Genomic DNA, 57,671 nt, shown 5'->3' with positions numbered 1-57,671 from the left:
ATCGCGTAAAACGCGCGATTATAAGCGATATGGGGAAGGGTGGGGCATTCGTGGTGAAGGCAATGGCTTGATTTTTAGGCGGTGTAACTTGGCTGAATGCAGCAAAGCTTATGGGATTACGTACCCCTTTTTGCTTTCAATATATTCCGCCAAATTACACCAAACTCTTACATAGCAGCCTGATAAATCGCAGTAATTTCTTCTGCCGTGGCTTGAATCGGGTTAGTAAAGCCGCAGGCGTCTTTCAAGGCATTGGCGGTGAGAATGGGGAAGTCGGCTACTTTTACGCCTAGCTCGGTCAGGCCAACGGGGATACCTACGTCCGCAGCAAGCTGGCGGATGGCGGCGAGGCAGGCTTCGGCGGCGGCTTCGTCGCTTAAGAAGCGCACATCGCAGCCCATGGCGTGGGCCACTTCGCCAAGGCGTTTGCCGGCAATGCGTGAGTTAAATTTCTGTACATGTGGCAGCAGAATCGCGTTGCATACGCCGTGCGGTAGATCGTAAAAACCACCTAATTGATGCGCCATGGCGTGTACATAGCCAAGTGATGCATTATTAAACGCCATACCGGCTAAGAATTGCGCATAGGCCATTTGTTCGCGGGCGTGCAGATTGTGGCCGTCGCTTACGGCGTGGCGCAGATTGTCGCTAACCAGCGTGACGGCTTTAAGCGCACAAGCATCGGTAATGGGATTAGCAATGGTGGATACATAGGCTTCAATGGCGTGGGTGAGCGCATCCATACCGGTGGCGGCAGTTAGGCCTTTGGGCTTATCTAGCATCAGCTCTGGGTCATTAACCGAAAGAATTGGGGTGACATGTTTGTCTACAATCGCCATTTTTACATGACGTGTTTCATCCGTAATGATACAGAACCGCGTCATTTCACTCGCTGTGCCGGCCGTGGTGTTGATGGAAACTAACGGTAGCTGTGGTTTTTTGGATTGGTCTAAGCCTTCGTAGTCACTAATGCTGCCGCCATTGCTGGCGCAAAGTGCAATGCCTTTGGCACAATCATGGGGTGAGCCGCCACCTAGCGAGATGACAAAGTCGCAGTTGTTTTCTTTAAGTAATTTTAAGCCTGCTTCCACATTACCTATGGTTGGATTGGGTTGAGCGCCATCAAATACCACAGAAACTATGCCATGCGTGCCGAGCAGCTCGCTCACTTTGGCGACCATACCGATTTTATTTAGCACTGCATCGGTCACAATCAACGCTTTTTTAAAGCCGTAAGATTGAATGGTGCTCACTGCGTCTTGAAGGCAACCTGCGCCCATAAGGTTTACTGAGGGGATAAAGAATGCGGTTGTGGTCATGATGATCTGCCTGCAGGTCAAAATCTAAGCTTAACCATTCTGATTGCAGCAGGGTTTGTGTCAGATCAAAGAAAGGAGGTAGGAAAGAGCTTATTCGCGTGCGCGCACATTCGCCTTGCCTGTATATCTAGGTGGGCAAGGGCATTTTTTATATCTTTAGCGGGGATCAGGGTAAATCTGCGCTGCAGATTGCGAGGCTTTTTTGAGCGATGGAGGGGGGGTAATGCCCATAGACATATAAATGCTGGTGAGTTTATCTACCCCGATATTGGCTGGGCGAATCCATTCGCTAGGGATATAGAGTAGCCCCCCGCCGATAGGCACAGGTGCGGTGGGGACCAATACTGCTTGATAGATACGGCCTTCGATTTCAATGGGTTCAGGATTAGGCATCAGCGCCAGCACTGCAACACCATCACCGCCAAATAAGCACCATACGGGGCTCATGCTACCGATATCCGCGTCTTCTTTTTGATCAAGTAAGCTGACAAACCGGTCTGCAGTATTATACAAAGTACCAATTATTGGAATTCGTCTTACTGTTTTATCAAGTAAATAGGCCAAGTGCCGTTTAAGCTTAGATTGCACAATAACCCCTAGCGGATAAATTGCGCCAATCAACATGACCCAGCCGATTAAATAACCCAGTAGCGGGTGATTAATCACAGGCTGACCAATCAGGGCAAATAATTGCCCGACCATACTTTGCGGGCCAATAAAATTATTCAGTATTTTGACCAGCCATGCCAGTAGGGCTAAGGTGAGCAAAAAGGGTAATAAAGCCAGCAGGCCAGCCAGCCAAGTGGTGGCGATTCTTTCGAAGCTACGCTTGAACATAGGTATTTCCGGTGGGCGGAGTCAAAATTTTGCCGCTATTCTAACCCTCATCGCTTAAACCGCCTGTTGGATTTATGCCGTGTTGGTGAAAAAGCACTCGGCATGGCTTGGTTTTTAATGTTTTACCAAAATTTAACCGCACCGTGTGAAACGAAAAAATCATAAAAACATGATTAAATCAGCGGGTTACTGCCGTAGCGTATAGGCACTGGGCGAAGTTTTTGCCACCCTTGAGTAAAATAGTTAAATTGTAGTTAATGCAACTTGATTGCAATTTGGGGCGAGTTAGGGCCAAAACATCAGGTAGAATTGCCTTTCTGGAAAATTAATCAAATGTAGCCCTATGCGCATCCCTCGCTTATTCCGTTTTACCCTTGTTTATTTGCTGGCATTTATTGCCTTGGGCATATGTATCCGTTTGGGATTTGCCACTGCCTTTGGCAACAAGGCCGACCCGCTGCCCAGCTCCTTGCTGGCGCAATCATTGCTGCTGGGTGCGCGTTTTGATTTGCGCCTAGGCCTACTTAGCCTAGTGCCGCTGCTACTGCTGGGTGGTTTTAAGATTACGACGCCTTTTAAAGCGGGGCTGGCTAGGCGCTTATGGCTGGTTTGGTTTGCGCTGGTGTTTGCCGTGCTGATCTTTACGCATATGGTTGATTTTGCCCACTATTCTTATCTGGGTGTAAAGCTATCAGCCAGTGTGCTTAATTTTTTATATAACTTAGATGAATCGGCTGGCATGGTTTGGTCGACTTATCCGGTGGTAAAGCTGACGCTGGTGTGGGGCTTATCTGTGGGCTTACTAACATGGTTGGTTTCTTGCCTGATGAGCAAGGTGGCGACGTATACAGGCTGGGATGCGGGTAAGTGGAAAACCACGGTGCTGTTGCTGGTTTCTATTCTGGGCACATTACTGGGTGTACACGGCAAGTTTTCACAGTACCCGCTGCGTTGGAGCGATGCCTATTACAGCACCAATAGCTTTGCCGCTGCCGTGGCGCTTAACCCTGCTTTAAATTTCTTTGATACCATGTCCTACACCAGAGACACCTATTCTCTGGACGATGTGCGTAAGGCTTACCCAGCGATGGCGGCCTATCTGGGGGTGGATCATCCTGATGAGAAAACGCTCAATTTTGAGCGGCATATCCAGCCTAAAGCCACGGCACTTCCTGGCCAGCCCAATGTGGTGATGGTGTATTTAGAATCGTTTTCTGGCTATAAAACCAGCCTTTATGGTAATCCATTAGCCACCACGCCTTTCTTTACCCAAATGGCGAAAGAGAGCATCTGGTTTGATAATCTATTTACCCCGCACTTTGGTACGGCACGTGGCATTTTTGCTGGCTTAAGCGGTATTCCTGATGTCGATTTACGTGATACATCGAGCCGCAACCCAGCGGCGGTGAATCAAAATGTGCTGATTAATGCGTTTAAAGGCTACGAGAAAGATTACTTTATTGGCGGTAGCACCACTTGGGCCAATGTACGTGGGGTGTTAACCAAAAATATTGATGGTTTAAAAATCCACGAGGAAGGCAGTTATAGCGCGCCGCGTAATGATGTCTGGGGTATTTCAGATAAAAACCTATTCTTTGAAGCTAATAAAGTATTTAAAGCAAAGAAAGGCCCATTTTTTGCCGTGATTCAAACTTCGGGTAATCACCGCCCTTATACTATTCCGGCAGAAGATACTGATTTTAAATTAAAAAATCCAAGCGTTGCAGAATTGCATGCCAATGGCTTTGCGGCGGTAGATGAATATAATTCTTTCCGCTATATGGATTACAGTATCGAAAAATTTATGGAAACCGCTAAAAAAGAAGCGTATTTCGATAATACGGTGTTTGTATTCTTTGGCGATCACGGTATTCGCGCCATGGGCCACGATGTAGGCCCCAATGTGCCGCGTGCTTATCAAGATTTAAAACTCTCGTCCGTGCATACGCCTTTTGTGCTTTACGCGCCTAAATTATTAAAACCCGCGCGTTACCATAAAGTGGCTTCGCAAATTGATATTCTGCCGACAATTGCGGGCTTATTTAATTTTTCATTTGTAAACAAAGGTATGGGCCGCGATTTACTCGATCCGCGCTTTGATGTATCACGCATGGCTTTTACCATTTACCCAGATGAAGGCGGCGAGATTGGTATCCTGGATCAGGATTGGTATTACATCATGCAGGTCGCCAAAAAAAGCGGCGGTCTGTTTGATATGAAATCCAATACGCCAAGCATTGATAAAAGTGCCGAGCACCCTGAAGTTGCGGAAAAAATGAAAACGCAATTAAGGGATTACTACACCATCGCGGATTATATGCTAACGCATGGTGCTAAGTAGGGCACCTGTGCCCACGCGCTGCATCTGTGCATCCGCGTGGGCTAGGTAGGGCGCTCTTTGCCTACTCTACGATATCAAGCATTGTAGGGTGGGTGTGCCCACGTGCTGCATCTGTGTATCCGCTTGGGCAAGCATTTTACTCACCCTACAAATTTTTAAATAATATCAATTAATAATTCGATTTCCACGTTCTCCGCTGAATATTGAATTTGGGCCAGTAGTACGGCGTCGACCATATTGGCGAAGTTTCTTAAAAGAATAGAGCGCGCCAGTGCTGGGCCCATGCATTTACGAAAATCCGCTACATAGCTTAAAGCGCCGACGCTATCGTCGGCGAGCGCTTGTTCGTTATCGCTGATAATGCCTTTGATTTCCTTGCGAATATCTTTTACTTCTTTGAATAACTCGCTAGAGATCTCGCATAACTCAGCAAATTGCAAAGTAACGTGCGCACTTTTTTCATTTTCAAACGCGCGCATCAGGGTTTTAGATAGCGAGCCTAATTCTTTGATCTCGCTGGTGCTTAATTGCAGCCACTCTGGGTAGCGCTCTTTAATGCTGGCAATTGCTTGGCGAATGCCTTCGCTCTGGCGCAGGCTTTCTGGTAGCTGGCTGCATGCTTGGGCAATTAATCGATAGTGATGTGTTTGGCTCATGATGTACGTCCCCTCTTATTAGATTATTGATCCCTTGCTTTATGGCCTTACCCTTTTACAAGTCAGGCCATTAAAGATAGGGTGATTTGCTTATAGGCGCTCTTATTCTAATGATAAGTATTGGCCGATAGAAATGAATAATTGCATTTGTGGTGGTTCTTGTTGGCTGGAGTAGCAGCAAAACAAGTGGATAAAGTTTTTTCTAAAAAAATTCATATAGAGGCTAGACTAGGCTTAGTATTTGTACTACTATGCGTCCCTCTCTGCTTCTGACGAAGCAAGCATTTGAATGCCGACATGGTGAAATTGGTAGACACGCTATCTTGAGGGGGTAGTGACTTAGGTTGTGAGAGTTCGAGTCTCTCTGTCGGCACCAAAAATAAGTATATAAAAACGCTGGATTTCCAAAAGAAATCCGGCGTTTTTGCATTGGCGGATTTAAATGTTGGTTAGCGAATTCCCCAAACAGCTAGAGGCTGGAGCAGATCGGTAAGCGAGCAAGAACGCAGACTCTATTTGGCCTCGTTCGCGCAGCTGACAAAGTGTTTAGTTTCTAAATGGAATTAGAATAAGATAGGGTTTATTTTTATTCACAGAGCCGACACAATGAGCCGATTTTGGAGCCCGCTAGTCAATAAACTGACTCCCTATGTGCCGGGAGAGCAGCCTAAGCTAACTAATCTAGTTAAGCTAAATACCAATGAAAATCCATATGGCCCGTCCCCTAATGTGCTGCAAGCGATGCAGGCCGAGCTGGCGGATACGCTGCGGCTGTATCCAGATCCAAATGGCGATCATTTAAAGGCGACGATTGCAAGGTATCACGGTGTGGATAAGTCGCAGGTATTCTTGGGTAATGGCTCGGATGAAGTGTTGGCTCATGCTTTTGCTGCGCTGCTCAAACACGATGCGCCATTATTATTTCCAGATATTAGCTACAGTTTTTATCCTGTTTATTGTGGGCTTTTTGGCATTGATTATCGCCAAGTGCCACTTGATGCTGATTTCGCGATTAATATTGAGGATTATGATCAGCCCTGTGGCGCGATTATCTTCCCTAACCCAAATGCCCCAACCGCAAAACTACTGCCGCTAGCCGCCGTAGAAACCCTGCTACAGCGTCATCCAGAGCAAGTGGTGCTGGTGGATGAGGCTTATATCGATTTTGGCGGGGAGAGCGCGATTGCCTTAGTGAATCGCTATCCCAATTTATTAGTGGTGCAAACGCTGTCTAAATCTCGCTCCTTGGCGGGTTTACGCGTTGGCTTTGCCATTGGCCATGCTGATTTAATTGAGGCCTTAGAGCGGGTTAAAAATAGTTTTAACTCCTATCCACTGGATAAGGTTGCCTTAGCTGGCGCGGCGGCTTCTTTTGCTGACGAGGCGTATTTTCAAGAAAAATGCCAAGCCATTATCGCCACCCGTGAGCAATTAAGCAGGCAAATGGGTGATTTAGGCTTTGAAGTGCTGCCATCTGCCGCCAATTTTATTTTTGCCCGCCATCCACAGCACGATGCAGCGCAATTAGCGGCTGCATTGCGTGAGCACTCAATTATTGTGCGGCACTTTAAGCAAGAGCGCATCGATCAATTTTTGCGTGTCAGTATTGGCACGGACAAGGAGTGTGAATTACTAGTGCAGGCCTTACATAAACTGCTGTCTTTATAAGCTTTTTAAGGCCGTTAAGAAGCTTGCCCACTATTGTTTTGGGCAAGCTGCACGGTTTAAATCTATAAATTGAATGTTCCCGCTGAATGGGTGATGCATAAAATGATTGAACTTCCTGCTGGTGGTTCTGCTGCGCGTAATCCGGATCTTGACTGGAGTCAGGTTCGTGAAACCATGTTAATGCTTGGCATTGCCGTGGCGCAGGTGAAGCATGCTGTGGCCGAGAGCAATGCTTCGCTCAATGCCTTAGCGTTTTCTTTTGCCGATACTCATGATCGGATTGAATCTTTGCGTAATGATTTATTAGCGCAAGCTTCTACGTTGCCTGCTGAGCTTGAATTAGATAGCAAGATTGCAGAAATTGGCCAGCGCAATATGCAGGCGGTGATTGCATTTCAATTTTACGACCGGCTTTCGCAACGCTTAGACCACGTTTGCGGTACGATTAGTGGCTTGGCCGAATTGGTATCCGATCGCAATCGGCTGTATGTGCCATCAGAATGGATGGAGCTGCAAGATAGAATTCGCTCGCAGTATTCGATGGAGCAAGAGAAAAAACTCTTTGATGATATTTTAAACGGTATGGATATACGCCAAGCGCTATCACTGGCCGCCAGCATGGTGCCGGTGCAAAGTGATAAATCGGCTGCCCCAGAGTCGGGGGACATCGAGTTGTTTTAATCGATATTTAGCGCGCATAAAAAATGGCTGTTCCCCTTAGGAGAACGGCCATTTTATTTTTATCGGCTAATTTACGCTGCTACCTGTAGGTAGTAGGAGTTAAGCCTACTTCTTTTTTGCTTCGTTAATCTGTGCATTGGCCTGAGCCGCTGCATTGGCGAAGGTGGATGCAGGCACAGTGGCTGTTTTTTCTTTCTTTGGTTTCTTTGTTTCACGATTACTACGTACTTGACCTTTGGCCATGGGGTTTACTCCCTAACATGCTATCTGCCAGTTGGCGGCTGTAGCCTACTTGATATTAGCCGTCAGCGGGGAAATAGCCGATGGTAATCATACTGAACTGCAGCTAAGCCAAGTGTTTTTTGTGCATGAAAAAGCTGAAAGAGCCATTGAATGAGCTCTATCTGTTTTTCTATGTGAAACGCCGTGCTGCAAGAGTTGGCTTTTAAAATCTATTAGCAGCCAAGGCCAGTATGACGCTGGTCTTGGCTGCTTACCGTTCCTGACGATGCCTCTTACTTAATCTGATTATAAATATCGTAGGGCGGGTGCAACCCGCATATGCTTATTCGGCATTGCTCGAGGGTTTTACCCGCCCTACAAACTCCAAAACCAAATCAAGCACTCAAGAAATCCATCTACACAGAGGCCATTGAGTAAGAGACATCATCAGGTAGCCATTTATGCCACGACGGACATCATTAGGCTGTTCAGGCGCTTAACAAAGCTAGCAGGGTCATCTAGCTGTGCGCCTTCGGCCAGCTGAGCTTGGTCAAACAATAGCTCAGTCCAGTCACCAAAGCGCTCACCTTCTAACTCGGCTTTCAGTTTTTTAACCAGCATATGATCTGGGTTGATTTCCAGAATTGGCTTGCTGCCTTTTACATCTTGCCCGGCAGATTTTAATAGGCGCTCTAAGTTAGCGCTCATATCTTGGTTTTCTACCACGATGCAAGCTGGGCTGTCGGTCAGGCGATTGGTGACGCGCACGTCTTTGACTTTATCGCCCAATATGGCTTTCACTTTGTCCAGCACGTCTTTTAGCTCACTGGCGGCGGCTTCTTGCTGCTGCTTTTCTTCTTCGTTTTCAAACTGAGAAAGATCTAACTCACCTTTGGTCACGGATTGCAGTTTCTTGCCGTCAAATTCGGTTAAGCCAGAGATCATCCATTCGTCAACACGTTCGCTCATCAGCAGCACTTCAATGCCTTTCTTACGGAAGACTTCGAGGTGCGGGCTGTTTTTAGCGGCGGCAAAGCTGTCGGCAGTAATAAAGTAGATCTTGTCTTGACCTTCTTTCATTCGCGCTACGTATTGCGCCAGGCTGACATTTTGATCTGTGCTATCGCTGTGCGATGAGGCAAAGCGCAGCAAGCCTGCCACGCGGTCTTTATTGGCGAAGTCTTCCGCAACGCCTTCTTTCATCACGCGGCCAAACTGATCCCAGAATGTTGCGTATTTAGCTTGCTCAGCAGCATCATCAGAATTAGCCATGCCTTCTAAAAGGCCTAGCACTTTCTTCACGCAGCCTTGCTTAATCTGCTCGATATCTTTGCTGTGTTGCAGAATTTCGCGGCTTACATTGAGCGGTAAGTTGCTGCTGTCGATCAGGCCACGCACAAAACGCAGGTATTGCGGCAGCAGCTTTTCTGCGTCTTCCATGATAAATACGCGGCGAACGTAGAGCTTGATGCCGTGACGGCGTTCGCGGTCGTGCATATCAAACGGCGCACGTTGAGGAATATAAAGCAGCTCGGTGTATTCTTGCTTACCTTCAACGCGAGCATGGCTCCACGCTAATGGTGCTTCAAAATCGTGTGATACGTGTTTGTAGAATTCGGTGTATTGCTCGTCAGTGATGTCTGACTTAGCGCGCGCCCACAGTGCGGATGCTTGGTTAACGGCTTCAACGCCTTCCGCAGGGGTGATATTGCCTTCAGCATCGTAGCCCGCTGTTTTAGGCATGAAAATAGGCAGGGTGATGTGGTCGGAATACTTGCGGATAACCGAGCGCAGGCTCCAATCCGATAGATATTCGTCTTCGCCTTCCTTGAGGTGCAGGATGATTTCTGTACCACGGCCTTCTTTTGCGACTTCTTCTAGCGTAAATTCGCCATCGCCTGTGGATTCCCATTGGGTAGCGGTGCTTTCACCAGCACGGCGGGAGGTGAGGGTAACTTTGTCGGCAACAATAAAAGCCGAGTAAAAGCCCACACCAAACTGGCCGATCAAGTTGGCATCTTTCTGTGCATCGCCAGAGAGCTTGCCAAAGAATTCTTTGGTGCCAGAGCGGGCAATGGTACCGATATTCTTGACGACTTCATCACGGCTCATACCAATACCATTGTCATGCAGAGTAAGGGTACGCGCTTCTTTGTCGAAGGAAAGGCTGATCTTCAGCTCGCTATCATCCCCATACAGGCTTGCATCGTTCAGTGCTTCAAAACGTAGCTTGTCGCAAGCGTCTGATGCATTGGAGATCAGCTCACGCAGGAAAATCTCTTTGTTAGAGTAGAGAGAGTGGATCATCAGCTGTAGGAGCTGTTTAACTTCGGTTTGGAAGCCTAATGTTTCTTTTGCCATGAAGATGCTCTTTTAATAAGTGAACAGTGATGCGGTTCTAAGTGGGGGCAGCTTCTGGCGCTTCAAGAGCTAACTCGATTTGATTGCGTTATATCTAGCCTAGCAGCAGCGGGATCGCTTGCTAGCAAGGGTTTGTTGCATTGCGGCAAAGGCAATCCTATTCGCCCCAAATTAAACCATCTCTAGGTGCTAGGATGCTGCTACTCTGTGGCAAGTTTTGCCTTAGATTACGTCTAGCCAGAATCTTGGTCTGAGCTTCTGCGGGAAGATCGGTCAGCAAAAGTAAGTTTTTACGAATTAATGCATCGATCACGTCCTCAATAACGCGAATCAAATCGCTATCAAGTGAGTGAAATAGCTCTGAATGGGCTGGCGCGCCGATAAAGCTCACCAGTTCGGGTGCATTTTGCGGGATAAATTCGCTAGCCTCAGAACTGGCGTCACGAAAAATGGCGATAATTTGGCCATTTGGGTCGCGGGAAATGTAGGGCATGGTAGATCCTTTAATGAATGTAAGTACTGCTTTAGTTTAACAGGCCATTGAAACACGGTTGTTTAGCTCATCCTCTCCATTTAAGCAGTTTGTAGCGCGGGTATATTTATTTTGTCTGTTTGAACGGCTAAGCCCACCGCCTTGGCCCGCGCTACAGATTGGTATGCTTAACTTGCAATGGTTTTTTTAATGGTCTGTTCAGCGTTAGGAAAAAAACGACATGAGCGTTTATGCACTTGAGATTTTAAAGGCTAAAGCTGTAAAAAAACGCAAGAATGCACCGCCTTTAATCATGATTCACGGCGCTTACGCGGGATCTTGGTGTTGGGAAGTCTCTTTTTTACCGTATTTTACCGCTGCAGGCTTTGATGTGATTGCGCCTAGTTTACGTGGGCATGCCGGTAGTATGGGTAGAGAAAAGCTGGATCATTTTGGTATTGATGATTATGTGAAAGATATTTTATCTATCATTGCAGATTTGCCCGAGCCACCTATTTTAATTGGCCACTCCATGGGTGGCCTAGTGGCGCAAAGGGTGGCGAAAGAAACTAAGCTAGCGGGTTTGGTGTTATTGGCGAGTGTGGCACCTTACGGTGTTGCTGCCTCTTTTGCCCATTTACTGACGGCGTCCCCTAGCTTGCTGTGGAATTTAAGCCAGTTTCAATGGCAGGGCGCGGCTGCTGCGGGGAATCCAAGCTTTGTACGTGAGCTACTGTTTTCGTCCAAAACAGATCGAGCGATGGTGGATCATTTTGCCGCAAGAGCGCAGCCAGAATCGATGCGTGCCCTCACCGAAATGGCGATTCCTCATCCTTTTGCAGGATTGAACTGCCCTAAATTACCATGTTTGGTGCTGGGGGCAGGGGATGATCAGCTGATTCCGCCGAGCGATATCTATGCTTGTGCAACTGCTTGGAACACCCAAGCAGAAATCATTGCCGATTGTGGCCATGCCATGATGGCCGATTATCAACAGAATATCGTTGCCGAGAGAATCTTGGCGTGGTTAACGCAAAATTATCCGGAGGGTTAAATGGAAGGCAAAATTAAGAAGAGTGATGGCGAGTGGCGTGAGCAACTTTCCGCCGAGCAATATCGCGTGGCTCGGGAGGGCGGCACGGAGCGGCCTTTTTCTGGCGAGCACTATCGCCAATCCAATCGCGGCAAGTATCACTGCATTTGCTGCGGTGCTTTGTTGTTTGAATCAGAGCGCAAGTTTGATGCAGGCTGCGGTTGGCCTAGCTTTTGGGCCGAGGCCGCAGGCGCAAATATCCAGCGGATTCGGGATGGTAGCCACGGCATGATTCGGGTGGAAGTACGCTGCAGTAGTTGCGAGGCGCATCTAGGCCATGTTTTTCCTGATGGCCCACTACCAAGTGGCGAGCGCTATTGTATTAACTCGGTATCGATTGAGTTTCGCGAAAATTAAACCACAAGCTAAAGAATAAGCTTGCGCTATAGCTGGGTTGGCTTAAATCCCACCTTTATAGGCGCTGAATTAATTCAAAGTTTTACAAATAAAATGGTGTAGGACGGGTGAAACCCGCCAAATTTAAAGTGTAAAAGCAAAAAACGGCTGGTTGCACCCGCCCTACGATATAGTCATATTATTGAGAAACAGCATTTTTCTACGACCAATACCTAGCTTGATGCATGTAGGGCAGGCTTAAAGCCTGCTGAAGGCGGATAAGGTGTGATTTTTACAGCCAAGGCGCACGAGCAAACAGCAGTAGAATCCAGCTCCTTATCTAAAGGGTGATGTATGCATACTCAGCTGGTTCAGATGCTGGCAATCAAAAAACCACCGCAAGGCATTCCTTGGCGACGGGTGTTGCGCGTGATGATTGCGGTTGGCTTGCCCTTAGCAATTGCCTTATTCCGAGGTGAGTTTTTGCCTGCGGTGTATGGTGCGGTAGCCGGTTTTTATACCATGTTCGTGGATAATGGCGGCAATACATCGGAGCGGATTACCGTGATGATGTATATGACCGTAGGCATGCTGCTGGCAGGAATTGCTGGGGTGGCGGGGCATTATGTGCAAGGCGCGCCATTAGCGTTTTTATTGGCATTTGCCATTTTTACCGGTTGGTTGCAAGGTGCGGGCAATTCAGTTGAAATGATGAGCAAATATTGGCTGATTGCTTTTTTATTTGGCGATAGTGCGCCGCATTTATCACCGCTAGCGGGTACGTATTTATTAATTGGTGGCATGTCGGGTATTTTTGCCGTGTTATTGGACCGTTGCTTGTTTCGAGCGCCTGAGCAAAAAAATGGCCCAATGTTGTATGAGGCTATGAGCCGCATTTTACGCCGCCCGCATAATAATTCTATTTTTGCCTTTTATTTTGCCGCCAAAGTATTGCTTGCCTATTTAATTGGTTATGGCTTGGGTTTAGAGCGCGCTTATTGGGTGCCTTTAACCGTGGTGCTGGTCACAGTTTATGATAATAAACTTACTATTGATCGAATGGTACAGCGCTTATTTGGTTCAGTGATTGGTGCTTTATTAGGCTGGGCTATGCTGTATTTTTTTAAAGCAGAATGGCAATTGGCCGCAATGGTGGTGGTGTTGGCGGCAATTACACCCGTGTTTTTAGAGCGTAATTATTGGTTGGCGGTGATTCCAATTACGGCACTGGTGATGGTATTGCTTGATTTTGGTGGTGAACATCATTCTTTGGTACGGGCACGGGTAGAAAACACTATTATTGCCTGCGTATTGTCTGGAATGGGTACTTTGTTATTTATTCGTTTACAGCCCCATTATTTTGATCCTCGTCCTAAAAAAAAATTAAAACGTATTCAGAGTGATGAGCCTTTGTGAGCCTTATTTTCTGATTTATATCTAGTGCACACAAATGCCTGATTATGTCTCTTTCCTGTTTTTTGCCGTTTGTTTGATATTATCCTCGTAGGGGCGCTGCTTGTTGCGCTCCTACGGTATAGGCTAGCTCGCTTCTAATATGCCTAGCAATACATGGCGTTGTTTTATTTATTGCGAATCTACTTGTTAGATTAATATTTAGTGTGAATTATTCAGTACAGCACACTTTAAATCTATTGGTTTTTTTATTGATCTTGCTGCTTAATCCATATGGCTTGCTATGCGGCATCAGTCATTACTGACTATTTCTAATAAAGTCTACTTTGTGCCAAACCTGCCTGTATTGAACGTATTTTAATAAATAGCCAGTAATTATTTCTAGTGTGCTTAGCTCTACTCTGCTCGTGTGTCGTTGATATTTACAGGTAAGGTTTGAACTTGTTTTGTTTCTCATCCATGCTAAGTAATTAGGAATTCTAGATTCAGCGATGGAGGGGTGTCATGAAAGGTATTGTGTTCAATGAGTTTATGGATTTTGTTGAATCTGTGCAGGGGATTGTGGCTGTCGATGAAATGATTTCGGTGGCTAAGCCGCCTTCTGGTGGCGCTTATACGGCGGCTGGGTATTATGATTTTCATGAAATGTTTGCCTTGGTGCAGGCATTATCAGCGCGCTGTGGCACACCTGTTCCTGATTTAGTACGGGCATTTGGCCAGCATTTATTTGGCCGGCTGATTGCTCAGCGCTCAGAATTACTCCGTTCAATGCCCGATGTGTATACCTTTTTGGAGAGTATCGAAGGGCAGATTCATGTGGAGGTGCGCAGAATATACCCCGATGCAGATTTACCCATGCTAGAAACCGAGAGGATGAGTGATGGCTCTTTGCTATTGCGCTATCGTTCTCGTCGCCATTTAGCCGATCTTGCCCTTGGCATGATTGAAGGTTGTATTGCGCACTACGGTGGTAAAGCCACGGTGGTACGCCGTGATTTGGCGGATGAGGGTGAGCTGCAGGTGACGGAGTTTAAAGTGTGTGCACTTTAAGGTTTAAATCATGAGCGATGAGATTGAAGCGGTGCTGCGCCGTGCAATCGAGCGTGAAAAAAAAGCACGTCAGTATGCCGAAGGGTTGGTTGAAGAGCGCACTGAGTCGCTGCGCTTAGCTTATGAAAAGCTGCGCAATGCAGAAGAGCAGGAGTTTTTTGATGTCTTATCTAAAATGCCTTGCGCGGTACTGCTGGCACAAGTGAGTGGTGAAATTTCACTGGCTAATCCTGCTGCGGTAGAAATCTTAGGTTTTGCCCAAGAAGCGGATTTAATTGGCCTAAATTGGCTGCGCATGGTGGTGGATGATGAGATTGATCCACTCAGTGAAGGCGTGCAAGAAGACGCCGCTATCTTGTTGCGCAAGGGTGATGGCAGCTTTTCGGCGGTGCATATTATTATTGGTAGCAGTGCGTTTTTGGGCCGACCGGTACGTATTATTATTTTGCACGATGTGTCGGAGCAGCGCCGCCTACATCATCAGCTACGTTATCAAGCTACCCACGATGGGCTTACTGGCCTACCTAATCGCACCCGTTTACTAGAGCGGTTAAGCCAGCAGATTGCCTCTGCACGACTGCATGGCATGGGCTTAAGTGTATTTTTTATTGATCTAGATAAATTTAAATTTATTAACGATAGCCAAGGCCATGCTGCAGGCGATTTAGTGCTGTGTGAAATTGCCAAGCGCCTACTTACTTTACCCTTAGCAGGAGGAACGGCGGCAAGGTTAGGTGGGGATGAGTTTGTGGTTGCGGTGCCTACTCACTGTGCCATGGACCGGTTACAGATGGCCGAGGCTATTTTAGCCGCTATTTTGCAGCCGATTCAGCTGGATCGAATCGATCAAATCATGGGGGGCAGTATTGGTGCTGCACAATATCCAGAACATGGCTCAGATGCGGAAATCCTGCTAAAACGCGCAGATATTGCCATGTATCACGCTAAAGAAGGCGGCGGTAGCACGGTGTGCTATTTCTCTGAGCATATGCAGCAGGAGTTAGATTCGCGGCGCTTACTTGAAAGCCGCTTGCGTTATGCCATTAGCCATAATGAATTGGTTTTGCACTATCAACCTCAAGTCGATTTAAGTACCGGTATGTTAGTGAGCGTTGAGGCACTAGTACGCTGGCAATCGCCAGATTATGGTTTGCTCTATCCAGGTGCTTTTATCTCGATGGCAGAAGAGGTCGGCTTGATTTGTGAGATAGGCCAGTGGGTGATGTTGGCGGCTTGCCAGCAAATATTGTGCTGGCAGCAAGCGGGCATGGGCTGGGTGAGGGTGGCGGTTAATGTATCGCCATTAGAGTTGGGAGGTGATGCAATTGTGTATCGAGTGGCCAATGCGCTGGCCTGCCATGGTATTCCGCCCGAATGTTTAGAGTTAGAAATTACCGAAAGTTTATCCATTAGCGATCCAGAAATGGCTTTAGATATCATTGCCCAGATTAAGGCTTTGGGTGTGGCGCTGGCGATTGATGATTTTGGCGTGGGCTATTCAAACTTAGGTTATTTAAAGCGCTTTCCTGCCGAGCGGCTCAAAATTGATCAATCTTTTGTGCGTGGCCTCAGCCATAGTGCCCATGATAAAGCCATTGTGGCGACCATTATTCAGCTGGCGCGTAGCTTATCCATGCAGGCTTTGGCAGAAGGGGTGGAGACGGAGCAAGAAGCGAAAATTTTGCTGGAGCTAGGCGCGCATTTGATTCAAGGCTATTGGATTTCACGCCCTGTTTCTAGTGCAGATTTAGAGGTCATGTTAAGGCAGGCCTGTGTGCTAGACCCAAAGCAATTACAGGGGGCCACAAACTCACCTTGTGTGCTGGTGATTGATGATCAGCCGGTGATGCTGGAGGTGATTCAGCATATTTTATCCAGCCTTTCACTTAAGCTTTATCTGGCAGACAGCGCCGAATCTGCCTTGCCGCTGTTAGATTGCCATCAGTTTGCGGCGATTGTGTGCGATTACCAATTGCCTGGCGAGGATGGGATTGCGTTTTTGGCCAAGGCCAAGTGGATTCAGCCTAAGGCATTACGTATCTTAATTACCGCGAGCACGGATTTAGCGGTATTACGCCAAGCTATTAATATTGCCCGTGTGGAGCATTTCTTGCAAAAGCCGGTTGATCCTATTCAATTGCTTAGTTTGATGTCTACTTTATCCGCGTAACACGCCTTTGCCTCAAGCATCCAATGATGCCGAAATGATTCATGCATCAAAATCCTTTTAAGAATAAATACCAGATAGCGCTTTAAGCCCTTGAAAAAGACCGAGAGCTGATGCACCTAAGGTCAATGGCGGGGTGTGTACTTACGCTTGTTGCTTGTAAACGCTGCGATTGAATCAATTGGGAAAATAATGAAATCATTAGGAAAAAAAGCCGATGGGCTGCGGCTGGAGCGGATGCAGGCTTCGCCGCTCTGGTCGGGCAATGGCTTCAGAAATATCCATCCTATTACCCCTGGCCTGCGTGATTTGGCTGTGCCACATCCTTCAATGAAAGATTTTATCTGCGGCGGTGAGCGGCGCAAACCTCTGGGCTTATTGCCCGTGTTTGACCCGCGTGACAGCTGGCACAAACCTAGCGATACCGGCCTGCGTGCCACATGGCTGGGGCATTCCACCGTGCTGCTAGAGATAGATGGCCTGCGGGTACTCACTGATCCAGTATGGGGATCACGCGTTTCGCCCTCTAAGCTGGTCGGGCCTAAGCGTTTTCAGCCGGTGCCCGTACCGCTGGCGGCCATGCCGCATATCGATCTGGTGCTGGTATCGCACGATCATTACGATCATCTGGATTACCCAACCATCCGCGAGCTAGCCAAACGCCAAGTGCCTTTTGTGACCTCGCTGGGTGTAGGCGCGCATTTGCAAGCCTGGGGCGTGGCGGCAGAATGTATTCATGAGCTGGATTGGTGGGAGACTTACACCCTGCCTCATACAGATTTAAGCGTTAGTGCTACGCCATCCCAGCATTTTTCTGGCCGTGGGCTAAAAGATCGCAATGCGACGCTTTGGTCGTCGATGGTGATTCGCTCGGCACGGCATTCGGTGTTTTTTAGTGGTGATACCGGCCTAACCAGCGAATTTTCCACCATCGCGCAAAAAATGGGCCCATTTGATCTGGTGATGCTAGAAGTAGGCGCGTTTCATCCATCGTGGGGGGATATCCATCTTGGGCCAGAAAACGCCCTAAAAGCCTTGAAATTGCTCGGTGGTGGGGCGTTTTTACCGGTGCACTGGGGCACGTTTAGCCTCGCCATGCACGCTTGGGATGAGCCAGTAGAAACGCTGCTTAAGCTGGCCCCAGAGCAGGGTGTACAACTGGTGATGCCTCGTCTTGGCGAAGCAGTGGAGCCATCGCGGGCCGAGATCGTGACGCCGTGGTGGCGCGATGTGGATGCAAGGCCGCAAAAAGTATCTGCAGAGCCACCAGAAGAAGCCTTGCCTAAGGCGATGCCTTGGCCATTTGATTAAATTTTTTTTAAGCAGATACGATGTAAAAAAAACGCCCCAATTGGGGCGTTTTGTTTGGGGTGAGTGGGGATTACAGGCCCAGCTTACCGTGTAGTTCTTCTGCCTTGCTGCATGAACCTGCCAAAATAATCCCGATCAGTGCAAATACATACACAATCACGGAAGAATTTAGTGCCCAGTGCAGGCCGTAGTTCGAGAAGATATACGCTGAAACAGATGCAAAAATCAGTGTACCAACCGAACCGCAGGTCAGAATGGTTGATATCAGGCTTGGTGGCGATACTTTTACTTGCAAGCTGCCATAGCTGATCAGGCCAGAGTAAATACCAGAGTTAAAGAAGCCAAAGCAAACCAGTGCAATGCCGATGACGGTAGCTTGTGGCACGTTAGCGATGGTGGCGATGCTAGCCGCGCCAATAATGGCAGAGACAATCAGGAAGCTACGTAGCGGTACATAACGCACGGTATAGTGGTTTAGCCACAGGCCAATGGCCTTAGAGCCCCAGTACAGAGTTACATAGAGTGCTGCGGTATCAATAGGTAGCTTCACTGCATCTTGCAGGTAAGTAGGCAGCCACATGGTGAATACCAGCTCGGCGTAAATAAACGCAAAGGCAGCGAAACACACGTAGTAAATGGCCTTTCCCCAAGGCTCTTTAGCTACAATTGTGCCATCTTCATGTTTTACTTCACGCTCTACGGTTGGGAATTTCGCCTTAGCGATCAACAGAATCAAGAGTAATGAAATAGCTGACATCAGGAAGTACATCACCAACCAGCTGGCGTTGTGCTTAAACAGATAGCCCAGAATCACTGGCAATACCACACCGGCAAAGCTGAAGAAGAAGTCGGTGAAAATCAGGCTAGATGAGCGATCTTTAGGATCCGGATTAATCCGCACCACTAAATAACTACCCACGGCCATGGTGATACCGGCCGCAGCACCAATCATCAGTACGGTAAAACCAAACAGTGTGATCGATGGCACAACAGTCAGTACCACGGTCAGTGCGATGGTGACGGCAGAAGCAATCGCCAGTAGTGATTTGATGCTGTATTTCTGCATCAGGACACCACCCACCAGAATCGGCACAAACAAACCAAAGTTCAGCAGGGTAAACATCTGGCCGATAAAGCCAGGGTCTTTATGAAACGCTGCTGATACTGGGCCAAGCACTAGGCCTAGCGTGGTAATTAAAGCGCCGGTGAAAAAATAACATACATAAGCGATCAGATTTAATCTGCGCTTGGAATCTTTTTGAACGTCCATGATTACAGAGCCACCACAATGTTTTTAACCCACTTAGAAAACTTCTCGGATACGCTATTGGCCACATCCACCACGGCAGCGTGGTTGTGATGGGTTTTAGCTAGGCCGGTTGCCATATTGGTAATGCAGGAAATACCCAGCACTTCCATGCCAAAGTAATTAGCCATAATCACTTCGTAAACAGTCGACATCCCTACTGAATCTGCGCCGTAGGATTGAACCATTTTAATTTCAGCGCGGGTTTCGTAAGTTGGGCCGGTCATCTTCACATAGGTGCCTTTCTTAGGCGCTACGCCAGATTCAGCTGCTAGCGATTCAGCCAGTGCAATCAGGCGTGGTGAGTAAGGCGCAGTTTGGTCTAAGAAACGTGGGCCTGCGGCATCGTCGTTTTTGCCGATCAGTGGGTGATTGCCTGTCAGGTTGATATGATCATCAATAATCATGATGTCACCTGCAGTAAAGCTAGGGTTGCAGCCACCTGCCGCATTGCTGACGATCAGTTGCTTGATGCCCAGTTCTTTAAATACCGCGATCGGGAAAGTGACTTCTTGTGGGGTATAGCCTTCGTAGTAATGAAAGCGGCCTTCCATAATCAGTACGTTTTTACCGTCTGCCACTTCAGCAATGGTCAGCTTACCCTTATGGCCCGCTACGCTGGATTGTGGGAAGTGTGGAATATCGCCGTAAGAAATGCTTTCTAATACTTTGACGATTTTAGTGAAGTCGCCCAAACCAGAGCCTAGAATCACTGCTGTTTCTGGGATGGTATGAGTAAAGGCTTTTTGCAGATGTGCTGCAGAGAGCTTGGCTTCTTCATGACGAACGTTATTCATGGTGTAGTCCTATTGCTTGTGTTTTAAAATGTGTTTTTTGAATTCTTCAATATTGTATTTGTAATGGATCGCCTTAAAGCTTGGCTTGTTTTAGATCAAACCTGATTGTATCAGCTTATAAGCGTTATTTTTTTATCTGAATTTTAACGGCTTAAGTGCAATTAAAAAAGGGGGCGATTCTCCTCCATCCAAGAATGCCATGCGCATAAGGTAAAGTAATTATGTTCAGCGCCTGTTTTTAAATAAAAAACTTAAAATTCAATGTGTTATCTGTGTTTTTTATCTGTGGGGTAGCGAGATGATTGTTGTTTTTTAATAAATAAGTTTGAGCGTTACCTAGCGGGAATAATTGGGCGCTAAGGCATTAATTATCAATATTTAAATTTATATCTTATTAAATCAATAGCCTGTGATGATTTGTGCATTTAATATCTTACTATTTTTAAATCAAGTTTAAACAAATAAGATGGCTGAGTATTTTTTGATTTTTGGCCTCTATTTATCATTTAACCCTTAAAAAACCAAGGGTTAAATGATATAGCTTTAAATTAAGTGCTGATTTCTGCAATTACTCAGTAAGCCTAATGCAGGGCGCAGCAAGTAGCACCCTTACAATGCGCATTGCACTACGTATCATTTTAAAACTTACAAAGCCATCACCGCAATCCAGCCAAAGGCTAAAACAGGCAGATTAAAGTGCAAGAACGTGGGTACCACCGTATCCCACATATGATCATGCTGGCCGTCGATATTTAAGCCCGCCGTTGGCCCTAATGTGGAGTCTGCAGCGGGGGAGCCCGCATCGCCCAGCGCACCCGCCGTGCCAATGAGGCAGACGATGGCTTCAGCACTTAGCCCCAGTTTGATCGCCAGTGGTACATAGATAGTGGCCAAAATAGGGACGGTAGAAAACGAAGAACCAATGCCCAGCGTAACAATCAGCCCTACGAGTAGCATTAAAAATACCGCTAGCGGCTTATTGCCGCCAATAAAGCCCATAGAGTGTTCAACTAGGCTAGTGACGTCGCCGGTGGCTTTGAGTACTTCGGCAAAGCCAGAGGCGGCAATCATAATCAGGCCAATCCCCGCCATCATTTTCATGCCTTCAGCAAAAATGCCATCAGCCTTTTTGAGCGGCACGGCGCCGCCCAGTACGCAAATCATAAAGCCTGCCAAGGCACCAAATAGCATGGAATCAGCATACAGCTGGGTGATAAAAGTGCCCACCATGGCAAGGCCCGCCACCGATAGGCTGCGGCGGCTGTATTGAATATCTTCACGCTCAATGGCGGCAATGGCATCAATATTGTACTGGCGCGGTTTGCGATAGCTGATAAACACGGCAATCAGTAAACCGATCACCATGCCAAGTGCAGGCAGAGCCATGGCGCGCATCACATCCACATGGCTGGCGTCTAAGCCCGATTTGGCAATGCTGCCGAGTAAAATCTGCTGCAGAAAAATCTCGCCAAAGCCCACAGGAAACACCATATACGGCGTAACCAAACCAAAGGTCAGCACGCAGGCCAAGAGGCGTCGGTCTACTTGCAGCTTGGCTAGGGTGTAGAGTAGTGGCGGCACCACCAGCGGGATAAAGGCGATATGAATCGGCAGAATATTTTGCGATGCAATCGCAAGGGCGAGTAGCGCTAGGATAATTCCCCACTTGATTTTGCTGCCGGTGCTGCTTTGTCTTGCCAGCTTGGCTAAGCCATCGGCCATGGCGTGCGGCAGGCCAGATTCGGCTAAAGCCAGCGCAAAGGCGCCTAAGAGGGCATAAGACAAGGCAATGCCCGCCCCACCACCCAGCCCAGAATTAAAAGCCGCTAAAGTCTGCGAAATATTTAGCCCGCCAAATAATCCGCCAGCCATGGCGCTGACCAGAATGCTGATCACCACATTTACGCGGCTTAGTGAGAGCGCCAGCATCAGTGTGACGGCAATTAAGACGGCATTCATAAGCGAATTCAGTAGGGAAAAAACCGGACTTTAACCCGTGATAGAAAATTTTGCTGCAGGAATTAGGGAACTTTTGCCAAAACGGTTTTATTCCCTATTCAGCAATTTTTGCTGTAAGGATTATTGCTGCGGGTGCTAACATCACGCGCCGCTGATTGCAGCGCCTATTTAACGGGCTGTTTGGCATGGCTTAAAAGTATTCTGCAGGCTAGAAAAGGAAGAAGTAATGATTGGAGAAGATACAGGTCAGGCCCATGGTTTAAAGCGTAATTTACGCGCTCGCCATCTCTCCATGATCGCCATTGGCGGATCAATTGGTACTGGGCTGTTTGTGGCTTCTGGTGCGACGGTTGCGCAAGCTGGGCCTGGTGGTGCTTTGCTTGCTTATGCGGTAATCGGCCTGATGGTTTATTTTTTGATGACCAGTTTGGCCGAGATGGCGGCGTATATGCCGGTCTCTGGTTCATTTTCAACCTATGGTGCTAAATTTGTAGAGCCAGGTTTTGGCTTCGCGCTGGGCTGGAATTACTGGTACAACTGGGCGGTAACCATTGCAGTAGAGCTGGCAGCGGCCAGTATGGTGATGAAATTCTGGTTCCCTGATAGCCCCAGCATGCTGTGGAGTGCCATATTTTTAGGGATTATGTTTTCGCTCAACTATATCTCGGTGAAAGGTTTTGGCGAGGCGGAATACTGGTTCTCCTTAATTAAAGTGGTCACGGTGATTGTATTTATCGGAACCGGCCTGTTTATGGTGTTTGGCATCATGAAAGGCACGCATCCGGTGGGATTGGAAAACTTTACCTTAGGTGATGCGCCCTTTGTAGGAGGGTTCCCCGCCATGCTCGGGGTGGCGATGATTGCTGGATTTTCTTTTCAGGGTACGGAGCTGATCGGCATTGCTGCTGGCGAATCGGCCAATCCAGAAAAAGATATTCCTCAAGCGATTAAGCAAGTGTTCTGGCGCATCTTATTGTTTTATGTATTTGCCATTTTAATTATTGGTTTGTTGATTCCTTATACCGACCCCAATCTATTAAAAGGCGATGTGAGCGATATTGGGGTTAGCCCATTTACGCTGGTATTTAAAAACGCAGGTATTGCTTTTGCTGCTAGCCTGATGAATACAGTGATTTTAACCGCTATTTTGTCGGCGGGTAATTCAGGTATGTATGCCTCTACTCGTATGCTTTATTCCCTTGCCACGGAAGGTAAAGCACCAAAAATATTTGCTCAATTATCGAATAATGGCGTGCCAAGAAATGCGCTGTATGCCACCACGGTAGTGGGGATGCTGTGTTTCTTTGCCTCTATCTTTGGCGATAAAACGGTTTATCTATGGCTATTAAATACTTCGGGGATGACGGGCTTTATTGCTTGGCTAGGTATTGCTACTTGCCATTATCGCTTTCGTAAAGGCTATATCGCCCAAGGCCGTGATTTAAGCGCACTGCCTTATCGCTCGCGCTTTTACCCAATTGGGCCGTTGTTTGCGTTTGCGCTGTGCATGATGATTATGCTGGGGCAAAATTACCAAGCCTTTATGGCGGGCGAAATTGATTGGGCCAGCGTAGCGGCAACCTATATTGGTATTCCGTTGTTCTTAATTATTTGGTTTGGCTATAAGTATAAAAACAAGAGCAAGTTTGTTTCTTTAGCCACAATGGATCTAGATAGTCAGCGTGATTAGTCGCTGTGTAAAACAAAAAACTCTTGCCTAGGTCGGAGTTTTTTTATTACCTCCTCGCATTTAGTGAAAAATTTCTAGCTAAATGCGGGGTGGACATTTGTGGTGCAACCCGCATAATAAGTAAAAGCGCAGCGGTACTTTGCAAAGCGGCGTAGTGCTTATTTAATTTGTGGGCGCTTAACACGTGAAATCTTGGTTGATTAGCTTGAATTTTGTAACTCACTATTTGGAAAAATCTTGAAAATCGCTCACCGACTCACCGTATTGGTGGCAACAACAACCGTTTCAATATTGCTATTGATTACCGTCGGATATTTTAAGCTCAGCGCAATTAATACGCTGGTCGACGAAGTGGTCGTCAATGTGATGCCATCTTTAGAAACATTGAATAATGCTGAACTCACCTTTATGAGCGCTCGTCGCTTGGAGCTTAGTTATATTATTGAAGCGGATCCAGCTCAAAAGCAGGTGCAAATTGATAAAATGCAAGGCCTATTGGCAGATGTTGATCGTTTACTACAAAGCTACGAAAAATACGCTGATGATGATATTGATCGTAAAAATTTAGCCACTGCTGTCACAGAGTTTACCGCTTTAAAACCGTTGATGGCTGAAGGGGCGCGTTTTGCATTATCCCGCCCTATGGAAGAAACGCGTGCGTTTGTTTCCAATTTGGTCACTCCACAGGCAGAAAAGTTTTTTGCCGCGCTAAGTATCGCTAAAGAACACAATAACAAGTATTCCATAGAAGCCAGCCAAGAGGTTAAATCACAAATATCCAAGGCCATTACTAGTTCATTAGTTGTGGGTGGCGTGCTGCTTATTTTGGCCTTTGCCATTGGTTACTGGATTACGCAAGGCATTAAAAAACCACTCATGGATTTGCGCCAATTCTTAGTAAATTTAGGCACGAATTACGATTTTACTCAGCGTATGCAAGTGAGCAGCAATGATGAAATTGGGGAGTCGCTGCATGCTTTAAATGGCTTACTTGATACCCTACAAGCTAGCTTGCAACAGCTGCATAGAATTGGCCGTGATGTGACGGCGACAGCCAGCGAATTATCCTCGGCCAGCCATGAGTTATCGAGCACTTCACACCATGTAAGTGGTGCTGCATCAAGCATGGCGGCAGGGGTAGAAGAGGTTACGGTGAGCATTAGCTTGGTTGCAGATCGCAGTAGCGAATGTGATCGCACGGCGCGCGAAGCGGGCTTGATGGCTGCCAGTGGTGGCGATGTGATTGAAAGCACTATTCATAGTATTCAACAAATTGCCGCAGATGTACGCGTATCAGCGGGGCAAGTTGAAGCGCTGAAAGAGCGCACCGCAAGCATTAATACGGTGGTGAATGTGATCAAAGATATTGCAGATCAAACTAATTTGCTGGCCCTTAATGCCGCGATTGAGGCCGCGCGTGCGGGTGATCTGGGCCGTGGTTTTGCAGTTGTTGCCGATGAAGTGCGTAAGCTTGCCGAGCGAACCAGCCAATCCACCCAAGAAATTGTTGCTACTGTTTCAGCCATTCAAAATGAAGCCAATACCACTGTGCTCAGTATGCAGCAAACCGTGAAACAAGTTGATTTGGGTGTGCTGCAAGCTCAACAAGCCAGCACCGCCATTTTGAGTATCCGCCAGAATGCAGATTTAGTTGTGGTGCAGGTCAGTGAGATTAGCGATTCAATGCGTGAGCAAAGCGCGGCGAGCAGCATGATGGCGCAGCAGGTAGAGCGTGTGGCGCAAATGTCTGAGGAAAGTAGCTCTGTTGCACAAAATACCGCCTCTGAAGGCTTGCGCCTGCGGCAGCTAAGCAGCGAGCTGGACGCGGCAATTGCGACATATCAGGTTTAATTTAAACTATGGTTTAGCCCTGTATTATTGAGCCAAGCTATTTTCATTGAAAATGCCCCGATCTGAACCGGGGCATTTTTTATAGTTAATATTATTTTTGCAATTTGAACGGGAAGAGTTGCTGCTTTAAAAAACCATGCGGGACATAATTGCCAACGACGCCATATTTATCTGGAAACTGCTTCTCTGAATCAACGGCAGAGCCAAAAATATAGTCAATAAACGCGAAGTGAGCGGCATAATTTTTATCGATGGCAATATCGTCGGATGAGTGATGCCAGTGGTGAAAATCAGGCGTGACCAAGATATAACGTAAAGGCCCCCAGTTAAGATGCACGTTTGAATGATTAAATACTGACTGAAACCCTACAATCAGGATATACATATCCAATACATTTTTGCTAAATCCCATCACATAAAGCGCGCCAAGGATTAAGACGCGTGTCACAATAATTTCAAGGATATGCAGTCTTGATCCTGCTAGCCAATCCATAACTTCAGAGCTGTGATGTATAGAGTGATATTTCCATAAAAAAGGGACTTCATGGTAGGAGCGGTGAGTCCAGTATTCAACGAAATCGGCAATAAAAATACATAGCAATAATTGTGGGAAGAACCAAATACTCTGGATAAATTCTTGTAATGAGTGTTTGACCAGCCAGCCAAAGCCATAGTGAATCGTGAAATTGACGACTAGTAGCATAAAGCCAATTAAAAGATGGTTAAAGCCAAAATGAATTAAATCGTTTTGCCATGCTTTTCTAAATAATGTTTGCCCTTTATAAAGTGGGAAGATTTTTTCTAGAAGCACAAAAATAATGGATGAGCCAAGTAGATCAAGAATAAACCAATCTAGCCCTAGATAATAAGCATTTTCATGGTTGTAATCGCCTACATGTACCCGTGATCCACCCAGTGCAACGGTGATCATGACGAAGAAAAATGCAGCTAAATTAATATTTCTTTTGCGATTTAAAAGAATATTACTGAATGACCAGCCGCCAGAAAACAATAAGGCAAAAAACATAATTTGGCGGATATCGGCCGTGTTGTAGACATCGCGCAGCTCAGGTGTGGTGAGATACTCAGGGAAATGAAATGCAATGACACCTAAAAAACACAGAATAGCTAGGCATAAAGAAAAAATGCCGCTGGCCATGCCATAGCCTTGTTTGATTTCTCCTTCTTTATTCAGTAAAGAGCTTGTTTCGCTGATTACTTCATTGGCTACTTCACTCATATCGATTGCTGGCATGGCTACTTTGCTGGCTAAGTGCTTAAAATTTTCTTTCATTTTATCCTTTTACATGCCTTATTTCTTACAAAAAAATGTTTGTCATGAATGTTTTTTTGCATGCTATGAAGTTTAATAAGCATTGTCAATTTCATATTTAAAATAGATTTATTTTAAATTTTGTCAATAAATTGAGGAGATTAATGTTGCAGGGGCGTATAAATTTTTATCTGTAGATTTGTGGATTATTTTGGGCATTTTGTTTCATTAATAAATACATATTGAGCATATAAGCCTTACTGCGCAGGGCTAGCGAGCGTTGCTCCGGTGCGTGGGCATGCCCCCTTTTTTTGCATGCTCTAAAACCCTAATGCAAAAAGCCCCGATGACTTAACATGCTGCAACGCGCAAAATACCTGCCTAAAATTTATTATTTTCGGAAAACTCAATCATGGCTAGAAACGCGCTTTACGCCCAATCGGGTGGTGTAACCCCTGTGATTAATGCTTCGGCTGCAGCCGTGATTGCTGCTGCCCGTGCGCATCCTGAGCAGATTGGCCGTATGTATGCCGCTAAAAATGGCGTGTTGGGTGTGCTGGCTGAAGAGCTGATCGATACCGCCAGCATGAGCGAAACAGAGCTAGCCGCGCTGGCCGCATCCCCAGGCGGTGCTTTTGGCTCTTGCCGCCATAAGCTGCGCTTTGGTAAAGAGCTAACCCGCTTATTTGAAGTATTTGCCGCGCACGATATCGGCTATTTGTTTTATAACGGTGGCGGCGATTCGGCCGATACCTGCTTAAAGATTGCTGCACACGCTGAATATCTTGGCTACGATCTCACCGCTATTCATGTGCCAAAAACCATTGATAACGATTTGCCACATTCAGATTGCTCGCCAGGCTTTGGCTCGGTGGCCAAGTATGTGGGCACTTCGGTGCGTGAAGCGGGGATGGACGTTGCATCCATGTGCGGCTCCAGCACCAAAGTATTTATTATGGAAGTCATGGGCCGCCATACCGGTTGGATTGCAGCAAGCAGCGGCCTTGCCTCCGGCACGCAGAATCTGCCACCACACCTGATTTTATTGCCAGAAGTCACATTTAACGCGGCTACATTTTTGGCTGCGGTTGAAGAAACCATCGCCCGCGAAGGGTATTGCGTGATTGTGGCTGCAGAAGGGATTAAAAACGGCGATGGTAAGTTTGTCGCCGAAGCGGGTGGCACGGATGCCTTTGGCCATGCTCAGCTGGGCGGTGTAGCGCCATATCTTGCGCAGCTGATTAAAACTGCTCAAGGTCACAAGTGCCACTGGGCGGTGGCGGATTATCTGCAACGCGCAGCACGCCATATGGCATCGCAAACCGATGTAGATCAAGCCATGGCAGCTGGTACAGCCGCTGTGAAGTTTGCGCTGGCCGGTGAGCGCGGCGTCATGCCAACTATCGTTCGCACTAGCGATACGCCTTATGCTTGGACGATTGGATCGGTGAAGCTGGAAGAAGTGGCCAACCATGAAAAACACCTGCCAGCAGAATATATCCGCGCTGATGGCTTTCATATCACCCCAGCAGCGCACACTTATTTTGCACCGCTGATTATGGGTGAGGCGATTCCTCCTTATGCAAATGGTTTGCCCGCTTACCCAGTGTGGAATTTTTCCGTAGTCGAAGCCAAGCTAGAAGCGTTTAATACGGCGGCGTAAACTTTCTCTATTCTTGATCTAAATAAAAGGGAAGGGCACTGTTCAAGTGTACGCTTCCCTTTTTTGCGTGGACAAGATGACCTTATTTCGCTTGGTACTAGAGTACCTGTCTTACATCCTAACTACAGTTACGGCGCTTTTACCGATTATTAATCCACTCTCTACTGCTGCCATTTTGCCTGGGATATCGGTGCATTTATCCGATGCAGAGCGAAAACAGCAGGTTAAACTGGCTTGCTACTATATGGCAGGAATCTTAATCACCTTCCTGATGGCAGGGGGCTTGATTATGGATTTCTTTAATATTTCTATTCCTGGCTTACGTATTGCTGGTGGGATGGTGGTGATTTATCTGGGTTTTAGAATGCTGTTTCCAGATTCCTCACCACCCATTGATGATAAGCCTGAGTTAGGTGCCAGACGTGAAATTGCTTTTACCCCACTCGCTATGCCTTCGATGGCGGGGCCTGGCTCGATTGCGGTGGTGATTTCAATGTCTTCTACCTTGCATTCACAAAGGCATATCCCTGTATGGGCGGGGTATTTTCTTTTGATACTGGGCATTGCCGCCACAGCCTTTATCTGCTGGCTAACCTTACGCGCCTCTAGCCGTTTATTTGCTGTGCTTGGGGATGAAGGCATTAGTGCAATATCAAGAATTATGGGTTTTATGCTGATTTGTATCGGGGTGCAGTTTTTTATTAATGGCGTGGGTGAATTGCTACACGATGCAAGCTTTATGCCGCGTTAAGCGTTTTATGCTTTATCTTGCTAGCTGGCTTACTTGATCAGTAGTGGTGATGTTTCATGAGAGTGCTTTTAGATGGTGATATTTTCTTGCGCTTGCTTGTAGCGGTGTTTTTAGGTGGGATGATTGGTATCAATCGCTTTATGCACAAAAAGCCAGCCGGCGTACGCACCCATGCCTTGGTATCTTTGGGCGCGGCACTGATGATTGCTTTAAATGGCGTGATTAGCCATGACGATGCCCAAGCCTTTAGCCGTGTGGCTCAAGGCTTGATTACCGGCGTTGGCTTTTTGGGGGCGGGATTAATTGTGCATCGTAGCGATAATGTTGTGGAGGGGCTTACCTCTGCCGCCTCGATCTGGCTTACTGCTGCGATAGGTTTGGCTTGCGGTGCTGGCTATGTGGATGTCGCCCTGTTTGTGGTGATTTTAGCGCTGCTGGTGATTAATTTGGGTGGTGGATTAGAGCGCTGGGCCGAAAGACGGGTGCAGCGCTGGCGCGATGATCAATCGCCGCATTAAAGCCAGCCCGTAACAGCTGCCTTTACCCGCTCTGCCAAATCATTTTCTTGGCAATTAATCTCTAGCAAATCATCCATGCCCCGCATCCAAGTCAGCTGGCGTTTAGCCAATTGGCGGGTGGCGGCGATGCCTTTTTCGCGCATGGTGGGATAATCCACCAAGCCATCCTGGTATTCCCAAGCCTGCCGATAGCCCACGCAGCGCATCGAAGGCAGCTCGAGTGATAAATCATATTTAGCCCGCAAGCGGCTTACTTCATCCAGTAAACCAAGCGCCAGCATTTGATCAAAGCGCAGCGCAATGCGCTGGTGCAGCCATTGTCTATCTTGTGGCAGTAGGGCAATTTTAAGCAGGCGATAAGGCAAAGCGCCACTGGCGGGCTCGGCCAGTAAATCCGACATTTTTTTGCCGGTGAGCTGGCAGACTTCTAAGGCGCGCTCGATGCGCTGGGCGTCGGCGGGTTTAAGCCGCTCTGCGGTGATGGGGTCGATGGCGGCTAGCTTGGCGTGCATGGCAGGCCAGCCGATCAGCTCAGCTTCTTCATGGATTTGCACCCGCAGCGCGGCATCCGCTTGTGGCAATTCATGAATGCCGTGTTGCAAGGTGTTGTAATACAGCATGGTGCCGCCCACCAGTACCGGCACTTTGCCGCGCGAGGTGATGTCCGCCATTAAAGCCAGTGCATCGCGCCTAAATTGCGCGGCAGAATAGGCTTCAGTCGGTGAAATAATATCGATCAAATGGTGCGGCGCACGGGCTAGCTCTGCCACGCTTGGCTTGGCACTGCCAATATCCATATTTTTAAATACCAACGCCGAATCAACCGAAATCAACTCCACCGGCAAGCCGCTTTCCAGTAAATGAATGGCGCTGGCGGTCTTACCGCTGGCGGTTGGGCCCATTAAGAAAATGGCAGGGGAGTGATGTGGCATGGCTAAAGTCTCAAGCTAAAAAATATGGAAAATTAAAATTTATCAAAGGAATTACATAAAAAATTGGCACCATCCTGAAAAAAACCATCAGTATCTTAGGGGCAGCTGCTTGCTGCGCCCTGTTTGGGAAATAAAGCTCCAATCCTATCAACTTAAGATTTAACCAACATGTAGGGTGGGCAAGGCGGTTTATCTTGCCCACGTGGATACGCGGCGTGGGCAAAAAACGCGCCCACCCTACGATGTTTTAAATGCTTGCAATAGTGCAATCCAAGTTGAAGCCTGTTTAACCATTAAAACATTGCCCTTAAGTTGATAGGATTGGGGTGAAACCCGCGTGTTTATTCGGCATTGCTCGGGTTTTATCCGCCCTAGCAGCTCCAAAACCAAATCAAGCACTCAAGACACCCATCTACACAGAGCCCGTTGAGCAAGAGACATAATCAGGTCAACTTAAGGGCAATTGATTGATCGTTAACCCTTAAGTGATCAACTGAGATCAATCTATTCCAAGTGTTGACACAGCATAGGGCGTAGCAAGCCGCCCCCTATATTTTGCCCTGTGCTTATATTTGTATTGATAGCAATAAAAAAACCCGCTAAAGCGAGGCTTTATGCGGGTTTTTAGTTTTTCTAGTGTTTTGGCGCTAGGTTGCCACTAGAACCCAACTCAGCAGCGATTCTACAGGGCGCTGTAGAGATCGACAAGCCGGAGGCTGGCTGCGTGCAACGGTGGCTGGCGGGCCTTAATCAAACATCACGACCTTATTACTATGATCTTGTTTGCAATGGCTGATATGGCCCGCCATTTCGCTGAGGGAATGCGCTTGCACAGGGTTGATATCTAGGCCCATTTCACCCATTTCAAAAGCCAGCGCTAGCTCTTGTAGGGCAGGCACGTATTGGAGGTTGGCGGCTTGCTTGTAATGGCTGATTGCCATTTTATTGTCTTGTTTTACATAATCGCCGTAGCGATACCAGTTGCCTAGGGTGTAAATCGCGGCAGGGTCTTGGTTTTGGGCTGCAGTATTGATGAGCTCGATTCCCTTGGGCTGATCTTTAGGGCCACCTTCGCCTTTTAGCGTCATCATACCTAGCCGGTAAATGCCTAACTGACCTGCAGTACTCAATAATAATCTGGCTTTTTGTTTGTCTTCATTGACGCCATCACCTTTTAAATAGGCCATGGCCAGCTGGAAACGTGCTTTTTGATCGCCGGCTTCGGCGGCTTTCTCATACCATTTTGCCGCCTCTGATTTATCACTTGATTGCTCAGCAAATAAGCGCGCGGCCAGTGGATGCCCCGCTTGAGCGAGCTCTTGTAAACGATTTTTGCCACCATCTGCATTAAGGCGTAATTGTTCTACAGCCATATTAGGCATAGAGAGGAGCTGGGCTTGCTGCTGCTGGCGGTATTCTTTAAGGCCAAATGTGCCTGCTGCAAGGAGTGCCATAGCCAGTAAAACCAATGCAGGTTTAGATAATACTTTCATAAAAACTCCAAATCCCTGAGGCTTGCACCTCAGGGATTTTTATATCAAATCAAGTCATTATTTAGAAAGGTCGATACTAAATACCGAGGCGCTGTTATCTGCTTTAGTTGACTCAAAGGTGATATTGCTGATTTTTTCCATGGCTGCCACGTCTTTGACGGCTTTGTCTGATGACGTTTCAAAAGTCACCTTACCAGCTGTTTTAACCTTGGCAAAGCGCCAGTTAGTCACTGCACCTTGTTTGGCTAAGGTCAGCGTTTTTTGCTCTTTTACATAGCTAACGATGATGTCACGGTTAGCATCGCCACCGCTATCAACCACAATCTGGCTACCATCAAGGCCAGCAAAGCCACCGCCACCGCTGGCACGGTAGTTATTGGTCACCACAATAAACTCAGCCGTTGGGTCAATGGCCTTGCCACCCAAGGTGATATTAACAATGCGGCTGCCTTTGTCTTTTGTTACGTCTATTTCGTAGCTGATGCCGGTGATTTGGTCAAAGTTGTACGATGGGAATGCGCTGGCAATCAAAGGCTGATCGGTGGTTTTAGTTGGGTCAATTTGGTTAAACTGCTCGGCTGATTTTTCCAGCCACAGTTTTACCGCAGCACCATTAATTTTTACCGCTTGCAGGGTATTAGGGTAGAGATATAAATCGGCAATATTTTTAATCGCCACATCGCCCGTTGCAATATCGGTATAGCCCGTGCCTTTAAAATTCATTTTAAATGGCGCAGCTGCGGACAGGATCGGCAGATTGGCATATTTAGGCAGATTTGCTTTCACAAACTTGCTGACGTAGTCGGTTTGCGCCAAGTTAATCAGCTGAATTGCTGACGTTGGGGCAATTTGTGAGAAGAAAGAGCTGATGCGGTATTCGCTCTTACCCACACCCGCGCTCACGTACTTGATGGTGCCTTGATGTTCTTTATCAACCAGCTTAGCAATTTCTGGCTTCACTTCTACCGCTGTTACTTTACCCGCAGCGTCTTTTGTGCTGACAGGCTTCAGCACGCCTTGTGAATCATTGGTTTTCCAAACCTTACCGTCAAATTCTAGATTCAGTTTCAGCACGCCCAGTGTGTTGCCCCAGAAGCCAGACATCACGGTAGGAACACCATTCACAAGGCCTTTGACATTATCCACACCCTTGATGTCTTTGTAGTTTTTGCCATCAGGGAATGTGCTGTGTGAGTGGCCGGAAACAATGGCGGTAATACCTGGCACATCTTTCGCAAGGTAGTAAACCGCGTTTTCCAAGGCTGGGCTGTTTTCAGCAGTAGAAATACCGCTGTGTGCCAGCGCTACCACGATATCTGCACCCTTGGCTTTCATTTCAGGCACGTATTTTTTTGCCGCGTCCACAATACCCAATACGCTGACTTTACCTTCTAGGTTACGTTTATCCCAATCCATAATACCTGGTGGGGTAAAACCGATCACGCCAACTTTCAGCTTAATATCTTTACCATCTGTGCTTTTAAAGGTGCGATCTAAAATCACATAAGGATCGAACAGTGGCTTGCCGTCGCCAGCGTTATTTACGTTAGAAGTAACCAGTGGAAAATCCGGGCCTGCGCATTTTTGGCTTGCTTCTGGGCCAGATTTCATGGAGGAGCCAGTCACTTGACCAAGATATTTCAGGCCGTAGTTAAACTCATGATTACCGATATTACCGGCATCATATTTCATGAGGTTCATTACTTTGTGAATCGCCAGTGGCGTATCACATTTAACTGGCTCGATTTGCGCTTGGTAGTCAGAAAGCGACGTGCCTTGAATGGTATCGCCATCGTCGACTAGTAAGTTATTTGGGTTTTCTTTACGCGCAGCATCAATCAGGGTGGCAGTACGCTCAAAACCAAGGGTATTGTCTTCGGTGGTTTTGTAATAGTCGTAGCTCAGCACATTGGCGTGCAGGTCGGTGGTTTGCAATACGGCCAAATCAAGCTTGGTGCCGGCTGCAGGGGGAGGTGTGACCGGAGTGACCGGTGTTGCTGGGGTATCGTCGCTGTTATTACATGCAGCTAAGGCCAGCGTGCTGCTGATCAGGCCTGCTAATAGTGAAACACGCATCTCTTCTCTTCTCTTATGGTTTTTGAGTGAAGGCGCGAGCATAGGGGCAAAAGTTTGCAGTAAGACTGCAGTTGTGTTGCAAATAGATGAAGTTTTTAATGCAATGAGCGTTTTATGCTTATTTTTGTTCATCTTTTAATGAAAGTTGCTAAGCAAGTATAAAGCGGTGCTATTTCATTTAAATTTTGTTGCCGATGGCTTTTGTTTGATAAGGATATTGTTGGCTTGAGGAATGGGTTTTGAAAGAATCACCATGGCTTAGCTCAATATTTAGCAGTTTAAAGCCTTGGTGGCTTTATTTGCCATGCCATAGTGCTGCAAGCGAGCTAGAAAACCGGCAAAATAGCGGGTTGAACTGGATTAGTTGGCTTGTTTGCATATTTGATGGCTTGTAATGGAATTGCATCGCATAAAATATGTAAATCAGCGCCGTTTGCGCACCTTGAATTTCGGAAAGACAGAATGTTAAGAATCAATGAAGTAAAACTACCGCTTGATCATTCGGAAGAAGAATTAAAACAGGCGCTGCTGAAGCGCTTGGCTATTTCTAGCAATGATCTGATTAGCTTTAGTATTTTTAAGCGCAGCTACGATGCGCGTAAACGTACTGCAATTTTGCTGATCTACTCCTTAGATGCCGAAGTTAAGCAAGAGGCCGCAGTGCTTAAGCGCTTAAGCAGCGATCGTCATATTATGCTTACACCCGATATTGAATACCAGTATGTGGGCAGCGCACCAGCGGGCTTGGTAGATCGCCCGGTGGTAATTGGCACTGGCCCCTGTGGCTTGTTTGCTGGCTTGTTGCTGGCACAAATGGGCTTTAAGCCGATTATCCTTGAGCGTGGTAAGGCAGTACGTGAGCGCACTAAAGATACTTGGGGCCTATGGCGCAAGGGCGAGCTGAATCCTGAATCCAATGTGCAATACGGTGAAGGCGGCGCGGGCACCTTTTCTGACGGTAAGCTTTACAGCCAAATTAAAGACCCTAAGCATTTAGGTTATAAAGTTTTACAAGAATTTGTAAAAGCCGGTGCGCCAGATGAAATCATGTATGTCAGCAAGCCGCATATCGGTACCTTCCGCTTGGTGAGCATGGTAGAAAGCATGCGGGCCAATATTATTGAGCTGGGCGGTGAAGTGCGGTTCTCTAGCAAGGTAGAGCAGTTGATTTTGGCTGATGGCCAAGTTGAAGGCGTTGAGCTGGCGAACGGCGAAAAAATCTTGTCTAAGCACGTGGTGCTGGCGATTGGTCATAGCGCTAGGGATACCTTTTACAAGCTATTTGAGCAGGGCGTGTATATGGAGGCCAAGCCGTTCTCTCTTGGATTCCGTGTAGAACACCCGCAAGCGCTGATTGATACCGCTCGCTTTGGTGCTAGTGCTGGCCATCCTATTTTGGGTGCTGCGGATTATAAATTGGTGCATCACGCCAGCAATGGCCGCTCGGTGTATAGCTTCTGTATGTGCCCTGGTGGCACGGTGGTGGCGGCCGCATCCGAGCCAGGACGCGTGGTGACCAACGGCATGAGCCAGTATTCCCGCAATGAGCGCAATGCCAATGCGGCGATTGTGGTGGGGATTACGCCCGAGATCGATTTCCCAGGCCATCCGCTGGCAGGGATTGAGCTGCAACGTAAATGGGAAAGCAAAGCCTTTGAAGTGGGCGGCAGCAGCTACCAAGCCCCTGCGCAAAAGCTGGGTGATTTCCTTGCTGGCAAGCCATCCACCGAGTTTGGCGTGGTGGTGCCGTCCTATACGCCCGGTGTACATCTCACTGATTTAAGCGATTGCCTACCTGAATACGCCATTACCGCCATTCGTGAGGCAATGCCTGCTTTTGATAAGCAAATCAAAGGCTTTGGTATGGCTGATGCACTGTTTACCGGCGTAGAAACGCGTACCTCATCGCCAGTGCGGATTAAACGTGATAACGACAGCTTGCAAAGCATCAATACCAAAGGCTTATTCCCTGCAGGCGAAGGTGCTGGCTATGCGGGGGGTATTTTATCGGCGGGGGTGGATGGGATTAAAATTGCTGAAGCGGTGGCTTTAAGCATTTTGAGTGAATTAAAGGTCGCTGATTAAGAATTTTGTTGTTATTTATTAGGCATAAGGTGGTAGGGGCTGGGCTTTTGTTCGGCTTAAGCCTCGCCATTGCTGTGTTTTACCTCACCTATACTGGGTAATATGCCCAAATCATTTTAATTTATATTATGCCTCAGGCGTTTATAATCAGGCATATATTCATTAAATAAATATTGAATTGGCATTGGGCGTACTTGCTATACGGGTAGGCCCAATATTTGCCTTTCAAAAAAAAAAGGAATCATCGTGCGTATTACTCTGCCACTTATTTTAGCTTTATTACTTTCAGCGTGTGCCACCAATGATTTAGGGGAAAAGCGTGATTTTAATAAAACCGAGCTGGGCGCTTTAATTGGTGTAGTTGGCGGTGCTGCTGCAGGGGCGGCCATTAATCATAATAACCGTGGCAAAGGTGCGCTGATTGGTGCTATTGGCGGTGGTTTGGCGGGTGGTGGGATTGGTTACTATATGGATAAGCAAACCAAGGATTTTCAACAGCAATTAGCTGCTGAAATTCAGCGTGGTGATATCACCGTACAAAAAATGGCCGATCAATCCTTATTGGTGAGCATGACTTCTAGTACCGGTTTTGATACCAATTCGTCGGTATTAAAAGCGGGCTATACCCCAACGCTAGATAAAATTGCCAAAATTGTGAATCAATATGGCAAAACATCTATTTCTATCGTTGGCCATACCGACAACACCGGTAGCGTAACGGTAAATCAAAGCGTATCAGAGCGCCGCGCTCAATCGGTGGCGGATTACTTTGTTAGCCGCAATGTAAATGCAGTACGTCTTGATGCATCAGGCCGTGGCAAGGCTGAGCCACGTTCCAGCAATGAAACGGAAGCAGGCCGTAGCTTAAATCGCCGCGTAGAATTACGTATTGTGCCGGTTGCTGCTTAATTGCATTGGGGCGCAATTTATCGCGCCCTTACTATTGTCCTTAAATTTTTTGCATGTATCGCGTAAGGCAGAGCATTGTGTGATGCAATTATTTATCTAATTGATGCCGCTTAAGTTGCTATTTAGCAACTTTAATTGTGAAATAGAGGATAGATCCGTACACTGCTGCCCTTTATTGCCATGGGCGCTTGTATGCTTTATTTGCTTCGAATGCTGTTGATGTCGCTACACTTTATTGTCGCTGGCATGATTGGCATCCTGATTGGCCTTTGTCGCCCATTTAATCCTGATAATAGCCGCCTCTGTGGCCGTCTTTACTCGCTACCTGCCATGCCTATTCTTGGCTTTAAGGTAAGGGCAGAGATCAAAGGCCTGTTAGAGCATCAACGCTCTTGTGTGATTGTGGCTAATCACCAGTCTAATTATGATTTATTTGTATTTGGCCGTGCCGTGCCTGCACGTACCGTGACCATTGGTAAAAAAAGCCTGAAATGGATTCCATTTTTTGGTCAGCTATTTTGGTTGGCAGGAAATGTGCTGATCGATAGAGGCAATGCACAGCGGGCTAAAAAAGCCATGCTGACCACAACCGATACCTTGCAACATAAAGACACGTCTATTTGGGTGTTTGTTGAAGGCACCCGCAATAAAGGTCGTGGCTTATTACCTTTTAAAAAGGGTGCATTTCAAATGGCAATTAATGCGGGTGTGCCTATTTTACCGGTCTGTGTGAGCACTTATAGCAATCATATGCGGTTAAATAATTGGCATTCTGCAGAGGTACTCATGCGCTCGCTAGAGCCTATTTCTACTACTGGTTTAACACAGAATGATTTACCCGCTTTAATTGAGCAGTGCCGAAATAAAATGCTGGCGTGTATTGAAGAGTTGGATAAAGAGTTAATGTCGCGCAGTTAAATATTCTTTAATGGCCTGCAATACCCACTCGCCATCATCTAATGGTAAATCGTGCCCTGCCTGGGGGTGAACTAAGCAGGGCACTTGCCATTTTTGGGCTAGTGTTTGTGAGCAAGTGGGGCTCACTAATTGATCTACTCCACCAGATAATAGCAAAATGGGTACATTGGGTTGGCTGGCCTTATAGCGCATTGCAGCTAGTAATTGGCGCAGGATATTTAGGGTGTTAATGGGGTATTGGCGTTGCATTGCCATCCAATCGTTTAATACAGCTTGGGGCTGAGTTTGGCTGGTTAATTGTAAAATAATCTGCTCTTTTTCCTTGGGGCTGCTGATTAATAAACGCAGCAAGGCAGGGTAGCTGTGGGGCCTTAGCCGCTGATAAAAAGGATTTATCGGCCTTAAGCTGGTATTGATGAGTATGCAGGCGCTTATTTCTTCTGGAAATGCTTTAGCCCAAGCTACAGCTGCCATTGCACCTAATGAAATGGCTAATACATGATAGGGGCCGGGCTGTGTTGCTAAGCTTTGCCGGATATGCTCTACCATTGCTTCAATATGGCTGAGGCTAGCTTGCTGATGTAATACGCCATTGCCTGGCCAATCAATAGTGATGATCTTATCATTGGGCCAAGCCGCTTGCGCTTTGGTAATAAAATCACCCCAATGCCGAGATTCACGCATTAGCCCACGTAATAGCACCCATGTTTTCATATAATTCCGTACCAAAGCGCTTCGGCTTCTTGTTTGCAATTAATATAATGATTGGCTTTAGGTAGCCATTTGCTATGATCGTGAGCTGCACGTAATAAAAATTCAAATAATAATAAATGACTGCGCAATACTCTTTGTTGGCGATGTGGCACAATTGGGTTAAATAAGCCTAATAAAGACATTAATTGGCGTGGATTTTTTTTAACCCATAGCCAAGAGCCTAATTCTAAAGTAAGTGGCAAGAAAAACTGACCACTCCCACTATTTTCTGTATATAAATAATCCCAAATATCGCCGTGGGTACAATATTGCAAAGCCTGTGGTTCAATTACATAAGGATGATGTGGGTAGCTTTGATCAAATAAGGCTTTAAGTGCATAAACTTCGGCTAAATTAGGAAAAGGAATCCGCGTATGGGCATAGGGAAACCACAGTCTATCTCTTAGGCCAAAGCCAGAGTGGCAATCGAGTGCAATACTAAATGGGCTATTGAGTAATTGGGATTTAACCACATCGCAAAGCGCTTGGTTTTCTAATTCCATGCTCGCGTTTAATTCGCCTCGATACCAAGGCAGATGCGGGCTAATTCTATGCCCACCGACTAGAAAAGACGTTTTTTCTGCGGATTCAATTGGCGCATTGCGCATTAAATCTACCCCGTAGCCATTGCTACGTGTGCCTCGGGCAATGCCAATTGGGTTAATGAGCGGCATAAACACCAAACGCATGTTTTTTAAGGTGTGCTGTAAGCCACTATCCCAGCGCAACCTGACTAAGAGCGAGCGTAGGAATGCCAACACAATTTGGCTACCAATCCGCTCTAAGCCATGTACCCCGCCAAAAAATCCCAGCACAGGGGCATCTAGTGCTGTGCTGCCCATGCTGATGCTATAGAGCGGAAAGCTCACTTCGTGCCTTTTAACCTCGCCGTGCTGTTGCACACGTAAGACATTTCCTGCTTGCAAGATGATGTCTTCCAGCTCAATTAGTTCTGGTAATTGCAGCATGACTTACTCAGGTAAGTGAGATCAAGGTGCTTTTATAGTAAGCAGCGGCGGATGCTGCATGGCTTATTTATATTCTGTTGCCTTGCATCTTACCTAATATACATTTGGTTTAGCTTTACTTCTAGCTTGCGTTGTACTGTTTCAAAGGATGCGCTTAACAGCCAGTAAATGGCGGCGGCCATTAAATAGAGAGGAAAGGGCTGAAAGGTGGTGGCGATGACTTCCTTACTGGCAAGCATAAGCTCGCTGACCGAAATAACGGATACGAGTGAGGTATCTTTAATTAGGCTAATCAGGCTATTAGATAAGCTGGGTACAGCTAGGCGTAAAGCTTGCGGAGCAACCACGTAACGCAGCGTTTGGTTATTTGTTAGACCTAGGCTTTTACCGGCATCCCATTGCCCTTGGGTAATGCCATTGATAGAGCCACGTAGCGTTTCAGATAAATAACCACCCACATTGAGGCTTAAAGCTAAAACACCCGCGGTGAGCGGCTCAAACTGGATGCCAATGCTGGGTAGGCCAAAATAAATGACAAATAATTGCACCAACAGTGGTGTGCCGCGAATACAACTGACATAAACGGCGCAGATTTGTGATAACACGGGGATTTTACTCAGCCGGATCAAAACCACCAAGATGGCGATAAGTAAACCGCCTAGCATGGAAGCGATCGCTAAAAAGAGCGTATAGCCCGCGCCATGCAGCAAAATTGGAAACGCGTCTTTAAGTAGCTGTATTAAGCTGGGTAAATCCATTTCCTTGCTCCAAAAATAAAAACCCCCAGTCGTAACAGGGGGTGTAGATCTTACATTTACTGGTTGATATTACATACAACGATTTTTAGTCCACGAAATACACGAGCAGATGAAATATTGCATTTTTTCGTATAACTCGTGGGCTATGTATTTTGATGTGCTATGCCGCTATTTTACTGTGCAACCGGCGGTTTGCTCACATCACGATCAAACCATTTCTTAGATATTTTGGTGAAACTACCATCTGCTTGCAAATCCGCCAAGGCTTTATTTAAGGATGCCTTAAATTTAGGGTTACCTTTTACAAAAGGAATGCCTGATTTTTCGATATCACCCAGTGGCGCACCGGCTTTCAGTGGCAATTTGGTTTTCTTCACGATATAAGGAATCAGCAAGCTATCGTTCAGCGCAGCATCAATGCGGCTAAGCGCTAAATCTTGCAAATATTCTTGGGAGCCTGGATAGGTTTTAACGTCGATTCCACCTACTGCCTTGGCGATATCGGCATAGTTAGTGCCTTGACCTAAGCCTAGTTTTTTACCTTTTAAATCATCTAAGCTTTTGAATACGCGGGTTTCATTGCTGCGCACAATCAGCTGCGGGCTAGATAGCGTGTAAGGCTCAGAAAAATCAAAGGTCTCCTTGCGCTTGTCGGTGATGCCTACTTGGTTAATCACAATATCGTACTTGCCAGCTTGTAAGCCAGCCAGCATGGCACTCCACTCACTGGTACTAAACTCTGCTTTTACCCCTAGTTTCTGTGCTAAAGCTTTAGCTAGCTCAACTTCAAACCCCGTTAATTCATTGTTTTCTTTGTAATTAAACGGTGGGTAAGTGCCTTCTACCGCAATTTTTAACGTGCCGCGTTGTTTAATGGTATCGAGTAAATCGGCTGCACCCGCGTGAATTGTAAAACCTAGTAAAGCTGCAGCAAGCAAGAATTTGCGCATTTATATATTCCTTTTTGATCTAAATAAATGTTTTCAAATGCAATATTCGCATAGTTGCACAGTGCTGAACAGAATTTTTAAGTGGCAATGACATGGTAATTTTGACTAAGACAAAAACAAGGGGCTGGGCGACGAGGAGTAAATAGCGATTTTAGCCTATAGTTTGTAAAGCGCTTTATTTTCTATATTTATTTTCTATGGATAAATTACTACCGTCTTTATCCATGCCTTGCAATATTTTATTATAAAAATTTATTTTTTTATTATCCATATTGATATTACAGGCAAGGTACATTTCTGATTGATTAAATAAAAAAATGGGTGTTATCTTATCTGATAAGTTTTTTCTTTTTAAAATGGCTAGCCCAAGTAGCTCACCCGTCGCCCAAAAATCAAAACGATTTTTTAATAGTTTTTGTGGGTTATCTTCATCTGTTTTTGCAATATCTACTTTAAAACCTTTTTTAATTAAATACTCTGCAATCGCATCGCCGCGATAAGTACCAATAGAATAAGGCTTTAATTCATCTAGATTTTTAGGTGCACGTGTATCACCTTGTTTGGCAAAGATATACCAATTATTTTTGACCAATGGTCCCACCCATTGAAACAGCGCTTCGCGCTCGGGGGTGCGGGTGGTTGAAAAAACGCAGGTGTCGCGCTCTTTTTGGGCTAATTGATAAGCCCGTACCCAAGGATAGGCGGTTATGGTGTAGTTTTCTTTGGCACGCAACATTATTTCAATCACTTTCTCAGTAGAGATTCCACTGACCTTTTGGCTTTTGGCATCCACGATATTAAACGGCGGGTAATCCTCGGTGGTTAAGGTTAATGCCAGTGCTGGGCCGCTTAGTATGATTAGAGTCAAAAACGTTGATTTCATTTTCTAATCCAAATAAAGGCCGCACAAAATAACCGTTTTATATCTCTTATCTAGCGGTATTAGCAGAAGGTTTTTCATCGTGGCTTATGTATCTCTACTTAACCGGCCTTGTTGTTTAGATCTGGCGCTAGGATTAGGTAAATCATGTTTTTGTTTTAGACCTTTAATGCGCAAAGTACAACGCCTCTACCTAGCTAGTAGATCGCTCGCAGTGGTTTGCTTGTCAGTTTAAAGCAGCGCCCCCTAGGGGTTATCTCCCCTCATGCCGATAATCTCAGGTCAACCACAAAAATGAGCAAAAGGCATACGAAGGTGATTTTTTAGATTTTTTCTTGGCTTTGCTTACTTTTTGTTCAGCTTGTGGCGTGCCTTATCGTACCCCCCCTTAAAGGCACAGCCCTGTGCCAATAAAATACATAAAATAATAATATTAAAGTAATTTTTTATAGCCAAACGATATAAAAACCAGCTAAGCTAGCCTTTTTAGATCAAATAAGTCTAAAAATACAGTTTAAATAATATTTTATCGATAGAGGCCTATATGTCTAAACACTCTTTTTTACTCATCTCTTGTCGATGCTGCACCGTGGAGCCTGCCGTGTTTACAAAGTGATCGAGGTGTTTAAATGAGCTTGCCTGTTTTAGATTTATCCCTGTTTGATAGTGAAAATCGTGATGAGTTCTTGCGTGATCTGCGCCATGCCGCGCGGGATTACGGGTTTTTTTATTTGCGTGGTCATGGCATCAGTGAGGGCTACCAGCAGGACATGCTGACCTTAGCAAGGCAGTTTTTTGCTTTAAGCCAGGCCGAGAAAATGGCGGTGGGTATGGTGAATTCACCGCATTTTCGCGGCTATACCCGCCAAGGGGGTGAGCTGACTGCAGGGCGGGCCGATCAGCGAGAGCAATTTGACATTATGAATGAGGGCCGAGCCGCCCTTCAGACCGAGCCAGCATGGCGGCGTTTGCAAGGCCCTAATCAGTGGCCGGAAAGCCTGCCCGCCTTAAAAGTGGGTTTGCTGTTCTGGCAGGATAGTTTAAGTGCGATTTGTGAGCGGCTGATGCAGGCTTTTGCGCTAGCACTGGGCCAGCCAGAAGATATCTTTGCACCGCTTTACCGTGGCGAGCCGTTTCAGCATTTAAAGATGATTCGTTATCCGGGTATAGGGCAAGCGGGGCAAGGGGTGGGCGCGCATAAAGATGCGGGGCTGCTGACCTTGGTGATGCAGGATAAGCAGTCTGGCTTGCAGGTGGCCACATCTCAGGGCTGGCTAGATGCACCCCCTTTGCCTGGCACGTTTGTGGTGAATATTGGCGAGCTACTAGAGCTGGCTTCCGGTGGCTATTTACAAGCCACCTTACATAGAGTGGTTTCTCCACCCGTGGGGATTGATCGCTTGTCTTACGCGTTCTTTATGGGACCAAGGCTGGATTCCACCGTGCCCTTACTGCAGCTGCCTGCTGAGCTGAGTAAGGAGCTGGCAGCGGTAGCGGTTGATCCGGCTAATCCATTGTTTAGCCATGTAGGTGAAAACGTATTAAAAGGCCGTGCACGCTCACATCTGGATGTGGCGGCAAGGCATTATCCTGATTTTTGTTTGTCAGCCGGTATTAAAACTACAGAAAGAGTTTAGTCAATGACTTCAGCATCCATTTTATCTTTGATCGGCAATACGCCACTGGTAGAAATAACCCAGCTGGATACCGGTCTCTGTCGCTTATTTGTAAAGCTGGAAAACCAAAATCCAGGCGGCTCCATTAAAGATCGCGTGGCGCTCTCGATGATTGAAGCTGCCGAGCAAAGCGGGCAGTTAAAGCCTGGTGGCACCATTGTAGAGGCTACCGCAGGCAACACCGGCCTTGGGCTGGCGCTGGTGGCGGGGCGTAAGGGCTACCGCACCGTGCTGATTGTTCCGGACAAAATGAGCCGAGAAAAAGTGCTGAATCTGCAAGCTTTAGGCGCGCAAGTGATTCTGACCCGCTCTGATGTGGGCAAGGGCCACCCTGATTATTATCAGGATAAAGCCCGCCGCGTGGCGCAATCGATTCCGGGCGCTTTTTATATTGATCAATTTAGTAATCCGGCTAACCCTGCCGCGCATGAAAAAACCACTGGGCCGGAAATCTGGCGTCAGTTGGAAGAAAAAGTGGATGCGGTGGTGGTGGGTGTAGGCTCAAGCGGCACACTTACTGGCTTATCACGCTTTTTTGCCCGTGTTTCTCCGCAAACCGAGTTTGTACTGGCCGACCCTGTGGGATCGATTCTGGCGGATTATGTGGAAACCGGCGCTTTTGGCAGCGCAGGCAGCTGGTTGGTTGAGGGGATAGGCGAAGACTTTGTACCGCCGCAGTTTGACGGTAGTTCAATTAAGCGCAGCTACCGCATCAGCGATAAAGAAAGCTTTGAAACCGGCCGCGCGCTGCTGCAGGCCGAGGGGTTATTTGCCGGTGCATCGTCCGGCACGTTGCTGGCCGCTGCGCTACGTTATTGCCGCGAGCAAACCACACCAAAACGCGTGGTGACCTTTATTGGCGATAGCGGCAATAAGTATTTAAGCAAAATGTATAACGATCATTGGATGATCGATCAGGGCATGATAGAAAACGCCAAAACGGGCAATCTGGCCGATCTCATTGGCCGCCCACACGCCAGCGGTGCCACGCTGATTGCCGATCCAGACGAGCCGCTTTCGCAAGCATGGCAGCGCATGCGCAGCAACGATGTATCGCAATTGCCGGTGCTGGAAAACGGTGAAATAGTCGGGATTATCGACGAGTGGGATTTACTCTTGTCTGTGCACGGCGAGCCGCAGCAATTTGCTATGCCGGTGCGCGCCGCCATGACCAGCCAAGTCACTACATTAGCGCCAGACACCTCGGTGAGAGATTTGCTGCAAGTTTTTAACGACGACAAAATCGCCGTTATCGCTGATAAAACACGCTTTTACGGCCTCATCACCCAGAGCGATTTACTGGCCTTTTGGCGTAAGAAATTTGTGAGTGAAGCGGTTTTAAGCCCCGCTGCACATTGAACTTAGGGTGGATTTGAAGCATCCATCGATGAATCATCAACAGACCCTAGCCTTCGGAGCCATTTTATGAGCACATTTGAAACCCTAGCCGTCACCAGCGGCCTGCACCGTGATCCACTCGGGGCGATTAATACCCCGATTTATGCCTCTTCTACTTTTCGCCAGCCATCCCCTGGCCAGCCGGATCAATATGAATATTCGCGCTCCAGCAATCCAACGCGCGATGCTTTTGAGGTGGCGATTGCCGCTTTAGAAGGCGGCACGCGTGGCTATGCATTTGCATCAGGCATGGCGGCCATTGCCACGGTACTAGAGTTGTTGCCGGTAAATAGTCACTTAGTGGCCGTGGATGATTTATACGGTGGCAGTGGGCGTTTATTTGAAAAAGTAAAACAGCGCACCGCAGGTTTAACGGTGACTTATGTGCCAACCGGCGATTTGGAAGCGCTGCAGGCGGCTATCAAGCCAGAAACCAAAATGATCTGGATCGAAACACCTTCTAATCCATTGAATCGCCTCAGTGATTTAAGCGGGATTGTGGCGATTGCCCGTGAAGTCGGTGTGCTTACTGTGGCTGATAACACCTTTGCCTCGCCCGCTTTGCAGCGCCCGCTAGAGCATGGCGTAGATATCGTTCTGCACTCGGCAACTAAGTATTTAAATGGCCATTCCGATGTGATCGCCGGAGCGGTGGTGGTGGGGGATAACGCTGAGCTGGCTGAGCAATTAGGCTTTTTGCAAAATGCCATTGGTGCGGTGCTCGATCCATTTCAAAGCTTTTTAGCACTGCGTGGGATTCGCACTTTGGCAATTCGTATGCAGCGCCACAATCAAAATGCCTTGGCTGTTGCCAACTGGCTGGAGCAGCATCCACGGGTAGAGCGCGTTTTATACCCTTATTTAGAAAGCCACCCACAATATGCCTTGGCAAAAAAACAAATGTCAGGTGGTGGCGGTGTGGTGTCGTTTTATCTAAAGGGCGATGACGCCGCTGCACATCAAGTGCTTACCCACACCAAGCTGTTTACCTTGGCCGAAAGCCTTGGCGGGGTGGAAAGCCTGATCAGCCAGCCTGTGCGGATGACCCACGCCTCCGTGCCGCCAGAGCGCCGCCTTAAATTAGGCATCAGCGATAATCTGATTCGTCTTTCTGTTGGGATTGAAGGGATTGAAGATTTAATCGCTGATTTGGAGCAGGCGCTGGCGGTGTAAACGAGATGTATTGATTTGTTTATGCTGATTTGTAGCTATTAAGTGCCCCCTTAAACCGTTATCCTTTGCTTACTATTTTGTGAAAGGATTTACCATGGATTTCCAGACTCCCGTCGATCGCTGTGCCACGTCTAGCCAGAAATGGAATAAATACGCTGGCCAAGATATTTTGCCGATGTGGGTGGCGGATATGGATTTTGCCAGTCCGGAATCCATTATTACTGCGCTGCAGGAGCGGGTGGCACATGGGGTGTTTGGTTATACCGATGCACCGGATAGCTTGGTTGAGGCGGTGCAAAGCTATGCGGCTCAGCATTATGGCTGGCAAATTGATGCCAGCTGGATCGTTTGGCTGCCGGGGCTGGTGCAGGGTTTAAATCTGGCTTGCCGCACGGTGGGCGAGGCGGGGGATGAGGTGCTGACTGCCACGCCGATCTACCCGCCGTTTTTACGTGCGCCAGGCTTATCAGGCCGCAGCTTGCTGGCCGTGCCGCTGCAGCAAGTAGATCATCACTGGGAGTGGGATTTTGCTGCCTTAGAAGCGGCGATCACGCCTAAAACCAAGCTGCTGCTGCTTTGCCATCCGCATAATCCGGTTGGGCGTGCTTGGAATCAGCAGGAGCTAACGCAGCTGATTGCCATCGCCCGCCGCCATCAGCTGATTATTTGTTCAGATGAAATTCATTGCGATTTACTGCTGCAAGAAGGCGTGCAGCATCAGCCGCTGGCAGCCGTGGATGCTAGCTTTGCCGCGCAAACCATTACTCTGCTTGCCCCTTCTAAAACATGGAATATCGCAGGGCTTGGCTGCTCGCTGGCGGTGATTCCAGACCCAACATTACGTGCAAATTTCTGTAAGCAAATGGCGGGGATTGTGCCTTCAGTTAACCTGCTGGCCTTTACCGCCGCCGAAGCTGCATACCGTGACGATGGCGTATGGCACGCCGAGCTGATTAGCACTTTGCGGCAGAACCGCGATATTTTGCTCGATTGGTTTGCCGGATCAGCCCGCCTAAAAATAACCTGGCCAGAAGCCACGTACTTGGCGTGGATAGACGCAAGGGCGCTCGATCCTATTAACCCGCTGCCGTTTTTTGAACAGTTGGGCGTGGGGCTATCAGATGGGCGAGATTTTGGCTTACCAGGCTTTGTCAGGCTAAACTTCGGCTGCCCAAGCGTGACACTGAAAGCCTCTTTAAAACGGATTGAATCGCTGCGTTAGCAGTACAGTGTGGGCAAGGTAAAGGGGCTTGCTCACTCTGCTGAGCAGAATGATGAAACTTTCTTGGCTTGTGCTTACCCCTTTAACCCAACCTGCCCACAGCCACGCTCCAGCTTATTTAGCATCCCTTGAAACACTTGTAGTTCTTCATCGCTAAATTCAGCCAAAATTACGCTTAAAAACTCGCTGCGTTTGGGCAGTGCTTGGGTGATGGCGGCTTGCCCAAGCGGGGTAAGGGTGACATTGCTAAGGCGGTTGTCTTGGCTATCGTTTACCCGATGGATCAATAAATCTTTTTCCATCGATTTAAGCTGCCGCGTTAATGCGCCTGGATCCATGCTGAGCTGATGCACCAAAAACTTTTGCGTGCACAGCGTTTCTTTATGTAGCTGGTTCAAAATTCGCCAACGGCTTAGGCCTTGCCCCACCGATAGCTCAAATGCGCCCAGCATGGTGCGATAGCTGCGCCCAAGCTGCTGTAATACTTTGAGTTGCTCAGCTTCATGCGGTGTCATGCTGGGGCCTTTGATTTGAACTGAATACGGGGAATCCGGCGCAAGCACCAGAAGGCAAATAAGATGGCGGCCACGCCCAGCCATTGGCTGCTTTGAATGGCATGGCTGAGTATGGCGCGGGCTTGCTCGATCAGCGCTAAGCCATCAAAGCCCATTTGGTTGATCTGAGTAATCGCCATTTGCTGTGCTTCTGGGTTAACCAATACCTGCGGGTCGTGCATTAAATTGGCGATGGCGGTTTGGTCGGCAAAGCGCTGCTGGATTTCATGACCGTAGCGCCAAGTCAGAATAGAGCCAACCAGTGCGGTGCTCAGCATCCCGCCTATCATTCGCAAGGATTGTAGTAGCGCGGTGCTAATGCCTAGGTCTTTGCGCGGGCAGGTTTCCTGCACAAAAATAGTGAGATTAGGCATGATAAACCCCAGCCCCAGGCCTCCAGATACCATCAATGTAATCACCAAAGCATGCGAGGTGTGTGGGCTAATCAGCATCATGCCCAGTACACAAATCAGCAGCAGGCCAAAGCCCACATAGAGCATCGCTTCGGGCCTAGGTAAATGCGGCACCACACGGCCATTGATAATGCTGGCAAAGGTAATGCAGACCACCAATGGGGTAATCAGCATCCCCGCTTGGCTGGCCGATAGATGAAAGCCGCCTTGTAATAGCAAGGGTGCGTAAGACAAAATCGCAAACATGGTAAAGCCCATTAGCAGCGATAGCCTAAATAGCGCCGCCAAGGCGGGATCGCGAAAGAGCGCAAAGGGCAGCATGGCGTGCTCGTTATTGGCTTCTTGCCGCCAAGCTAATACCCCAGTGATGATGCAAATTATCAGCGTAGCCAATACCGCTAGGCTCAGCCCTTGCGCTGGCAACCATTCTACTGATAGCTGCAAGCTGCCTAAAAACAGTGTAATCAACAGTGCACCTAGCCAATCTAGCCGAATCTTACTGCTGTGCTGTGGCTTAATCCGTGGTAGGTAGCGGCTGACAAAAAATACACTTAATAGACCAACTGGGATATTCACAAAGAACACGGCCCTCCAGCTTACATAATGGGTGAGTAAGCCACCAATGCTTGGGCCAATCGCGTTAGCAATCCCAAAGGCCGCGCTGAGCATAACCTGCCATTGCAGACGCACTTTACTATCGGGAAATAAATCAGGAATGCAGGCAAACGCTGTTCCCACCAGCATGCCGCCACCTATCCCTTGCAGGGCACGCGCCAGCACAAGTAACAACATGCTATTGGCCATGCCGCAGAGGATGGAAGCCAAGGTAAAGGTCACGATGGCGACCACCACAAAGGGGCGGCGGCCATAGTAATCGCCTAAGCGGCCAAAGATGGGAATGGTGACCACCGATGCCAGTAAATAAGCGGTAGAAACCCAAGCGTAAAGCTCAAAGCCATGCAGCTCGGCCACGATGGTAGGCAGTGCGGTGGCGACAATGGTTTGATCCAACGCCACCATCATAATTACAAAGCAAATACCCAGCATGGCGAGTAGGGATTGGCGGAAAGTGCGCTCGGTGTTGGGTGTTTGCATAATAGACTAGTCAATGATTGATGGGTCAATAGATTTTCGCAGTTTGTCGCGTCAGAAGGAAGTCACTTTTACCAGAGGCCAACTGAGCTGTAGTAATGGGATGAAAAAAAGCGCAGATTGCTCTGCGCTTTTGAAAATGATATTGGGCGGCTCAGCCTTAGCGATCAGCAAAAGCCAGCTGATCTTGTGCTTTATTGCTAGTGGCTTGGCAGGCGGCCGCAGTAAACAAGACATCGGTTGATGAGTTTAAGGCGGTTTCGGCAGAATCTTGCAATACGCCAATAATAAAGCCCACGGCAACTACTTGCATGGCTAGATCATTAGAAATACCAAACAAGCTACACGCCATAGGAATCAGCAGTAGTGAGCCGCCCGCCACGCCAGAAGCGCCGCAGGCACAAATAGCAGAGACAACACTTAATAGTAGTGCCGTTGGCAAATCAACTTGAATGCCAAGCGTGTTGACTGCGGCTAAAGTCAGTACCGAAATAGTGATCGCTGCCCCCGCCATATTGATGGTTGCACCCAGTGGAATCGATACCGAGTAATCGTCTTCATGCAGGCCTAGCTTTTTGCATAGCGCCATATTCACAGGGATATTGGCAGCAGAGCTACGGGTAAAAAAGGCGGTTACGCCACTTTCACGCAGGCAAGCAAAGACCAGTGGATAGGGATTGCGGCGTAGTTTCCAGAATACAATTGCTGGGTTCATCACCAGTGCCACAAACAGCATGCTGCCAATCAGCACCAATAACAGATGGCCATAGTTCAGCAGCGATTCAATCCCTGTTTCGGCAATGGTGGAGGCCACCAAGCCAAAAATCCCCAGCGGCGCAAAGCGAATCACCACGCCCACAATCACTGATACGCCGCCAGACAAATCGCTGACCACGGTTTTAGTGGTTTCATTGGCGTGGCGCATGGCAACGCCCAGGGCCACAGCCCAAGCTAAAATGCCGATAAAGTTGGCATTCATCAGCGCTTTGACTGGATTATCTACTACGCTAAGCAGCAGGCTACGCAGCACTTCTACAATGCCACTAGGTGGGGTGATGTCGCTGGCGTGTTTGACCAAAATTAATGTAGATGGAAACAAAAAACTAGCGGTCACAGCCACTACAGCGGCGGCAAAGGTGCCGAATAAATATAAAACCAAAATTGGTCGCATATTCGATTTTTGGCTGGGCTTATGATTGGCAATGGATGCCGCCACTAATACAAAGACCAAAATTGGCGCTACAGCTTTTAACGCGCTTACAAATAAGCTACCTAATAAACCCGCTGATTTAGCGCCCTCAGGAAAAAACAGCGCCAGCATAATGCCCAAAATTAAGCCAATTAATATTTGGCTGACTAAACTGGTGCTATTCAATAGCCTAATGAGTGGGTTTTTTATCTGTGGCATTGAATTTCCTTTGCTTATCTATATGGCATTGTTTGATGGTGATGCGCAGCCAATCTCTATTGAAAAAAAGCTGCTTTGAAAGCGGAGTGATTTAGGGGGCAGGATAAAAGCTAAATGAATATCTTACTACTAGGGATTCCCTTACGCCGTTTGCTTTCTGTTTAAAATAATGCAATCGATGATCAGTGAATCGCGACATTTACTTCATTGGCATAATACCGCTAAAAAAAAGCGCTACCCAAAAGGGTAGCGCTTGAGCAAATACGATTAATTAAATCTTAAAGCGATTAAATGTAGATTGCATATTTTTAGCTAATTCATCCAGCATTTTTAGCGTTTTCATGGATGATTGCAGCGCCGCATCAGAATCAAGAATTTGGCCATTAATTGATTCGGTGCTTTGTGCCATGGCGGTAGTGGCATTTTGCTGCTCGCCAGTAGAAAGCGCAATTTCACCGATTCTTTCGGTGACTTGCTTCATCGATTGGCCAATCAACAACATATGCTCGCTAGCGGTTTGGGTAAGCGAGCTACTTACATCCACAGCTTTTACCGTGGTTTGCATATTGCTCACAGCAAGGCCTGTTTCATTAAGGATATCGCCAATCATCTGGCTGATCTCCATGGTGGCCTTGCCCGTGCGCTCAGCTAGCTTACGTACCTCATCGGCAACCACGGCAAAGCCTCGGCCTTGCTCACCTGCCCGTGCGGCTTCAATGGCGGCATTCAGCGCCAGCAGATTAGTCTGGTCGGCAATTTCGCGGATCACATTGGTGATCTTGCTAATATCTTGCGAACGATGCTCTAGCGATGCCAGTAGGCCAGATAAATCATTGACAGATTGGCGTGTGTGCTCCATTTCTGTGCTGATTTTAAGCACGTTTTCGCTACCATGCAGCGAAGCCTTGGCCGCGTCTTTAACTAGATTGTCGGTTTCGCGTGCGGCTTCGGCAATATGCGAGATGCTGACGCTTACTTCTTCGATGGCTGCGGCATTAGAGCTAGAAATATCGGCCAGCGTATGTGAATCATCGGCAAGTTTTAGCACCGAGTGATTAACTGCACTTACCCCACCAGTTAGCTCAATGGCCTCACGGCGTAATTCTTTGAATAAAATATTTAAGCGTTCAATGAATTGGTTAAACGCTTGCGCCGTTTCAGCCACTTCATCGTTGCCAGTGCTAGGGATACGCTGAGTCAAGTCAGCCTCGCCTTTGGATATATCCAGCATGGCATCGCGAATCTGTAATAAGCCTGCCAATAAGCGGCGTAAATAGGCGGTGCAGAACACAATAACAACAATCAAGACCAAAATCACAGCCGCAATAATGATCATAATCAAATGATTGAGCGGCGCGTCAATTTCGGCTTTATCTAGTGCAACGCCTAATAACCAGTCGCTGCCTGTAATCGGGGAAAGCTGCACAATATAATCATCCCCCGCCATATTAAATATGCTGGATTTATTTTGTAGAGCGGTGAATTGGCTAGATTCTAAGCCAGGGATCAGGTCGCTAATCGGTTTAAGCTCAAAGCCAGGCTTTGGATAGGCAATAATTTTGCCTTCCTTGGTCATGAGAAATACATGGCCCTTGCCGGAAAGCTTGATAGCTAGCGTAGATTTTACTAAATCGCCGATCAAGATATCGCCACCGATCACTTTTTCTTGGCCGCTTATTTTTTGTGCCAAAGTCAGCACTAATTCATTAAGGGCTGCATCACGGTAGGGCTCTGAAACAATCACTTCATTGGCTGATTTGGCCTGAATATACCAAGGCCGAGCTGCTGGATCATAATCAGGACGAGGTTTGCTTTGGCCTGGCACTGAATACAGCATGGTTTTACTTGTGCCATCGCCTTCAAACATCAGGCTATAGCCACCGGCATCGGCAAGCTGTTGCAAATAAAGGCTGATATTTTCTTCACCGCTATGGCGCAGTGCAGATTTAATTACACGCTTACGGGCATCAAGCCAATTGCTGATAAAGGTGGTTTGCCCAGCGGCAACCGAATCGATCTCTCGTTCGGCTTCGGCGTAGGTGTGATTGCGGATGTTAAAGCAAGTAATCAGGGTGATACTGATCGTTGCAAAGAGCATAGATAACGCGATTAAGAGCGTAATTTTACTTCTGATGGACTGCATCATGTGCCTGAAAGTAAAGAGAATTAATCTGAATTATCCTCTTTTATTATGTTATTAGGATACGCTAATGCACGTAAATTGTTGCGTGGGTATTAATTACCATTTTAGGCAAGTAAATGCCCCTTAATTAATTACTTTTTATTGATACGTCCAGAGTACATGCGCTTGAAAATAATCTAAATTGTAGCCACCCTCTATCTTGTTAATAAAACTGCAGAAGGAGTCATGATGATCATCGGCCCAAACCCAGAGAATCCTCATCCTAAGGATGGTTTTCCTCAGGTCTGTTTTATTAAAAACACCGTTACCAATCCCAACGTCGTAGTCGGGGACTATAGCTATTACGATGACCCAGAGGATTCGGAAAATTTTGAGCGCAATGTGCTCTACCACTATCCCTTTATTGGCGATAAATTAATCATTGGTAAATTCTGTGCCTTAGCAAAGGGTGTAAAATTTATAATGAACGGTGCCAATCACAAACTTTCTGGCATATCCACCTACCCCTTTCAAATCTTTGGCAATGGCTGGGAAAAGAACGCCCCTCCACTTACTGATTTTCCATATAAAGGCGATACCATTATTGGTAATGATGTATGGATAGGCTTTGATGCATTGATTATGCCTGGGGTTAAAATTGGCAACGGGGCAGTGATTTCTGCTCGCTCTGTTGTTACCCGTGATATTCCGGCCTACACCGTTGTTGGTGGTAACCCAGCTAAGCTTATTAAGCATCGCTTTACCCTAGACCAAGTGGCCAGATTAGAAGAAATAGCTTGGTGGGATTGGCCGGTGGAAATCATAAGCCAGCATTTAGCCGAGATTATGGCGGGGGATATTGAAGCTCTGGCCGAGGTGGAGCGCACTTGAGTCTTAAACCATATTGAGAAAACATGCATAAAGTCATCGTTATTACCGGAGCTAGCCGCGGTATTGGTGCCGCTACTGCCAAACTGGCCGCCGCGCGTGGCTACGCTGTTTGCGTGAATTACTTAAAAAACCACGCTGCGGCTCAATGTACCGTGGATGAGATCATCCGTTCAGGCGGAATAGCCATTGCTGTGGCGGCGGATGTATCGCTTGAGGCCGAAGTGCAGCGTTTATTTCAAATTGTTGACGAGCAGCTTGGCCCTATTACGGCTCTGGTTAATAGCGCAGGTATTTTAGAGCCGCAAATGCGTGTAGATGAAATGGACGCCGCCCGTTTGAATCGCATTTTTGCTAGCAATATTGTCCCTTACTTTTTATGCGCTAAAGAAGCCGTAAAGCGGATGTCTAATCGTTATGGTGGCAATGGTGGGGTGATTGTTAATGTCTCATCCGCAGCATCGCGTCTTGGCTCTGCAGGGGAATACGTGGATTATGCGGCTTCTAAAGGTGCCATCGATACCCTGACCATCGGCTTATCCAAAGAGGTCGCCAGCGAAGGAATTCGCGTCAATGCCGTTAGGCCGGCGTTCATCTATACCGATATTCATGCGGACGGTGGTGAAGTGGGGCGGGTAGATCGCCTTAAACCGACCATCCCCATGCAGCGTGGCGGCACCGCACTAGAGGTGGCCCAAGCCATTCTTTGGCTGGCATCTGAAGAGGCTTCATATGCCACGGGGACATTTATTGATTTAGCGGGTGGGAAGTAATAAATAGGGCTTAGAAAAACAAAAAACCCGCATATCCATAAGAATGCGGGTTTAATATTTTGCTGTGGTGCCCGGGATCGGACTTGAACCGATACGCCATAAGCGAGGGATTTTAAGTCCCTTGTGTCTACCAATTTCACCACCCGGGCCACAAACACTTGCTGCTCTGTTTGCAGAACAGGTGCGCATTATAACTAGCCTAAGATATTTTGCAAGCCCTCTTACCCATAAAAATAGCGGGTCTTGCTGATGAAATATGCTGTTTTTCTTCTAGTATATTGAATTAATTAGCTTATTTTTTTAGGGTGTTGGGTGATAAATCTTAACTCTACTCATATCGGCTACAAATTTCTTTGAGGGCTTTTAATTGGCTTTGGGTTTCGATCGATGCACTATTTTGAAAATAAGCCTCACCCCAATACTTATACGCACTTAAATACCGCGGATTAAGTTGGAGTGCCGGTGGCTAATAGGGGGGGCATCTTAGAGGCGCATTGATTTTCTTGCTGTACTAGCCACCAAGCGTGCAATGATTGGCTTTGAGCTTAAGTAATCCATTCGGCTCATTGATCGGATTAGGTGCATTTATTGCTATGTTTTAGCTGGCCCTAGCAAAATGTTATTAATCGTCACGAGTCAGTACTTCTAATAGCTCAATTTCAAAGACAAGATTGGAGTTTGGCTTAATATGCTCGCCGATTTGTCTTTCGCCGTAGGCGAGGTGAGCGGGGACTAAAAGTTTGCGTTTTCCGCCTACTTTCATTCCCATTAATCCCTGATCCCAGCCTTTAATGACGCGGCCTGTGCCGATGACGCACTGAAATGGCGAGCCCCTATCATAAGAGGAATCAAATTTTGTGCCATCTTCAAGGAATCCATTGTATTGGGTGGTGATCAAAGCGCCTTTAACGGCTGCCTTGCCATTGCCTAGTTGGATATCAATGATTTCCAATTCTATTGTCATTTATTTTGCTCGTTTATTTTAATTATGGACTACTGCCTAGAAACCCTATCATATAGGATTAGGATTAATTTACCCAAGTGTTGTGCAGACCCACATATCTTTAGTCCTGATTATGCCTCTTGCTTAATGGACTCTGTATAGATGGATTTCTTGGGTGTTGGGCTTGGTTTCTGAATTTGTATGGCGGGTGAAACTCGCGAGCAATGCTGAAGAAATACGTGGGTTTCACCCCATGTGCGCTAAGCAAAAAGATAATGATATGAATCAGTTGGTTAAATCTTAAACCACAGAGTTTCACCGAGGATGTAAAACTCTGTTTTGAGCCTTTGTCTGTGTCCTCTGTGCGCTCACTATCTCTGTGATTCAAGGTTTAGCGCTATTTTCTGTACTTTAAGGTTATATGTAACTTTAGTTAGCCCGTATGGGGTTTCACCCCGCCCTATGATATTTATAATGAGATTGAGCATGAGGCATAATCAGGCCATTAGTAGGGTGTAAGCGCCTTGGGTATGAGGCCTTTGCCATCGTTTTTTTGAGTAAGTGACATAACTGGGAGATGGTTGATATGAAATGGAGTTTAAATAAGCTATTGCTTAGCGCATTGTTGCTATCTTTGTGCGCAATGGAATCATTTGCGGCCTTGCCACCTAAATATCTAGCCGTGAAGGAGTTTAAAAAGTGTCTGGGAAGCAAACAAATAGAGACGTACAGTGCGTGGTGCATGCCCGCTAAAAAAATAGCAATTTGCCCGAAAGAATCTTGGTCACAATTAAAAGCATTGAGGGGCAAAGATAAACTGCCAAGTTGTTAAGGTGGGATTTGAATGGGGTCATACGGCTTGGTGCGCGTCTGGAGCTTGCTCATCCATTCTGGCTTTCAGAAAAGGCGCGTTTTTTTAGGAGTGCCAGGCAAAGAAAAAGCCCTGAATAATCAGGGCTTTAACGGTCTTTCTTATGGAGGCGGAGGCCGGAATCGAACCGGCGTAGACGGCTTTGCAAGCCGCTGCATAACCATTTTGCTACTCCGCCATGGTTACTTAAATAAAGGGTGCTTTCTTTATTCTTAAAATTTGGAGCGGGAAAAGAGACTCGAACTCTCGACATCTACCTTGGCAAGGTAGTGCTCTACCAACTGAGCTATTCCCGCATAGGGCAATATTACATGAAATGGAGCGGGAAAAGAGACTCGAACTCTCGACATCTACCTTGGCAAGGTAGTGCTCTACCAACTGAGCTATTCCCGCATCTATCATGCATCTTACAAGACTCAAAATAAATGGAGCGGGAAAAGAGACTCGAACTCTCGACATCTACCTTGGCAAGGTAGTGCTCTACCAACTGAGCTATTCCCGCATCTTATTTTAAGATCTACAACGGTACTCTGTATTTGCTGGAGCGGGAAAAGAGACTCGAACTCTCGACATCTACCTTGGCAAGGTAGTGCTCTACCAACTGAGCTATTCCCGCATCGCGTTTTTATTGCGTTTTCTTTTCTGTCGTTGCACCAGAAGAGGAGTCGCATTATGAAGATG

The 57,671-nt window shown here is 47.1% G+C and carries 46 protein-coding genes and 7 tRNA genes; 24 read left to right on the top strand and 29 right to left on the bottom strand.

Going from position 1 to position 57,671, the window contains the following annotated elements:
• Positions 1-167 precede the first annotated feature (167 nt).
• Both yiaY and Q0R17_RS05800 read right to left on the bottom strand, forming a co-directional pair.
• The gene (gene yiaY, locus Q0R17_RS05805; protein WP_293932916.1) at positions 168-1,319 is read right to left on the bottom strand and encodes an L-threonine dehydrogenase; all 1,152 of its coding nucleotides are present in this window, start codon (positions 1,317-1,319) and stop codon (positions 168-170) included.
• A 156-nt stretch (positions 1,320-1,475) separates the two neighbouring features.
• Positions 1,476-2,156, bottom strand: coding sequence for a DUF502 domain-containing protein (locus Q0R17_RS05800; RefSeq protein WP_293932915.1), 681 nt, complete (start codon positions 2,154-2,156; stop codon positions 1,476-1,478).
• A 343-nt stretch (positions 2,157-2,499) separates the two neighbouring features.
• On the opposite strand from Q0R17_RS05800, the gene Q0R17_RS05795 reads away from it, so the two are divergent.
• On the top strand, positions 2,500-4,497 hold the full coding sequence (locus Q0R17_RS05795) for an LTA synthase family protein (RefSeq protein ID WP_293932914.1): 1,998 nt from the start codon (positions 2,500-2,502) through the stop codon (positions 4,495-4,497).
• 155 nt (positions 4,498-4,652) lie between these two features.
• Here the strand turns inward: Q0R17_RS05795 and Q0R17_RS05790 are convergent, their stop codons facing one another.
• Positions 4,653-5,153, bottom strand: a complete 501-nt coding sequence (locus Q0R17_RS05790) for a hypothetical protein (RefSeq protein ID WP_293932912.1) — start codon at positions 5,151-5,153, stop codon at positions 4,653-4,655.
• A 291-nt stretch (positions 5,154-5,444) separates the two neighbouring features.
• Between Q0R17_RS05790 and Q0R17_RS05785 the strand changes: the two genes are divergently transcribed.
• From Q0R17_RS05785 to Q0R17_RS05775, 3 genes are all read left to right on the top strand, one after another.
• Positions 5,445-5,529: transfer RNA gene (locus Q0R17_RS05785), tRNA-Leu, on the top strand.
• A gap of 230 nt (positions 5,530-5,759) precedes the next feature.
• Positions 5,760-6,821 (top strand): histidinol-phosphate transaminase, encoded by a 1,062-nt coding sequence (gene hisC / locus Q0R17_RS05780; protein ID WP_293932911.1) that lies wholly within the window; start codon positions 5,760-5,762, stop codon positions 6,819-6,821.
• 102 nt (positions 6,822-6,923) lie between these two features.
• Entirely contained in the window at positions 6,924-7,502 is a 579-nt protein-coding gene (locus Q0R17_RS05775; protein ID WP_293932910.1) for a hypothetical protein, read from the top strand.
• A 105-nt stretch (positions 7,503-7,607) separates the two neighbouring features.
• Here Q0R17_RS05775 and Q0R17_RS05770 read toward each other — a convergent pair whose 3' ends face one another.
• From Q0R17_RS05770 to Q0R17_RS05760, 3 genes are all read right to left on the bottom strand, one after another.
• The gene (locus tag Q0R17_RS05770) at positions 7,608-7,745 is read right to left on the bottom strand and encodes a hypothetical protein (protein WP_293932908.1); all 138 of its coding nucleotides are present in this window, start codon (positions 7,743-7,745) and stop codon (positions 7,608-7,610) included.
• Between the two features lie 438 nt (positions 7,746-8,183).
• Positions 8,184-10,085, bottom strand: a complete 1,902-nt coding sequence (htpG, locus tag Q0R17_RS05765) for a molecular chaperone HtpG (RefSeq protein ID WP_293932907.1) — start codon at positions 10,083-10,085, stop codon at positions 8,184-8,186.
• 157 nt (positions 10,086-10,242) lie between these two features.
• Complete coding sequence (locus tag Q0R17_RS05760; protein ID WP_293932906.1) at positions 10,243-10,578, bottom strand: hypothetical protein; 336 nt, start codon at positions 10,576-10,578, stop codon at positions 10,243-10,245.
• A 220-nt stretch (positions 10,579-10,798) separates the two neighbouring features.
• Here Q0R17_RS05760 and Q0R17_RS05755 point away from each other — a divergent pair, with 220 nt between their 5' ends.
• The 6 genes from Q0R17_RS05755 (at position 10,799) to Q0R17_RS05730 (ending at position 17,927) form a co-directional block, all read left to right on the top strand.
• Positions 10,799-11,611, top strand: coding sequence for an alpha/beta hydrolase (locus Q0R17_RS05755; RefSeq protein ID WP_293932905.1), 813 nt, complete (start codon positions 10,799-10,801; stop codon positions 11,609-11,611).
• Positions 11,612-12,007: a peptide-methionine (R)-S-oxide reductase MsrB gene (gene msrB, locus Q0R17_RS05750; RefSeq protein ID WP_293932903.1), complete on the top strand. Its 396-nt coding sequence runs from the start codon at positions 11,612-11,614 to the stop codon at positions 12,005-12,007.
• Between the two features lie 333 nt (positions 12,008-12,340).
• Complete coding sequence (locus Q0R17_RS05745; RefSeq protein ID WP_293932902.1) at positions 12,341-13,402, top strand: FUSC family protein; 1,062 nt, start codon at positions 12,341-12,343, stop codon at positions 13,400-13,402.
• A gap of 501 nt (positions 13,403-13,903) precedes the next feature.
• On the top strand, positions 13,904-14,449 hold the full coding sequence (locus Q0R17_RS05740; protein ID WP_293932900.1) for a heme NO-binding domain-containing protein: 546 nt from the start codon (positions 13,904-13,906) through the stop codon (positions 14,447-14,449).
• A 10-nt stretch (positions 14,450-14,459) separates the two neighbouring features.
• Positions 14,460-16,619, top strand: coding sequence for an EAL domain-containing protein (locus tag Q0R17_RS05735; protein WP_293932898.1), 2,160 nt, complete (start codon positions 14,460-14,462; stop codon positions 16,617-16,619).
• A gap of 189 nt (positions 16,620-16,808) precedes the next feature.
• Positions 16,809-17,927 carry an MBL fold metallo-hydrolase gene (locus Q0R17_RS05730; RefSeq protein ID WP_293932896.1) on the top strand — a complete coding sequence of 373 codons (1,119 nt, stop codon included), beginning with the start codon at positions 16,809-16,811 and terminating at the stop codon, positions 17,925-17,927.
• 70 nt (positions 17,928-17,997) lie between these two features.
• Here Q0R17_RS05730 and tsgA read toward each other — a convergent pair whose 3' ends face one another.
• The 3 genes from tsgA to Q0R17_RS05715 form a co-directional block, all read right to left on the bottom strand.
• Complete coding sequence (gene tsgA / locus Q0R17_RS05725) at positions 17,998-19,197, bottom strand: MFS transporter TsgA (protein ID WP_293932894.1); 1,200 nt, start codon at positions 19,195-19,197, stop codon at positions 17,998-18,000.
• A 2-nt stretch (positions 19,198-19,199) separates the two neighbouring features.
• Positions 19,200-20,030: a purine-nucleoside phosphorylase gene (locus tag Q0R17_RS05720; RefSeq protein ID WP_293932893.1), complete on the bottom strand. Its 831-nt coding sequence runs from the start codon at positions 20,028-20,030 to the stop codon at positions 19,200-19,202.
• A gap of 645 nt (positions 20,031-20,675) precedes the next feature.
• Positions 20,676-21,989 carry a Na+/H+ antiporter family protein gene (locus tag Q0R17_RS05715; RefSeq protein WP_293932891.1) on the bottom strand — a complete coding sequence of 438 codons (1,314 nt, stop codon included), beginning with the start codon at positions 21,987-21,989 and terminating at the stop codon, positions 20,676-20,678.
• A gap of 226 nt (positions 21,990-22,215) precedes the next feature.
• On the opposite strand from Q0R17_RS05715, the gene Q0R17_RS05710 reads away from it, so the two are divergent.
• On the top strand, positions 22,216-23,679 hold the full coding sequence (locus Q0R17_RS05710) for an amino acid permease (protein ID WP_293932889.1): 1,464 nt from the start codon (positions 22,216-22,218) through the stop codon (positions 23,677-23,679).
• A gap of 237 nt (positions 23,680-23,916) precedes the next feature.
• Entirely contained in the window at positions 23,917-25,530 is a 1,614-nt protein-coding gene (locus tag Q0R17_RS05705; protein ID WP_293932888.1) for a methyl-accepting chemotaxis protein, read from the top strand.
• 91 nt (positions 25,531-25,621) lie between these two features.
• Here the strand turns inward: Q0R17_RS05705 and Q0R17_RS05700 are convergent, their stop codons facing one another.
• The gene (locus Q0R17_RS05700; protein ID WP_293932886.1) at positions 25,622-26,824 is read right to left on the bottom strand and encodes a sterol desaturase family protein; all 1,203 of its coding nucleotides are present in this window, start codon (positions 26,822-26,824) and stop codon (positions 25,622-25,624) included.
• Positions 26,825-27,215: 391 nt separating this feature from the next.
• Between Q0R17_RS05700 and Q0R17_RS05695 the strand changes: the two genes are divergently transcribed.
• The 3 genes from Q0R17_RS05695 to Q0R17_RS05685 all read left to right on the top strand — a co-directional run bounded on the left by Q0R17_RS05695 (position 27,216) and on the right by Q0R17_RS05685 (position 29,735).
• On the top strand, positions 27,216-28,466 hold the full coding sequence (locus tag Q0R17_RS05695) for a 6-phosphofructokinase (protein ID WP_293932884.1): 1,251 nt from the start codon (positions 27,216-27,218) through the stop codon (positions 28,464-28,466).
• Between the two features lie 76 nt (positions 28,467-28,542).
• A complete protein-coding gene (locus Q0R17_RS05690) occupies positions 28,543-29,217 on the top strand; it encodes a MarC family NAAT transporter (protein WP_293932882.1) in 675 nt (224 codons plus the stop codon).
• Positions 29,218-29,273: 56 nt separating this feature from the next.
• Positions 29,274-29,735, top strand: a complete 462-nt coding sequence (locus Q0R17_RS05685; protein WP_293932881.1) for an MgtC/SapB family protein — start codon at positions 29,274-29,276, stop codon at positions 29,733-29,735.
• Here Q0R17_RS05685 and miaA read toward each other — a convergent pair.
• The 3 genes from miaA to Q0R17_RS05670 form a co-directional block, all read right to left on the bottom strand.
• A complete protein-coding gene (gene miaA / locus Q0R17_RS05680) occupies positions 29,732-30,667 on the bottom strand; it encodes a tRNA (adenosine(37)-N6)-dimethylallyltransferase MiaA (protein WP_293932879.1) in 936 nt (311 codons plus the stop codon). The genes Q0R17_RS05685 and miaA overlap by 4 nt on opposite strands.
• Before the next feature lie 746 nt (positions 30,668-31,413).
• Positions 31,414-32,160, bottom strand: a complete 747-nt coding sequence (locus Q0R17_RS05675) for a tetratricopeptide repeat protein (protein ID WP_293932877.1) — start codon at positions 32,158-32,160, stop codon at positions 31,414-31,416.
• A 57-nt stretch (positions 32,161-32,217) separates the two neighbouring features.
• Complete coding sequence (locus tag Q0R17_RS05670) at positions 32,218-34,236, bottom strand: bifunctional 2',3'-cyclic-nucleotide 2'-phosphodiesterase/3'-nucleotidase (RefSeq protein WP_293932875.1); 2,019 nt, start codon at positions 34,234-34,236, stop codon at positions 32,218-32,220.
• Positions 34,237-34,698: 462 nt separating this feature from the next.
• Here Q0R17_RS05670 and Q0R17_RS05665 point away from each other — a divergent pair, with 462 nt between their 5' ends.
• The 3 genes from Q0R17_RS05665 to Q0R17_RS05655 all read left to right on the top strand — a co-directional run bounded on the left by Q0R17_RS05665 (position 34,699) and on the right by Q0R17_RS05655 (position 38,148).
• Positions 34,699-36,321 (top strand): NAD(P)/FAD-dependent oxidoreductase, encoded by a 1,623-nt coding sequence (locus tag Q0R17_RS05665; protein WP_293932874.1) that lies wholly within the window; start codon positions 34,699-34,701, stop codon positions 36,319-36,321.
• 246 nt (positions 36,322-36,567) lie between these two features.
• Positions 36,568-37,230: an OmpA family protein gene (locus Q0R17_RS05660; protein ID WP_293932871.1), complete on the top strand. Its 663-nt coding sequence runs from the start codon at positions 36,568-36,570 to the stop codon at positions 37,228-37,230.
• Positions 37,231-37,422: 192 nt separating this feature from the next.
• Positions 37,423-38,148: a 1-acyl-sn-glycerol-3-phosphate acyltransferase gene (locus Q0R17_RS05655; RefSeq protein ID WP_293932869.1), complete on the top strand. Its 726-nt coding sequence runs from the start codon at positions 37,423-37,425 to the stop codon at positions 38,146-38,148.
• Here the strand turns inward: Q0R17_RS05655 and Q0R17_RS05650 are convergent.
• The 5 genes from Q0R17_RS05650 to Q0R17_RS05630 all read right to left on the bottom strand — a co-directional run bounded on the left by Q0R17_RS05650 (position 38,131) and on the right by Q0R17_RS05630 (position 42,460).
• The gene (locus Q0R17_RS05650; RefSeq protein WP_293932867.1) at positions 38,131-38,862 is read right to left on the bottom strand and encodes an alpha/beta fold hydrolase; all 732 of its coding nucleotides are present in this window, start codon (positions 38,860-38,862) and stop codon (positions 38,131-38,133) included. The two genes, Q0R17_RS05655 and Q0R17_RS05650, sit on opposite strands and share 18 nt — an antisense overlap.
• Complete coding sequence (locus tag Q0R17_RS05645) at positions 38,859-39,869, bottom strand: M14 family zinc carboxypeptidase (protein WP_293932865.1); 1,011 nt, start codon at positions 39,867-39,869, stop codon at positions 38,859-38,861. The genes Q0R17_RS05650 and Q0R17_RS05645 overlap by 4 nt, the downstream gene beginning before the upstream one ends.
• A gap of 89 nt (positions 39,870-39,958) precedes the next feature.
• The gene (locus Q0R17_RS05640; protein ID WP_293932863.1) at positions 39,959-40,627 is read right to left on the bottom strand and encodes an amino acid ABC transporter permease; all 669 of its coding nucleotides are present in this window, start codon (positions 40,625-40,627) and stop codon (positions 39,959-39,961) included.
• Positions 40,628-40,800: 173 nt separating this feature from the next.
• A complete protein-coding gene (locus Q0R17_RS05635) occupies positions 40,801-41,577 on the bottom strand; it encodes a transporter substrate-binding domain-containing protein (RefSeq protein ID WP_293932862.1) in 777 nt (258 codons plus the stop codon).
• A 175-nt stretch (positions 41,578-41,752) separates the two neighbouring features.
• Positions 41,753-42,460 (bottom strand): ABC transporter substrate-binding protein, encoded by a 708-nt coding sequence (locus tag Q0R17_RS05630; protein WP_293932860.1) that lies wholly within the window; start codon positions 42,458-42,460, stop codon positions 41,753-41,755.
• Positions 42,461-43,086: 626 nt separating this feature from the next.
• Between Q0R17_RS05630 and Q0R17_RS05625 the strand changes: the two genes are divergently transcribed.
• The 4 genes from Q0R17_RS05625 (at position 43,087) to Q0R17_RS05610 (ending at position 47,926) form a co-directional block, all read left to right on the top strand.
• On the top strand, positions 43,087-44,094 hold the full coding sequence (locus tag Q0R17_RS05625) for an isopenicillin N synthase family oxygenase (protein WP_293932858.1): 1,008 nt from the start codon (positions 43,087-43,089) through the stop codon (positions 44,092-44,094).
• A 3-nt stretch (positions 44,095-44,097) separates the two neighbouring features.
• A complete protein-coding gene (locus Q0R17_RS05620; protein WP_293932856.1) occupies positions 44,098-45,492 on the top strand; it encodes a cystathionine beta-synthase in 1,395 nt (464 codons plus the stop codon).
• A gap of 66 nt (positions 45,493-45,558) precedes the next feature.
• On the top strand, positions 45,559-46,704 hold the full coding sequence (locus Q0R17_RS05615; protein WP_293932854.1) for a PLP-dependent aspartate aminotransferase family protein: 1,146 nt from the start codon (positions 45,559-45,561) through the stop codon (positions 46,702-46,704).
• Positions 46,705-46,798: 94 nt separating this feature from the next.
• Positions 46,799-47,926, top strand: coding sequence for a MalY/PatB family protein (locus Q0R17_RS05610; RefSeq protein ID WP_293932852.1), 1,128 nt, complete (start codon positions 46,799-46,801; stop codon positions 47,924-47,926).
• Between the two features lie 74 nt (positions 47,927-48,000).
• Here the strand turns inward: Q0R17_RS05610 and Q0R17_RS05605 are convergent, their stop codons facing one another.
• The 4 genes from Q0R17_RS05605 to Q0R17_RS05590 all read right to left on the bottom strand — a co-directional run bounded on the left by Q0R17_RS05605 (position 48,001) and on the right by Q0R17_RS05590 (position 53,491).
• Positions 48,001-48,441 carry a MarR family winged helix-turn-helix transcriptional regulator gene (locus Q0R17_RS05605; RefSeq protein ID WP_293932851.1) on the bottom strand — a complete coding sequence of 147 codons (441 nt, stop codon included), beginning with the start codon at positions 48,439-48,441 and terminating at the stop codon, positions 48,001-48,003.
• Positions 48,438-49,988 carry an MFS transporter gene (locus tag Q0R17_RS05600; RefSeq protein ID WP_293932849.1) on the bottom strand — a complete coding sequence of 517 codons (1,551 nt, stop codon included), beginning with the start codon at positions 49,986-49,988 and terminating at the stop codon, positions 48,438-48,440. The genes Q0R17_RS05605 and Q0R17_RS05600 overlap by 4 nt, the downstream gene beginning before the upstream one ends.
• Before the next feature lie 157 nt (positions 49,989-50,145).
• Positions 50,146-51,393 carry a serine/threonine transporter SstT gene (gene sstT / locus Q0R17_RS05595; protein ID WP_293932848.1) on the bottom strand — a complete coding sequence of 416 codons (1,248 nt, stop codon included), beginning with the start codon at positions 51,391-51,393 and terminating at the stop codon, positions 50,146-50,148.
• A gap of 271 nt (positions 51,394-51,664) precedes the next feature.
• On the bottom strand, positions 51,665-53,491 hold the full coding sequence (locus Q0R17_RS05590) for a methyl-accepting chemotaxis protein (protein ID WP_293932846.1): 1,827 nt from the start codon (positions 53,489-53,491) through the stop codon (positions 51,665-51,667).
• Positions 53,492-53,764: 273 nt separating this feature from the next.
• Here Q0R17_RS05590 and Q0R17_RS05585 point away from each other — a divergent pair, with 273 nt between their 5' ends.
• Together Q0R17_RS05585 and Q0R17_RS05580 are read left to right on the top strand one after the other, a co-directional pair.
• Positions 53,765-54,406, top strand: a complete 642-nt coding sequence (locus Q0R17_RS05585) for a Vat family streptogramin A O-acetyltransferase (protein WP_374759856.1) — start codon at positions 53,765-53,767, stop codon at positions 54,404-54,406.
• A 23-nt stretch (positions 54,407-54,429) separates the two neighbouring features.
• Entirely contained in the window at positions 54,430-55,176 is a 747-nt protein-coding gene (locus Q0R17_RS05580; RefSeq protein ID WP_293932842.1) for an SDR family oxidoreductase, read from the top strand.
• Positions 55,177-55,241: 65 nt separating this feature from the next.
• Here Q0R17_RS05580 and Q0R17_RS05575 read toward each other — a convergent pair.
• From Q0R17_RS05575 to Q0R17_RS05545, 7 genes are all read right to left on the bottom strand, one after another.
• Positions 55,242-55,325: transfer RNA gene (locus Q0R17_RS05575), tRNA-Leu, on the bottom strand.
• 473 nt (positions 55,326-55,798) lie between these two features.
• The gene (locus Q0R17_RS05570; RefSeq protein WP_293932840.1) at positions 55,799-56,140 is read right to left on the bottom strand and encodes an FKBP-type peptidyl-prolyl cis-trans isomerase; all 342 of its coding nucleotides are present in this window, start codon (positions 56,138-56,140) and stop codon (positions 55,799-55,801) included.
• 954 nt (positions 56,141-57,094) lie between these two features.
• A tRNA-Cys gene (locus Q0R17_RS05565) sits at positions 57,095-57,168 on the bottom strand.
• Between the two features lie 42 nt (positions 57,169-57,210).
• Positions 57,211-57,286 (bottom strand) — tRNA-Gly (locus Q0R17_RS05560).
• Between the two features lie 21 nt (positions 57,287-57,307).
• A tRNA-Gly gene (locus Q0R17_RS05555) sits at positions 57,308-57,383 on the bottom strand.
• 33 nt (positions 57,384-57,416) lie between these two features.
• Positions 57,417-57,492 (bottom strand) — tRNA-Gly (locus Q0R17_RS05550).
• A gap of 38 nt (positions 57,493-57,530) precedes the next feature.
• Positions 57,531-57,606, bottom strand: a tRNA-Gly gene (locus Q0R17_RS05545).
• Positions 57,607-57,671 lie beyond the last annotated feature (65 nt).

The organism is Iodobacter sp., from assembly GCF_025352645.1.
In the GTDB taxonomy this organism is placed as follows: domain Bacteria; phylum Pseudomonadota; class Gammaproteobacteria; order Burkholderiales; family Chitinibacteraceae; genus Iodobacter.
The sequence above is the reverse complement of the archived record's forward strand: the minus strand, read 5'-3'. Positions and strand labels throughout refer to the sequence as shown.

Coding starts and splice junctions, on each gene's coding strand:
- Q0R17_RS05635 (WP_293932862.1), bottom strand. CDS start 41,577: ATGCGCAAATTCTTGCTTGCTGCAGCTTTACTAGGTTTTACAATTCAC.
- msrB (WP_293932903.1), top strand. CDS start 11,612: ATGGAAGGCAAAATTAAGAAGAGTGATGGCGAGTGGCGTGAGCAACTT.
- Q0R17_RS05600 (WP_293932849.1), bottom strand. CDS start 49,988: ATGCAAACACCCAACACCGAGCGCACTTTCCGCCAATCCCTACTCGCC.
- Q0R17_RS05760 (WP_293932906.1), bottom strand. CDS start 10,578: ATGCCCTACATTTCCCGCGACCCAAATGGCCAAATTATCGCCATTTTT.
- Q0R17_RS05605 (WP_293932851.1), bottom strand. CDS start 48,441: ATGACACCGCATGAAGCTGAGCAACTCAAAGTATTACAGCAGCTTGGG.
- Q0R17_RS05730 (WP_293932896.1), top strand. CDS start 16,809: ATGAAATCATTAGGAAAAAAAGCCGATGGGCTGCGGCTGGAGCGGATG.
- Q0R17_RS05645 (WP_293932865.1), bottom strand. CDS start 39,869: ATGCTGCAATTACCAGAACTAATTGAGCTGGAAGACATCATCTTGCAA.
- Q0R17_RS05615 (WP_293932854.1), top strand. CDS start 45,559: ATGAGCACATTTGAAACCCTAGCCGTCACCAGCGGCCTGCACCGTGAT.
- hisC (WP_293932911.1), top strand. CDS start 5,760: ATGAGCCGATTTTGGAGCCCGCTAGTCAATAAACTGACTCCCTATGTG.
- Q0R17_RS05670 (WP_293932875.1), bottom strand. CDS start 34,236: ATGCGTGTTTCACTATTAGCAGGCCTGATCAGCAGCACGCTGGCCTTA.
- tsgA (WP_293932894.1), bottom strand. CDS start 19,197: ATGGACGTTCAAAAAGATTCCAAGCGCAGATTAAATCTGATCGCTTAT.
- Q0R17_RS05650 (WP_293932867.1), bottom strand. CDS start 38,862: ATGAAAACATGGGTGCTATTACGTGGGCTAATGCGTGAATCTCGGCAT.
- Q0R17_RS05770 (WP_293932908.1), bottom strand. CDS start 7,745: ATGGCCAAAGGTCAAGTACGTAGTAATCGTGAAACAAAGAAACCAAAG.
- Q0R17_RS05800 (WP_293932915.1), bottom strand. CDS start 2,156: ATGTTCAAGCGTAGCTTCGAAAGAATCGCCACCACTTGGCTGGCTGGC.
- Q0R17_RS05690 (WP_293932882.1), top strand. CDS start 28,543: ATGACCTTATTTCGCTTGGTACTAGAGTACCTGTCTTACATCCTAACT.
- Q0R17_RS05625 (WP_293932858.1), top strand. CDS start 43,087: ATGAGCTTGCCTGTTTTAGATTTATCCCTGTTTGATAGTGAAAATCGT.
- Q0R17_RS05720 (WP_293932893.1), bottom strand. CDS start 20,030: ATGAATAACGTTCGTCATGAAGAAGCCAAGCTCTCTGCAGCACATCTG.
- sstT (WP_293932848.1), bottom strand. CDS start 51,393: ATGCCACAGATAAAAAACCCACTCATTAGGCTATTGAATAGCACCAGT.
- Q0R17_RS05790 (WP_293932912.1), bottom strand. CDS start 5,153: ATGAGCCAAACACATCACTATCGATTAATTGCCCAAGCATGCAGCCAG.
- htpG (WP_293932907.1), bottom strand. CDS start 10,085: ATGGCAAAAGAAACATTAGGCTTCCAAACCGAAGTTAAACAGCTCCTA.
- Q0R17_RS05610 (WP_293932852.1), top strand. CDS start 46,799: ATGGATTTCCAGACTCCCGTCGATCGCTGTGCCACGTCTAGCCAGAAA.
- Q0R17_RS05745 (WP_293932902.1), top strand. CDS start 12,341: ATGCATACTCAGCTGGTTCAGATGCTGGCAATCAAAAAACCACCGCAA.
- Q0R17_RS05585 (WP_374759856.1), top strand. CDS start 53,765: ATGATCATCGGCCCAAACCCAGAGAATCCTCATCCTAAGGATGGTTTT.
- Q0R17_RS05655 (WP_293932869.1), top strand. CDS start 37,423: ATGCTTTATTTGCTTCGAATGCTGTTGATGTCGCTACACTTTATTGTC.
- Q0R17_RS05695 (WP_293932884.1), top strand. CDS start 27,216: ATGGCTAGAAACGCGCTTTACGCCCAATCGGGTGGTGTAACCCCTGTG.
- miaA (WP_293932879.1), bottom strand. CDS start 30,667: ATGCCACATCACTCCCCTGCCATTTTCTTAATGGGCCCAACCGCCAGC.
- Q0R17_RS05740 (WP_293932900.1), top strand. CDS start 13,904: ATGAAAGGTATTGTGTTCAATGAGTTTATGGATTTTGTTGAATCTGTG.
- Q0R17_RS05755 (WP_293932905.1), top strand. CDS start 10,799: ATGAGCGTTTATGCACTTGAGATTTTAAAGGCTAAAGCTGTAAAAAAA.
- Q0R17_RS05710 (WP_293932889.1), top strand. CDS start 22,216: ATGATTGGAGAAGATACAGGTCAGGCCCATGGTTTAAAGCGTAATTTA.
- Q0R17_RS05640 (WP_293932863.1), bottom strand. CDS start 40,627: ATGGATTTACCCAGCTTAATACAGCTACTTAAAGACGCGTTTCCAATT.
- Q0R17_RS05685 (WP_293932881.1), top strand. CDS start 29,274: ATGAGAGTGCTTTTAGATGGTGATATTTTCTTGCGCTTGCTTGTAGCG.
- Q0R17_RS05620 (WP_293932856.1), top strand. CDS start 44,098: ATGACTTCAGCATCCATTTTATCTTTGATCGGCAATACGCCACTGGTA.
- Q0R17_RS05570 (WP_293932840.1), bottom strand. CDS start 56,140: ATGACAATAGAATTGGAAATCATTGATATCCAACTAGGCAATGGCAAG.
- Q0R17_RS05700 (WP_293932886.1), bottom strand. CDS start 26,824: ATGAAAGAAAATTTTAAGCACTTAGCCAGCAAAGTAGCCATGCCAGCA.
- Q0R17_RS05795 (WP_293932914.1), top strand. CDS start 2,500: ATGCGCATCCCTCGCTTATTCCGTTTTACCCTTGTTTATTTGCTGGCA.
- Q0R17_RS05665 (WP_293932874.1), top strand. CDS start 34,699: ATGTTAAGAATCAATGAAGTAAAACTACCGCTTGATCATTCGGAAGAA.
- Q0R17_RS05715 (WP_293932891.1), bottom strand. CDS start 21,989: ATGAATGCCGTCTTAATTGCCGTCACACTGATGCTGGCGCTCTCACTA.
- Q0R17_RS05675 (WP_293932877.1), bottom strand. CDS start 32,160: ATGAAAGTATTATCTAAACCTGCATTGGTTTTACTGGCTATGGCACTC.
- Q0R17_RS05735 (WP_293932898.1), top strand. CDS start 14,460: ATGAGCGATGAGATTGAAGCGGTGCTGCGCCGTGCAATCGAGCGTGAA.
- Q0R17_RS05630 (WP_293932860.1), bottom strand. CDS start 42,460: ATGAAATCAACGTTTTTGACTCTAATCATACTAAGCGGCCCAGCACTG.
- Q0R17_RS05775 (WP_293932910.1), top strand. CDS start 6,924: ATGATTGAACTTCCTGCTGGTGGTTCTGCTGCGCGTAATCCGGATCTT.
- Q0R17_RS05580 (WP_293932842.1), top strand. CDS start 54,430: ATGCATAAAGTCATCGTTATTACCGGAGCTAGCCGCGGTATTGGTGCC.
- Q0R17_RS05590 (WP_293932846.1), bottom strand. CDS start 53,491: ATGCTCTTTGCAACGATCAGTATCACCCTGATTACTTGCTTTAACATC.
- yiaY (WP_293932916.1), bottom strand. CDS start 1,319: ATGACCACAACCGCATTCTTTATCCCCTCAGTAAACCTTATGGGCGCA.